The 57,671-nt window shown below is 37.9% G+C and carries 58 protein-coding genes (1 of these 58 running past the window's edge); 26 read left to right on the top strand and 32 right to left on the bottom strand.

The genetic code is table 11. The features are described from left to right. Nucleotides 1-426 carry the start of a DUF3078 domain-containing protein gene (locus tag JML65_RS19880; RefSeq protein ID WP_047484606.1) on the bottom strand. Its footprint begins 498 nt before the window's first position, so 426 of the gene's 924 nt are visible here — the first part of the coding sequence; its start codon is at nt 424-426; its stop codon lies beyond the left edge, outside the window. 240 nt (nt 427-666) lie between these two features. Continuing rightward, on the bottom strand, nt 667-1,593 hold the full coding sequence (locus JML65_RS19875; protein ID WP_047484604.1) for a DUF3078 domain-containing protein: 927 nt from the start codon (nt 1,591-1,593) through the stop codon (nt 667-669). A 248-nt stretch (nt 1,594-1,841) separates the two neighbouring features. Between JML65_RS19875 and JML65_RS19870 the strand changes: the two genes are divergently transcribed. The 4 genes from JML65_RS19870 to JML65_RS19855 all read left to right on the top strand — a co-directional run bounded on the left by JML65_RS19870 (nt 1,842) and on the right by JML65_RS19855 (nt 5,802). Beyond that, nucleotides 1,842-2,609 carry a rhomboid family intramembrane serine protease gene (locus tag JML65_RS19870; protein WP_047484602.1) on the top strand — a complete coding sequence of 256 codons (768 nt, stop codon included), beginning with the start codon at nt 1,842-1,844 and terminating at the stop codon, nt 2,607-2,609. A 35-nt stretch (nt 2,610-2,644) separates the two neighbouring features. Further along, complete coding sequence (dprA, locus tag JML65_RS19865; RefSeq protein ID WP_202271827.1) at nt 2,645-3,754, top strand: DNA-processing protein DprA; 1,110 nt, start codon at nt 2,645-2,647, stop codon at nt 3,752-3,754. Between the two features lie 190 nt (nt 3,755-3,944). Then, complete coding sequence (gdhA, locus tag JML65_RS19860; RefSeq protein WP_047484598.1) at nt 3,945-5,303, top strand: NADP-specific glutamate dehydrogenase; 1,359 nt, start codon at nt 3,945-3,947, stop codon at nt 5,301-5,303. A gap of 130 nt (nt 5,304-5,433) precedes the next feature. After that, complete coding sequence (locus JML65_RS19855) at nt 5,434-5,802, top strand: iron chaperone (RefSeq protein ID WP_047484596.1); 369 nt, start codon at nt 5,434-5,436, stop codon at nt 5,800-5,802. Between the two features lie 43 nt (nt 5,803-5,845). Here JML65_RS19855 and JML65_RS19850 read toward each other — a convergent pair whose 3' ends face one another. From JML65_RS19850 to JML65_RS19840, 3 genes are all read right to left on the bottom strand, one after another. Continuing rightward, a complete protein-coding gene (locus tag JML65_RS19850; protein ID WP_047484594.1) occupies nt 5,846-6,160 on the bottom strand; it encodes a hypothetical protein in 315 nt (104 codons plus the stop codon). Nucleotides 6,161-6,273: 113 nt separating this feature from the next. Beyond that, nucleotides 6,274-6,762 (bottom strand): YkgJ family cysteine cluster protein, encoded by a 489-nt coding sequence (locus JML65_RS19845; RefSeq protein ID WP_047484592.1) that lies wholly within the window; start codon nt 6,760-6,762, stop codon nt 6,274-6,276. Further along, nucleotides 6,763-7,734, bottom strand: a complete 972-nt coding sequence (locus JML65_RS19840; RefSeq protein WP_047484590.1) for an ion channel — start codon at nt 7,732-7,734, stop codon at nt 6,763-6,765. Between the two features lie 157 nt (nt 7,735-7,891). Here JML65_RS19840 and JML65_RS19835 point away from each other — a divergent pair, with 157 nt between their 5' ends. Further along, nucleotides 7,892-8,272 (top strand): group III truncated hemoglobin, encoded by a 381-nt coding sequence (locus JML65_RS19835; RefSeq protein WP_047484588.1) that lies wholly within the window; start codon nt 7,892-7,894, stop codon nt 8,270-8,272. Between the two features lie 63 nt (nt 8,273-8,335). Here the strand turns inward: JML65_RS19835 and JML65_RS19830 are convergent, their stop codons facing one another. The 9 genes from JML65_RS19830 to hflX form a co-directional block, all read right to left on the bottom strand. Then, nucleotides 8,336-9,406 (bottom strand): calcium:proton antiporter, encoded by a 1,071-nt coding sequence (locus JML65_RS19830; RefSeq protein ID WP_047484586.1) that lies wholly within the window; start codon nt 9,404-9,406, stop codon nt 8,336-8,338. A 66-nt stretch (nt 9,407-9,472) separates the two neighbouring features. After that, on the bottom strand, nt 9,473-9,811 hold the full coding sequence (locus JML65_RS19825) for a DUF6122 family protein (protein WP_202271826.1): 339 nt from the start codon (nt 9,809-9,811) through the stop codon (nt 9,473-9,475). A gap of 31 nt (nt 9,812-9,842) precedes the next feature. Then, the gene (locus JML65_RS19820) at nt 9,843-11,078 is read right to left on the bottom strand and encodes a hypothetical protein (protein ID WP_202271825.1); all 1,236 of its coding nucleotides are present in this window, start codon (nt 11,076-11,078) and stop codon (nt 9,843-9,845) included. Next, nucleotides 11,079-13,097, bottom strand: coding sequence for a hypothetical protein (locus JML65_RS19815; RefSeq protein WP_202271824.1), 2,019 nt, complete (start codon nt 13,095-13,097; stop codon nt 11,079-11,081). Nucleotides 13,098-13,114: 17 nt separating this feature from the next. After that, nucleotides 13,115-13,783, bottom strand: a complete 669-nt coding sequence (locus JML65_RS19810; RefSeq protein ID WP_202271823.1) for a hypothetical protein — start codon at nt 13,781-13,783, stop codon at nt 13,115-13,117. A 133-nt stretch (nt 13,784-13,916) separates the two neighbouring features. Further along, nucleotides 13,917-14,636: a DNA alkylation repair protein gene (locus JML65_RS19805; protein WP_047484578.1), complete on the bottom strand. Its 720-nt coding sequence runs from the start codon at nt 14,634-14,636 to the stop codon at nt 13,917-13,919. A 25-nt stretch (nt 14,637-14,661) separates the two neighbouring features. Then, nucleotides 14,662-15,948: a cation:proton antiporter gene (locus JML65_RS19800; RefSeq protein ID WP_047484576.1), complete on the bottom strand. Its 1,287-nt coding sequence runs from the start codon at nt 15,946-15,948 to the stop codon at nt 14,662-14,664. Between the two features lie 24 nt (nt 15,949-15,972). Further along, nucleotides 15,973-16,530 (bottom strand): DUF4919 domain-containing protein, encoded by a 558-nt coding sequence (locus JML65_RS19795; protein WP_237390943.1) that lies wholly within the window; start codon nt 16,528-16,530, stop codon nt 15,973-15,975. A gap of 71 nt (nt 16,531-16,601) precedes the next feature. Then, nucleotides 16,602-17,825, bottom strand: a complete 1,224-nt coding sequence (hflX, locus tag JML65_RS19790) for a GTPase HflX (protein ID WP_047484572.1) — start codon at nt 17,823-17,825, stop codon at nt 16,602-16,604. 200 nt (nt 17,826-18,025) lie between these two features. Between hflX and JML65_RS19785 the strand changes: the two genes are divergently transcribed. From JML65_RS19785 to JML65_RS19770, 4 genes are all read left to right on the top strand, one after another. Continuing rightward, complete coding sequence (locus tag JML65_RS19785) at nt 18,026-18,733, top strand: LytR/AlgR family response regulator transcription factor (protein WP_237390942.1); 708 nt, start codon at nt 18,026-18,028, stop codon at nt 18,731-18,733. A gap of 161 nt (nt 18,734-18,894) precedes the next feature. Next, nucleotides 18,895-19,380, top strand: a complete 486-nt coding sequence (locus JML65_RS19780) for a T9SS type A sorting domain-containing protein (RefSeq protein WP_202271821.1) — start codon at nt 18,895-18,897, stop codon at nt 19,378-19,380. Nucleotides 19,381-19,385: 5 nt separating this feature from the next. Continuing rightward, nucleotides 19,386-21,935 (top strand): beta strand repeat-containing protein, encoded by a 2,550-nt coding sequence (locus JML65_RS19775; protein ID WP_202271820.1) that lies wholly within the window; start codon nt 19,386-19,388, stop codon nt 21,933-21,935. A gap of 6 nt (nt 21,936-21,941) precedes the next feature. Next, entirely contained in the window at nt 21,942-22,352 is a 411-nt protein-coding gene (locus JML65_RS19770) for a hypothetical protein (RefSeq protein ID WP_202271819.1), read from the top strand. A 92-nt stretch (nt 22,353-22,444) separates the two neighbouring features. Here JML65_RS19770 and JML65_RS19765 read toward each other — a convergent pair whose 3' ends face one another. Then, on the bottom strand, nt 22,445-22,879 hold the full coding sequence (locus JML65_RS19765) for an META domain-containing protein (protein ID WP_237390941.1): 435 nt from the start codon (nt 22,877-22,879) through the stop codon (nt 22,445-22,447). 86 nt (nt 22,880-22,965) lie between these two features. On the opposite strand from JML65_RS19765, the gene JML65_RS19760 reads away from it, so the two are divergent. After that, entirely contained in the window at nt 22,966-25,173 is a 2,208-nt protein-coding gene (locus JML65_RS19760; RefSeq protein WP_202271818.1) for a S46 family peptidase, read from the top strand. Nucleotides 25,174-25,289: 116 nt separating this feature from the next. Beyond that, nucleotides 25,290-25,715 carry a YdeI/OmpD-associated family protein gene (locus JML65_RS19755; protein WP_202271817.1) on the top strand — a complete coding sequence of 142 codons (426 nt, stop codon included), beginning with the start codon at nt 25,290-25,292 and terminating at the stop codon, nt 25,713-25,715. 22 nt (nt 25,716-25,737) lie between these two features. Here the strand turns inward: JML65_RS19755 and JML65_RS19750 are convergent, their stop codons facing one another. Beyond that, on the bottom strand, nt 25,738-26,031 hold the full coding sequence (locus tag JML65_RS19750) for a hypothetical protein (RefSeq protein ID WP_202271816.1): 294 nt from the start codon (nt 26,029-26,031) through the stop codon (nt 25,738-25,740). A gap of 214 nt (nt 26,032-26,245) precedes the next feature. On the opposite strand from JML65_RS19750, the gene JML65_RS19745 reads away from it, so the two are divergent. Beyond that, nucleotides 26,246-27,463, top strand: coding sequence for a spondin domain-containing protein (locus JML65_RS19745; RefSeq protein WP_202271815.1), 1,218 nt, complete (start codon nt 26,246-26,248; stop codon nt 27,461-27,463). Between the two features lie 302 nt (nt 27,464-27,765). Further along, on the top strand, nt 27,766-28,584 hold the full coding sequence (locus JML65_RS19740) for a GLPGLI family protein (protein WP_237390940.1): 819 nt from the start codon (nt 27,766-27,768) through the stop codon (nt 28,582-28,584). 17 nt (nt 28,585-28,601) lie between these two features. On the opposite strand, the gene JML65_RS19735 is transcribed toward JML65_RS19740, so the two are convergent. Continuing rightward, nucleotides 28,602-30,137: a YifB family Mg chelatase-like AAA ATPase gene (locus tag JML65_RS19735; protein WP_047484556.1), complete on the bottom strand. Its 1,536-nt coding sequence runs from the start codon at nt 30,135-30,137 to the stop codon at nt 28,602-28,604. A gap of 151 nt (nt 30,138-30,288) precedes the next feature. Then, nucleotides 30,289-30,642, bottom strand: coding sequence for a winged helix-turn-helix transcriptional regulator (locus JML65_RS19730; protein ID WP_202271813.1), 354 nt, complete (start codon nt 30,640-30,642; stop codon nt 30,289-30,291). A 71-nt stretch (nt 30,643-30,713) separates the two neighbouring features. Here JML65_RS19730 and JML65_RS19725 point away from each other — a divergent pair, with 71 nt between their 5' ends. Then, nucleotides 30,714-31,565: an EamA family transporter gene (locus JML65_RS19725; RefSeq protein ID WP_202271812.1), complete on the top strand. Its 852-nt coding sequence runs from the start codon at nt 30,714-30,716 to the stop codon at nt 31,563-31,565. Nucleotides 31,566-31,598: 33 nt separating this feature from the next. Here JML65_RS19725 and JML65_RS19720 read toward each other — a convergent pair whose 3' ends face one another. The 10 genes from JML65_RS19720 to JML65_RS19675 form a co-directional block, all read right to left on the bottom strand. Further along, nucleotides 31,599-32,729: a P1 family peptidase gene (locus JML65_RS19720; protein WP_084086368.1), complete on the bottom strand. Its 1,131-nt coding sequence runs from the start codon at nt 32,727-32,729 to the stop codon at nt 31,599-31,601. A gap of 655 nt (nt 32,730-33,384) precedes the next feature. Then, nucleotides 33,385-34,347: a T9SS type A sorting domain-containing protein gene (locus JML65_RS19715; protein ID WP_047484554.1), complete on the bottom strand. Its 963-nt coding sequence runs from the start codon at nt 34,345-34,347 to the stop codon at nt 33,385-33,387. A 45-nt stretch (nt 34,348-34,392) separates the two neighbouring features. Next, nucleotides 34,393-35,766, bottom strand: a complete 1,374-nt coding sequence (locus JML65_RS19710) for a porin family protein (protein ID WP_202271811.1) — start codon at nt 35,764-35,766, stop codon at nt 34,393-34,395. Beyond that, on the bottom strand, nt 35,759-36,325 hold the full coding sequence (locus JML65_RS19705) for an RNA polymerase sigma factor (protein WP_202271810.1): 567 nt from the start codon (nt 36,323-36,325) through the stop codon (nt 35,759-35,761). Before JML65_RS19705 ends, JML65_RS19710 begins: the two co-directional genes overlap by 8 nt. Before the next feature lie 98 nt (nt 36,326-36,423). Continuing rightward, the gene (locus tag JML65_RS19700) at nt 36,424-37,002 is read right to left on the bottom strand and encodes a DUF4840 domain-containing protein (protein WP_115916810.1); all 579 of its coding nucleotides are present in this window, start codon (nt 37,000-37,002) and stop codon (nt 36,424-36,426) included. 213 nt (nt 37,003-37,215) lie between these two features. Further along, nucleotides 37,216-38,631: an efflux transporter outer membrane subunit gene (locus JML65_RS19695; protein WP_084086363.1), complete on the bottom strand. Its 1,416-nt coding sequence runs from the start codon at nt 38,629-38,631 to the stop codon at nt 37,216-37,218. After that, entirely contained in the window at nt 38,618-41,776 is a 3,159-nt protein-coding gene (locus JML65_RS19690) for an efflux RND transporter permease subunit (protein ID WP_047484544.1), read from the bottom strand. The genes JML65_RS19695 and JML65_RS19690 overlap by 14 nt, the downstream gene beginning before the upstream one ends. 29 nt (nt 41,777-41,805) lie before the next feature. Then, nucleotides 41,806-42,924 (bottom strand): efflux RND transporter periplasmic adaptor subunit, encoded by a 1,119-nt coding sequence (locus JML65_RS19685; protein WP_202271809.1) that lies wholly within the window; start codon nt 42,922-42,924, stop codon nt 41,806-41,808. Between the two features lie 271 nt (nt 42,925-43,195). Beyond that, nucleotides 43,196-43,960: a LytR/AlgR family response regulator transcription factor gene (locus tag JML65_RS19680; RefSeq protein ID WP_202271808.1), complete on the bottom strand. Its 765-nt coding sequence runs from the start codon at nt 43,958-43,960 to the stop codon at nt 43,196-43,198. Then, nucleotides 43,957-45,015: a sensor histidine kinase gene (locus tag JML65_RS19675; RefSeq protein ID WP_237390939.1), complete on the bottom strand. Its 1,059-nt coding sequence runs from the start codon at nt 45,013-45,015 to the stop codon at nt 43,957-43,959. The genes JML65_RS19680 and JML65_RS19675 overlap by 4 nt, the downstream gene beginning before the upstream one ends. 290 nt (nt 45,016-45,305) lie before the next feature. Here JML65_RS19675 and JML65_RS19670 point away from each other — a divergent pair, with 290 nt between their 5' ends. Then, nucleotides 45,306-46,130 (top strand): universal stress protein, encoded by an 825-nt coding sequence (locus JML65_RS19670; RefSeq protein WP_047484535.1) that lies wholly within the window; start codon nt 45,306-45,308, stop codon nt 46,128-46,130. A 200-nt stretch (nt 46,131-46,330) separates the two neighbouring features. After that, entirely contained in the window at nt 46,331-46,807 is a 477-nt protein-coding gene (locus tag JML65_RS19665) for a hypothetical protein (protein ID WP_202271806.1), read from the top strand. A 40-nt stretch (nt 46,808-46,847) separates the two neighbouring features. Here the strand turns inward: JML65_RS19665 and JML65_RS19660 are convergent, their stop codons facing one another. Beyond that, on the bottom strand, nt 46,848-47,717 hold the full coding sequence (locus JML65_RS19660; RefSeq protein ID WP_202271805.1) for a RimK family alpha-L-glutamate ligase: 870 nt from the start codon (nt 47,715-47,717) through the stop codon (nt 46,848-46,850). 205 nt (nt 47,718-47,922) lie between these two features. Here JML65_RS19660 and JML65_RS19655 point away from each other — a divergent pair, with 205 nt between their 5' ends. From JML65_RS19655 to JML65_RS19640, 4 genes are read left to right on the top strand one after another with little or no spacing between them, the layout of a single operon-like run. After that, the gene (locus JML65_RS19655; RefSeq protein WP_047484529.1) at nt 47,923-48,432 is read left to right on the top strand and encodes a hypothetical protein; all 510 of its coding nucleotides are present in this window, start codon (nt 47,923-47,925) and stop codon (nt 48,430-48,432) included. Beyond that, nucleotides 48,429-48,776 carry a tRNA-binding protein gene (locus JML65_RS19650; RefSeq protein WP_047484527.1) on the top strand — a complete coding sequence of 116 codons (348 nt, stop codon included), beginning with the start codon at nt 48,429-48,431 and terminating at the stop codon, nt 48,774-48,776. Before JML65_RS19655 ends, JML65_RS19650 begins: the two co-directional genes overlap by 4 nt. Nucleotides 48,777-48,791: 15 nt before the next feature. Next, the gene (locus JML65_RS19645) at nt 48,792-49,493 is read left to right on the top strand and encodes a 3'-5' exonuclease (protein ID WP_047484525.1); all 702 of its coding nucleotides are present in this window, start codon (nt 48,792-48,794) and stop codon (nt 49,491-49,493) included. A 3-nt stretch (nt 49,494-49,496) separates the two neighbouring features. After that, nucleotides 49,497-49,823 carry an SUF system Fe-S cluster assembly protein gene (locus tag JML65_RS19640; protein ID WP_047484523.1) on the top strand — a complete coding sequence of 109 codons (327 nt, stop codon included), beginning with the start codon at nt 49,497-49,499 and terminating at the stop codon, nt 49,821-49,823. Nucleotides 49,824-49,868: 45 nt separating this feature from the next. Here the strand turns inward: JML65_RS19640 and JML65_RS19635 are convergent, their stop codons facing one another. Together JML65_RS19635 and JML65_RS19630 are read right to left on the bottom strand one after the other, a co-directional pair. After that, nucleotides 49,869-50,705 (bottom strand): sulfurtransferase, encoded by an 837-nt coding sequence (locus tag JML65_RS19635; protein WP_202271804.1) that lies wholly within the window; start codon nt 50,703-50,705, stop codon nt 49,869-49,871. 142 nt (nt 50,706-50,847) lie between these two features. Beyond that, on the bottom strand, nt 50,848-51,696 hold the full coding sequence (locus JML65_RS19630; RefSeq protein WP_047484519.1) for a hydroxymethylglutaryl-CoA lyase: 849 nt from the start codon (nt 51,694-51,696) through the stop codon (nt 50,848-50,850). Nucleotides 51,697-51,884: 188 nt separating this feature from the next. Between JML65_RS19630 and pepT the strand changes: the two genes are divergently transcribed. From pepT to JML65_RS19600, 6 genes are all read left to right on the top strand, one after another. Next, entirely contained in the window at nt 51,885-53,132 is a 1,248-nt protein-coding gene (pepT, locus tag JML65_RS19625) for a peptidase T (protein WP_202271803.1), read from the top strand. Nucleotides 53,133-53,138: 6 nt separating this feature from the next. Continuing rightward, nucleotides 53,139-53,705, top strand: a complete 567-nt coding sequence (locus JML65_RS19620; RefSeq protein ID WP_047484516.1) for an energy transducer TonB — start codon at nt 53,139-53,141, stop codon at nt 53,703-53,705. A 173-nt stretch (nt 53,706-53,878) separates the two neighbouring features. After that, the gene (locus tag JML65_RS19615; RefSeq protein WP_047484514.1) at nt 53,879-54,124 is read left to right on the top strand and encodes a hypothetical protein; all 246 of its coding nucleotides are present in this window, start codon (nt 53,879-53,881) and stop codon (nt 54,122-54,124) included. A 165-nt stretch (nt 54,125-54,289) separates the two neighbouring features. Beyond that, nucleotides 54,290-54,883: a porin family protein gene (locus JML65_RS19610; protein ID WP_047484512.1), complete on the top strand. Its 594-nt coding sequence runs from the start codon at nt 54,290-54,292 to the stop codon at nt 54,881-54,883. Nucleotides 54,884-54,961: 78 nt separating this feature from the next. Further along, the gene (locus JML65_RS19605) at nt 54,962-56,011 is read left to right on the top strand and encodes a sensor histidine kinase (protein WP_047484511.1); all 1,050 of its coding nucleotides are present in this window, start codon (nt 54,962-54,964) and stop codon (nt 56,009-56,011) included. Beyond that, on the top strand, nt 56,008-56,742 hold the full coding sequence (locus JML65_RS19600; RefSeq protein ID WP_047484509.1) for a LytR/AlgR family response regulator transcription factor: 735 nt from the start codon (nt 56,008-56,010) through the stop codon (nt 56,740-56,742). The genes JML65_RS19605 and JML65_RS19600 overlap by 4 nt, the downstream gene beginning before the upstream one ends. 58 nt (nt 56,743-56,800) lie before the next feature. Here the strand turns inward: JML65_RS19600 and JML65_RS19595 are convergent, their stop codons facing one another. Beyond that, on the bottom strand, nt 56,801-57,655 hold the full coding sequence (locus JML65_RS19595) for a DUF6268 family outer membrane beta-barrel protein (RefSeq protein WP_317194091.1): 855 nt from the start codon (nt 57,653-57,655) through the stop codon (nt 56,801-56,803). Nucleotides 57,656-57,671 lie beyond the last annotated feature (16 nt).

The raw sequence follows: 57,671 nt of genomic DNA, 5'->3' as shown, positions 1-57,671 counted from the left end.
GGCATCAGGATTGTTTCCATCCTCATATCCCGGAGCAAATTGAGTCTGAAGGCTAGCCCCCATAGAATAATACCAGTTTTTGGCAAATTCTCTACCATAGTTAGTAGAAAGATTGATAACATCCTGGGTTTTTCTTACCCCTGTACCCTGGGTGTTATTTTGGCCATATCCAAGGATAATAATGTTTTCCCAAAGATCTTTACCTTTTTCGTAAGTCAGGTTGTAATTGACACCGGCAAGCCATCCCACGTTGTTGGCTCCACCTCCTACCCAATTGGAAAAGGCAGCCTGATTAAGCATTAATGTGTTTTGCCCCTGAATAGACCAGGCTTTAACAGTATCAGCTGCAGGAGCTGCAGTTTTAGTTTCCTGTGCTGCCACAATAGCCCCAAAAGAAATGGAAGCCATCAATAAAAGTTTTTTCATAATTAATTATTTTCCTTACAAATGTATAAATAATAATTTACGCCCCGGTAATATTCACTTTAATTTGAATTTAACAAGGTTCAAATATCACATGTAACTAGTTAAAAATAAGATATTTAAAAACTTAACTCTCAGAAAATATAGAGTCTAAACTTAAAACTACTTAAGTTGACCTCACTATCATCCACAAAAAAAGCACTCCGGTTTGGAGTACTTTTCACTGATCTATATTTTTATTACCTATTTCTTAATCCACCACTGGCTGTCTTTACGGTCAGAGCGCTTCACGCCATTATCCAGCGTATAGGCAAAGCCAATTCCCAGGGTTTGTTTTAGCTGGGTTTTCTCTATTTGGTTATGATCATACAGCAAATCTAAACTTATATTGGAGGAAATATACTTATTAACTTTCAGGTTTAAAATAGCTCCGTACGCAAGCACCAACCTATCAGGACGGTCAAGATAATTGGAAAAGACAGAAGCTGTATTCGTTAAATGAATATCTTCCATAATTTTCACTTTATATATTGCCGTTCCCAAAAAACCGAACTGCAATAGTGAAGAATCACCATCATTTTTCAGACCGTAATTTCCTGCCAGCTGAAGACTTTTATCTAATACAAACGTCCATCTGGCGTTGGTAGGACGTAAAGTTACCGTCAAATCATCGTTGGGCCTGTAGGTAATACCCATACCGACGTTTACATATCCCGGGGCCATGAAATTTGAAATTTTCTTTGCCTCAGGATTATTGCCATCTTCATATCCCGGAGCAAACTGTGACTGTATGCCTGCTCCCAAAGAGAAATACCAACTCTTGGAAAATTTTCTCCCGTAGTTGGTAGAGACATTTAAAACGTCCTGAGTTTTTCTTATTCCTAAACCTTTGGTATCATTTTGTCCATATCCCATGATAACGATATTCTCCCAGAGGTCATTTTCTTTTTCATAGGTCATATTGTAATTGACGCCCGCAAGCCAACCTACATTATTCGCTCCACCACCTACCCAGTTGGAAAAGGCAGCCTGATTAAGCATTACTGTATTTTTTCCTAACACTGACCAGTATTTTACTGTGTCTACCACTACAGAATCTTTTTTCAATTCTTCTTGTGCACTTACATAAATCCCTATGAAAAAGGAAAGAATTAATAAAAACCGCTTCATTTTCTAAAAATTTTCAATGCAAAAATATTAAATATAATTTTTTTTAAAGGTTAATTGATCTTCAAAAAATTCATTTTTCATCAGATTTTAGCCTCAATAATGTAGTGTATAAATAAATTCAATGCCAAAATACTCGTTTCATAAAATAAAATTGATACCTTTTGTCTTAAAATCAGGTAAGTAGAATATGATTCATCGACAAATTTTCCGAAATTTATCGTTGGCTTTTGATTTGACATAAAATCTACATGTTTAAAAATGTACTTTCCAAAAGAGCGATTATATACCCCTTGCTGATGCTTTCAGCAATGTGGTTCGGATACTTTTTACAGATGCGCGGCTTTTTTGGAAGTTGCTTTGGGGCTATTATCCCTTTAGTACCCGAAGGATTGTTGGGGGTGATCACGTCTCCCCTTTTACATGGAAATATAGATCATATCATAGGAAACTCCATTCCTATTGCTGCCCTGATGTTTCTGCTGTACCAGTTTTATCCTTTAGTAGCCAATAAGGTCTTTATTATCGGCTGGCTGGCAACAGGGCTTTTGGTCTGGCTTCTTCCCCCTATCGACATTCTTACCGGTGATTATATGTACACCTGTACCATAGGAGCCAGTGGTGTGGTATACGTTCTTGCTTTTTTCCTTTTCTTCAGCGGAGTATTTAAGTGGAATACAAAGCTGCTTACCATATCATTGCTTGTCGTACTGTATTATGGAAGTTTAATTTGGGGAATGCTTCCTGAGGAGCTGTTCTATACGATGCAGGAGCCGAGTAAAATCTCCTGGCAGGCTCACCTTTCCGGTGCAGTCGTAGGAAGTATTATTGCTTTTGCTTTTAAAAATGTAGGCGAAAAAAAGAAAAAATATATCTGGGAATTTCCTAATTATTATAGTGAAAAGGATGACAAATTGTGGCAGGAATATAAAGAAAACCATCCTGAAGATTTTCTGGAATTACCTTATAAAAAGAGAGATGATATCTGGAATCATTTGGAGGAATTAAGAAAGAAGTAAAAGCTTATTTTTACTACATTTGAAAAAAAACACACATGATTTCCGAAGAATATTTATATGCCATCGCTCTCCGCGAATGCAGCCAGATTGGTGACATTAATTTTTATAAACTTGTCCGGGCTTTTGGAAGTGCAGAAGAAGCATGGAAAAGGAGCAAAAAAGAATATAAAAAACTGGAAGGAATGGGATCAAAAACCGTTTCTGACATTGGAAATAAAGAACATCTGGATTTTGCAGAAAAAGAATTAAAATTTTGCGAAAAAAATAATATCCAGATCAAACTCAGACATCTTAAAGAAATTCCCCAACACCTTCATGAATGTCAGGATGCTCCTGCCATAGTCTATCAAAAGGGGAAGCTTGATGATTCACTTCGCAAGGTAAGCATAGTAGGAACCCGGAATATGACCACTTATGGCCGGCAATTTATTCATGATTTCTTTGAAGCTACCCGTTCTGCTCCATTTTTATCCGTAAGTGGTCTTGCATTGGGAGTAGATAAAGAGGTGCATGAACAATCTATTCACTACCGAAAACCCACCGTAGCAGTACTTGCTCATGGTTTTCAGTTTTTATATCCGGCCAACAACAGAAAACTGTCAGAAAAAATTCTTCAGGAGGGAGGAGTATTGCTTACCGAATTCAGCTCAACCAGAAAACCGGACCGGGAAAATTTCATTCAAAGGAACAGAATTGTGGCAGGAATTTCCCCTTCCACCATTGTTGTAGAAACGGGATTCGGAGGAGGATCTGTGAGTACGGCAACTTTTGCCAATGACTACAACAGGGATGTTTTTGCGCTTCCGGGAAAAATTACTGACGCTTACAGCCAAGGTTGTAATCAATTGATTTTCCATCATAAAGCAACTGCTATTTCAACCCTGAAAGACCTTATCAATCTACTGGGATTGAATGATCCCCCGGAGAAAATCGAAGAGCTTTTCCCATACAGTGAATCTGTCATACAATTAACTGATATTCAACAGACAATATATCAATACATAAAAGAGAATCCACAGATATCTTTAGACGATCTTTCGCTGGAAATTGAAATTTCCTCACACAAAATTTTACCAATCATTTTAGAATTGGAGCTTTTAGGGAAAGTAAAATCATTTTCCGGGAGGCAATTTATCGCAATTTAAGAATTAACGATTTCTTAATATTGCATTATTTCATACATAACATTTCATTTTTAATAAAATTTAATAGCAAATTATTAATTTAATAATATTCTGAAACATTATTATTTAATTTTCAACAATGTTAAAATAGAGTGTTGTGAATCTTGAAAAAAAAATTAAATTTGTTGACAATAATATTCAACCTTAATATATGGAACAATATAATATTGACCAGAAAATCCAAGAGTTTATTGCAAAAATTGAAGCAAAAAATCCTAACGAACCGGAATTTTTACAGGCTGTAAAAGAAGTTGCCGTAACAGTAATTCCGTTCATTGCTACCAAAAAAGAATATACCGGAATGAAGCTGCTTGAAAGAATGGCTGAAGCTGAAAGAATCATTATTTTCAGAGTTCCATGGGTTGATGACAAAGGAGAGATCCAGGTTAACAGAGGTTTCAGAATTCAAATGAACTCTGCTATTGGACCATACAAAGGGGGAATTCGTTTCCATCCTACAGTTAACTTATCTGTTCTTAAATTCTTAGCTTTCGAGCAGGTATTCAAAAACTCATTAACAACCCTTCCAATGGGTGGTGGTAAAGGAGGTTCAGATTTTGATCCACAAGGTAAATCTGATATGGAAGTAATGCGTTTCTGCCAGGCTTTCATGACAGAGTTATGTAAGCACATTGGTCCTGAAACGGATGTACCTGCTGGAGATATCGGTGTAGGAGCAAGAGAAATCGGATACCTATTCGGACAATATAAGAAAGTTAGAAACGAATTTACAGGAGTTCTTACCGGAAAAGGTCTTGCTTACGGAGGTTCATTGATCCGTCCTGAAGCTACCGGATATGGTGTAGTATACTTCGCTGAGCAGATGCTTAAGACGATTGGACAAGATTTCAAAGGTAAAACAGTAACGGTATCAGGTTTCGGAAACGTAGCTTGGGGAGTTATCAAAAAAGCAACTGAACTGGGTGCTAAAGTAGTAACTATCTCAGGACCGGACGGATACATCTATGATAAAGACGGTATTAGCGGAGAAAAAATTGATTATTTATTAGAATTAAGATCTTCAGGAAACAACAGAGCTGAAGACTATGCTAAAAAATATCCTTCTGCTGAATTCCACGCTGGGAAACGTCCTTGGGACATCAAGTGTGATGTTGCCTTCCCTTCTGCAACTCAGAATGAATTAGATTTAGAAGACGCTAAGAAATTGGTTGAAAGCGGATGTCTTTGTGTAACTGAAGCAGCTAACATGCCTTCTACACTGGATGCCATCAACTATTTCCTTGATAATAAAGTATTATTCTCTCCTGGTAAGGCTTCCAACGCTGGAGGTGTTGCTACCTCAGGACTGGAGATGACTCAGAACTCTATCCGTTTAAACTGGACTTCTGAAGAAGTAGACGCAAGATTAAAGGAGATCATGATCGGTATCCACAAAGCTTGTAGAGACTACGGAAAAGACGAAGACGGTTATGTAAACTACGTAAAAGGTGCAAATATTGCCGGCTTCGTAAAAGTAGCAGAAGCAATGTTGGCTCAGGGAGTTGTATAACATAAAAATATAAGGTTGGGAAAAAATCCCGACCTTTTTTGATACAGCCTGTTCCCGGGATAATGGGAAAAAAGTAAAAAGTGAAAGGAGAAAGTGCTGCTATATGCAGCACTTTTTTTATTTTTATTTTATGACAAATACCTTCAAAAATACCAACGAATATTTCCTGCTGTTTCCGGAAGAAACTCAGGAGAAATTAGAGGAACTGAGAAAAAACATCCTTGCTCAGTCTCCTGACCTGGAAGAGTATATAGGCTACCAAATGCCGGCTTTCAAATATAAAGGAAAGCCATTGGTCTATTTTGCAGCGTATAAGAATCATATTGGCTTTTACCCTGGTGCTGAGGGGATAAAAACTTTTGAGAAGGATTTTAAAGAAGGAAATTACAAGTTTTCGAAAGGAGCGGTACAGTTTCCCATTACAAAGGATTTACCTCTTGATTTAATCCGAAGGATAGTAGCATTCAGAATCATAGAAATTGATCAAAAAAAATCCTGAAATACTAGATTTCAGGATTCCTTCTGGTGTTTACTAAAATGTTTTACTTTTTCTTTTTACTTTTCTTCTCTTCTTTAGTTGCTTCTGCAGGCTTAGTCGCTTCCGCAGTGCTTCCCGTACTTACTGTAGCATCCGCTGCAGGAGTAGCCGTAGAAGCATCCGCTGTAGTTGTTTGTTTTTGCCCGCTGGTTGTTGATGAGGTGCTCCAGTCTGTGGTAGTCTGTGGACTCTGTTGTTGTGTTTGAGTTGTCGTTTGGTTACTAGTAGTAGTTTCAGCTGGCTTCTGTGTTTGTGTTTGAGCCGATACTGCGATTACTCCGACTAATGTAAACGCTGCCGTTAAAAATAACTTTTTCATAATGTAATATTTAAATGATTGTTTAAACTAAACGACACATCATTTATAAAATTATCCATAAAGGTCTTATTTAACGTACTTTATAATTATTTAAGAGGAATTAGTAAAATATTCTATTTCGTAATGTTTTTCATCATTTTTTCCACAAATTCAAAAGCAGCCGGACAGATCACTGTATTTTTCAGCATCAGATGATTGATCTGGTAAATCTTTTTACGATCGGTATGAGGGTATTCTCTGCAGGCTTTCGGTCTTACTTCATAGATAGAGCAGGTATTGTCATTATTCAGAAAAAAACATGGAAGATTCTGCAGTACTTTGTCGTTATCTTCATCCACTCTCAGAAATTTCGCTTCAAAATCCGCCTGCTTCATTCGCAGGTGTTTTGCTATACGTTCAATATCCTTTTCAGTATATAAAGGTCCGGTTGTTTTACAGCAATTGGCACATTGCAAACAGTCTATCTCTTCAAAAACTTCTTCATGGGTTTCCTGAACAACATAATCCAGATTTTTGGGAGGTTTCTTCTTTAATCCATCCAAAAACTTTTTATGTTCTTTCTGCTTTTGTAAAGCCTGTTTTTTATAAAAATCTAAGTCCATTTATTCTTTATTTCTTACCGAAGCGGTAAGTTCTTCCTTTTGATATTCATTAATTTTATCCAGATCTAAAATTGTTGTCTGATTATCTTTATTCGGATAATACATGGGAACAAATCTGGCTCCGTATATAATTTCTCCCGTCACATAGGAAGACCTCTGAACGACTGTATTGGAGAAAACTTCATCAAACGCACGAACCTGAACAATAAGCTCAATATCTGTAGCATTAAAATCTTCTTCTGAAAATCCATAAAACGGTGAATTTTCATCTATTTTATGAACTACGGTCCAGTTTAATGCCAGGGTATTGATTTTGCTTAAATGGGTCTCTAATCTATAAAAATTGCTTTTGGGAACACCATTCTCAATCACTTCAATTGCAGCGGACACTATAACATCAGCATCCGTAAGGGCATTGTTTTTATATGGTGCAAGTCTGAACATCAATGCTGCGGCATCCTGAAAAGGGGCAATGACAGCAATATCAGAAAATCTTAAATAAGCCCTGGGTCTTGAGAATCTCCCGTAAAAAAGTCCGGTAGCGATGGCAAAGGTAAGCAATCCTAAAAAAGCCTCGAAAGTAGCCACTAAACTGGCCATAAAACCCACAGGGGCAATTCTCCCATACCCTACTGTTGTAAATGTCTGCGAACTGAAGAAGAATACGTCAATGAATTCGTTAAGAGGATCACTCTTATCTATTCCTGTGAGATGTTCTACTCCAATGATATAATAGATCATTGCAAACACCAGATTAATCAGGATATAGGCTACAACCAGATAGGAAATAAAGCGGAAGGATGACAGGTTCAGCATCGTATGATACCAGCTTAACCTATTGAAAACGTTCACCCCGGTTCTCTGAACATTCGGAAGCCCATCTTTATTGATAAATCTTCCTGATGCATTACTTCCGAAGCCACTGTTTTCCGTATTTTTCTGACGGATTTTTTTTCTGAATCCTCTTGTCATTTTCTGTATTTTTTCTCAGTTAAAGAACTTCAGGAATTTTTGAATCAGCAAATCTTCTGTTCGTCTTTACTTCGGTACAAAGATAAAATATTGTTTTCATGAAATTTATCAATCTTATGATTTGATTTTTAAATTGATTTTGCAGTACATTTGAAATATGAAAAAGCTGGAGTCAAGAGAAGATATTGAGCACCTTGTCAATTCATTTTACACCAAAGTTGTTAAAGATGAAACTATTGGATTCTTTTTTAATGATATTGCCAAAGTAAATTGGGATCAGCATCTTCCGAAAATGTATTCTTTTTGGGAATCTATTCTTTTTGGACAGATGACGTATAAAGGAAATCCCATGGGTGTACATTTCCCCATCAATGAGCTGCAGGCTATGGAACAAAAACACTTTGATCAATGGCTGAAACTCTGGCGAACCACTATTGAAGAAAACTTTGTGGGTGAAAATGCCGACATGGCCATCTACAAATCTGAAAATATTGCCAAATTAATGGCATTTAAAATGGAATTAGCCAGAAGACTCTAGTACAATTCCAAGTTTGGAATAAAACTTCAGCGAAGAGCTTTGCCCATAAAGAATTCCCTTTTCTTAAGGAACAATTACCGTAAAGATATAGGCTGCCAGATTGACTAAAAGAACGGTTCCGTACAGGATATTTGTTTTCCCCCTGCTCAACGAAAGCATGACAATAAATACAGATAACGAAAGCAGGATAATATCTTTTTTGTCCAATCCCAGTACCAATGGGATGTCATACATGATGCATACCGCTGATACCGCCGGAATGGTCAACCCTATACTTGCCAGCGCCGAACCTAACGCCAGATTTAAACTTGACTGTATCTGATTGGCTCTCGCAGCACGTATGGCGGCAACTCCTTCAGGAAGAAGCACTACAGCAGCAATAATTACCCCTACCAAAGACTTTGGAGCTCCCAGGCTCTGTACCATCTCTTCAATAGTATTCGAAAGTCCTTTTGCCATTAAAACGACAATGATAAGACAAATCACCAAAAAGGCAAAGCTTATGAATGTCTTCGTTAATGTGGGAATATAATGTTCTTCAGGATGCTCATCAGGAACGATGAAATAGCTTCTATGGCGTACTGTCTGTACCATCAGGAATACTCCGTAAATAGCGAGACAGGCAATGGAAATAAAAATAAGCTGTGCTTCATTATAAAAAGGACCATTCACACTGGAAGTAAAATTAGGAAGCACAAGGGTCAGTACCAGAATGGAAACGATACTCACCAGGTAAGTGGTGGCAGAAGTTCTTGCAAAGAACTGTTCATGGTATTTTACGCCGCCTACCAGAATACATATACCTAAAATCCCATTCAGGATAAGCATTACTGCGGCAAAAACGGTATCTCTGGCCAGCGTGATCGCCTGATCTCCGCCGGCTACCATCAGTGAGATGATGAGTGCCACTTCAATAATGGTGATACATAAAGCCAGAATGATACTTCCAAAAGGCTCTCCTACTTTATGAGCGACAACCTCGGCATGATGTACTGCCGATAAAACGCTTCCAATAAGAAAAATCCCCGCAATGATGTCATATATAACACCACCTCCCATGAGTCCGGAAAAATAGTAACCGACCGTAAGGACAGGAAAAATATAAGTATAATGTAAAAGTTCTTTGAATCTCATAAAGTGATTACAAAATACGAAAAATCTATAAAATTCGGAAGGTTAAAAGGAAATATTAATGATATTTTAATGAGTCCACAGGGTAAAGTCCTGAAAATCCGTCAGCATATGAAACAAAAGCCCAACGGCCGCAATTCTGACATTCCCTTTAAAAAACAGCATCAAAACATATACTGCAATTGCATAATAGGAATGTAAAATATGAAAACCTATACTGTTTCTTGATGGATCAAATATGGGATTGGCAAAAAGGTGATCCAGATCTACAAGCATCGTAGCCAGCATAATAAGATATGCCTTTTTCCAGTTTTTACGAAAAAAAATCAGCGCAATAAACACCGGGAAAACCAGATGTAAAAAATAATGTGTGATCTGTTTTAGTAAGAGAACTTCTGATGGAGCCATTAGTATAGGGTCATTTTTAGGATGAAAGATTTTACCATCGCAAAATTAAGGGTAATTTTCCATTCTTCACCTTTACTTTGACCCAATAATTTTGAGCTTCATTACCATAAAAGACATAATCTATATCAGAAATGATTCTTTTTTCAGTTTTACTTAAAGTACTTAAAGAAGAGAACAGCATTTCACTGTTTCTGATGAAGATATAGTTTTTTTCAAGTTTTGGAGACTGCTGTATTGGTTTTCTGGTAGACCTTACAACAATTCCGGCAGTATCTCTACTGGCATTATTGGGCTGAAATGGAATAGCTGTGAATTGATTCTGGGCATTGATCCATTTTTTAGTTTGAAAATACTCCCAGGTTTTTTCAGGAACCCGGCTTTGAAAATCAATAATATAGTTCGGCTGTATAATCTTCTGATACGCTTTTGTTTCAATCTCGTTAAAGTTATCATCATAACCAAACGTGATAATGGTATCATTTACCTGCTCAAGATCTGCAGTTACCTTAACATGGTTGATCTGTAGTGAATCTCCTTTATTTACACCAAAAAAATGAGTATAGTTTTTTATGTTGTCAGCATTTAATTCTGCTTCTAAAAAATGATTTCCTTGTTGTAATTTTGAGACAACCGCATTGACTATTTCCGGATTGGAGTTATTTTTTATTTCAATTTCATCATCTTTCAGCTCAATGGAAAAACTTTGGATTTTCTGCCCTGCAAGAAAAGAAATACTCCCTGCTGTATTTTGAATAAACTGATCTGCATTTAAAATGCTTTTGAAGGAAGTCTGAAAAACCTGTTTGTTTATGAGTCCAAGACCTGAACCGGAGGTTCCTACAATACAGTTTTCGCCTTCTATACTTAGAAAAACATGATCCTTTTGGAAAATATTCTTTCCTTTACTGATAAACTTTTGCTGCTTTAAAAACGCAGTAAATTTCTGCGGGTCTTTAAGTTCTATGATACTATACCATTCTGAAGCCCGCCCGCCTTTAAGGTGGAAAATCTGTAAAAAATCAGGGATTTTAATTCCCGAATCTTTTAGGGAAGCTGAAGTTTTCCCTTTTGTTTTACTACCCCATTGTGAAGGGTGCGTGATCAGGCTGAAAATATATTGCCTCGTCAGATTCTTTACGTCTATTAAAACCACTGCATCAGCGTTTTCAGGAATGAACCTGAGCTTCTTGTCCTTATAGAAAAGTACAAAACAAACGGTAACAGCCAGCAACAGAATTAACGGGGCAATAACTTTCTTTTTATTCATCTACAATACCGGTGTTTTTTTCTCTGAATCTTTTATTTTAAAAATCTCATTAAACAGATCAAAGAAATACATCAGACTGTTTTCAGAAGAATTTTTAATATTATAGTCCATTTCTGTTTGTATGCTCTCACCTTTCACTTCGGTTTTATAATACAGTTCTCCTACATTTTTTCTAAACAGATCCACTGTTTTTCTTTCTGAAGGACTTTTAAACTCTTTATCTAAACCGATTAGAAGTTTCTGAAGATCCAACCTTCCCGACAAAGGATATCTGGATGAATCTTTTGCCCATTTTCTGGAAACTTCAGACTGACTGTTAGCGGTGATATTATCCTGAGAACTCGTAAGATAGACCACACCATCTTTTACGATAAAGAACAACTGATCAAGATATCCTTCTTTTTTATCGTCTTTAAAAGCGTAAAAGTTTCCTACTTTCGAGAAGTTTTTAGCCAGCTTTTTATTCGTTGTCAATACATTGAAAATACGGTTCCAGTAGCCTTCATTCTCTGTAGCAAATGCAAACGTGAAATTAGGAACTGCTACATCTTTGGTTTTCTTAACCTCCTTTTCGTTATAGTCCTCATCATATTCATAATCAGTATAGTCTACTTTTTTCGATTTCAGCTCATTCAAAACAAAAATTCCGTTTCCTGGGGCTATTTTAGTAATGGCTTCTTCATCCAAAACAATTTTCATCGTTTCCATGATCAGCTCTACTTCATTTTTATATTTCGCATCTCCCGAATCCTGAATAAGACTGTATATGGCATCAAAAACTTTCCCTCCGTTTACATTAACGGCATAGTACCCGATACTCTTTTCATTGATAAGGTCCAGCAGCTTTCTGTTCTTTTTTCCTTTATAAATTGACGAGATATTTTTTTGCATCTCAGCATTTTTATGCTGGTAATTATTCACCAGCTTTACTTTATCCTTGTCAAAGTATAAGTTATAAGCAGAGTTTGAGTTGTACATATTCTGGAAAACCTGTCCAAAATCGTAGCGTTTCATCGCTTTACCGTAGATTCCATCATTAACGATTTTTCCGTAGTCCGTATAGACGAAAACATCAGAATTCGCATCTTTGAAAGTCAACATTTCTTTAGAAGCTTCCACTTCCAGGTTGGAGCTGAAATATTTGTCAAAATGAGCTTCAGCATATTTTTTTACAATCTTGAAATTCTCTCTGCGGATAGAATCCTGTTCTTTTTGGTAAGCTTTATCAGACTCAGAGTCATCATACTCCGGACCATAATTTTCCTCTACTTCTGGTTCCGGACTCAAAACATTCTCTTTTTCTTTAGGATACTGATGGTGTTTTTGCAGGTATTTGATATCCTTCTGAATTCTTGCAATTTCCGTGTTATTATCTTTGATGCTTTCTCTCAGGTATTTAATATCTTCTTTGAGAATTTTTATTTCATCTTTATAATCAAACGGCTTTTCCAATTCTTCGGCATAGACTGTGTCAACAACAGCACTATCAACCGCGATGGCAACACTGTCCGCAACTGTTGCCGCTTCATCGTTCCAGAGATCTTTATAGGGTTTAGTGTAGCTGATCATGCTAAGAACTGCACGGCTTCCATTCCATGCAACAAAAATATCATCATCTATATCAACGTAAGAATAATTATTTTTTTGGGATGTTTCCTGTCCTTTTTTCTTCACGGAATTAATGAATTCCTGAAATTTTTCTTTATTATCGATGATAAAATGAGTATGATAGGTCTTGATAGAATCATTAAAACTGGCATAGTGATACTGAACAGCATCGTATTTAATTCCGGTTTTAGAATAATCCGTCCATGAAGGCTTTTCTTTGCTCTTTTTACTTAGCTCGTGCAGCAAAGGATTAAGTTTATTCCAATTGATTTTGTTATTAAGTTGCTTCCCATTGACTTCCATATAAAATACGACATCATTCGGAACTTTCATACTATTTTGGGCTAAAGCCATGGTAAAACCAAAGACTAAGAAAATAATTTTCTGTATTTTTAAAACTATAGATTTCATGGTTGAATATTAGAAATTTATTGGAAAAGAATTGTATTTTGTAATTGTTTTTTCTGAAGAATTACATCTAAGATATCAGCGTCCATCTTTACAGCCTTTTTATTTGGAGAAAGCTGATAAGCGGTATTGGTCTGAGATTTCACAGCACTTTCAAACTGCATTACAGAAGTATATGTAGCACCATTAAAGACTTCTCTGTCGGCTTTACTCATCTTGTCGTAATCCGTTTTGAATGTATTCACTTTGTTTCTCATCAATACCTTTTTCTCAAGATTCTGACTGTAAATCTGTGTAGGGATCATTTTACCCAGTATATTCTGAGCTTTCAGCTTCTCTAGCCCGGCATTGATGTTTTCAATTTTCTTGAAATTACAGCTCAGCTTGATGATATAATTATCAAAGTCCATCGAAGTCTTCACATTAGTGATTCCCGGTGTTCCTTTGAAAATTTTAGTGGCTTCATTGATTTTATTTTCAATTTCTGACTTCTTGGGAACTTTTTTTCCATTAATCGTTTCCATTTTAGAAATTGAAGCGAGTCGTGTCTTGCTTTTGCTCGCATTAAGAATAATAGTATACTCCCCTGTTCCGTCAGCTTTTAGATTAATCTTGTCTAAAATATCAAAACAACTTGTCAGCAATAGTAAAGGCAAAAACAGAATACATAGCTTAAGAATATTTTTCATGTTTGGGTTTAAGACAACAAAACTACTCAATTTCGGCCTTAAATCCTTACAGTCTTTGATTTTTTGGACATAAATAGCTGTTTTCAGGTAGTTTTTTAAGACATACAATGATGCTATTATTGTTTCCGTTTTTTCAGATTTGTCCTTTCAAATAATTCTGGCGAAGATCCTCGTCCAGCTTTTCAATAGCATACCGAAGGCAAGTTCTCGGCATTTCTTTATAATACAGATTCAGATAACTGATTAATTCTCTTTCATTTTTATTCCCCATTTCCCTTAATAACCATCCGTTTGCTTTATGCATCAGATCATGGGTATGTTTCAGGTTTCTGGTCACCAATTCTTTGGTAAGATCAAATGATCCTTTTTTTACGTAATGCATAGTTCCCACCACAGCAATTCTCTTATGCCACATTTCTTCAGATTCTGAAAGGTCTCTCAGAAGGTATTCTTTCTGATTTTCGAAGGCATATCTGCCCAGAATTTTATAGCAGCTTGAGTCCACCAGATCCCAATTGTTAACATAGGGAAGATGGTGAAGATAAAAAACCACTATTTCATCTTTCATTGCCTGATCTTTTGTTTTTTCAAACTTTAAAATCAGCATAAAGAGAGCCGTGAGCCTGTGTTCGTGATATTCCGAAGCCAACAGCTCGCTTAATTCCTTTAAGTTGATTTTTGAATAGTATTCTTTAGCTACAGACCTTTGATCCGGAACCGTCACTCCTAAAAATAAATCTCCTTCTCCATATTCTCCCTTTCCGGTTTTGAAGAATCTTGGAAAAAATTCAGCTTTCTCGGGAATTGATAAAACGGCTAATGCCTCCTGTATTTCTTTGACAATACTACTCATATTGAACCGCTGTTAGTGTGACATATTACGCTTTGTCTTCCAGCACCACCGCCTCCTGTTCTTCTTCTTCCTTTGCAATCTTATTAGGATTGGCAACTTTGGCAATAGTAAGCCCCTGAACAATAATAGAGAATACTACCACGCAATATGTGATACTTAGAATGATCTCACTGTATTCGCTTTTAGGAATAGACATCGCCAGTGCGATAGACACCCCACCACGAATTCCTCCCCAAACCAGTACTTTTACGGTCTGCGGACTAAAGCTTCGTCTCAAAGAGGTGAATTTCGTAGGTCCCCAGATGGAAATAAACCGGGCAAACAAAACCACAACAATGGCTAATACTCCTGGAATCATAAAGTGTTTCAGATCTTTAATCATCAAAAGCTCGAACCCGATAAACAGGAATAATACAGCATTCAGGATCTCATCAATCAGTTCCCAGAATTTAATCAAATAATCCTGCGTAACAGATTTCATTTTGAAACTCCTGTTAAAATTCCCCATAAATAATCCTGCCGCAACCATCGTCAACGGACCGGAAATATGCATTTGTCTTGCAATAAGATAACCACCCATTACCACAGAAAGCGTTACCAGTACGGAAATAATATAATCATCCACTTCACGCATCAGCCTGGAAGTAACCCATCCCAGTAAAACCCCAAGTAAAATACCTCCTCCCGCTTCATGAAGCAAAAGCAATCCGATATTTTCAACACTTAAATCTACTTCTTTTCCGACTGCCAGCTGTAAAACCACTGTAAAGACTACAACCGCCATACCGTCATTGAAAAGAGATTCACCGGCTACTTTTGTTTCGAGTGATTTGGAAACCTTAGCCTGTTTCAGAACACTCAGAACTGCTACAGGATCCGTAGGAGAAATTAATGCTCCAAATACCAGACAGAAAATAAAAGGAAGTTTAATTCCTACATAAGGCAGTAAGTAAAACATTCCAAAACCTACAACAAAAGTGGAAATGACAACACCCGCCGTAGAAAATATCAATACCGGCCTAAACTGCTCCTTAAGATCATTGATGTTAATATGAATTCCTCCTGCAAAAAGAAGAAAATTAAGCATTGCTCCCATCAGAACCTCTGTAAAATCAATACTGTTCATCAGGTTATGAAGATGTCCGAAGGTTCTTGGAAGAACCGATTCTCCGAACAATACCAGGAAAATAGAAACCACAATGGCAATAACCATTATTCCGATGGTACTTGGAAGTTTAAGGAACCTATAGTTAAGATAGGCGAATATTGATGCTAATACGATTAATGCTGAGAATGAATAATATAACTCCACTAAGTGTTTTTTAAATTAATTAATTTATGAATCTAAATAAAGTACTTTGATATAGGTTTTAACCCCTTCTTTTTCCCAGATGTCAAACATTCCGTCTTTGGAAGGTTTTGAACCTCTGGTGTAATCCTGCCCAATTTTCAAAATATTCAGCAAAATATATTCGTCTCCCACGGAATTAACCAGATAAGCCGTTTTTTCAGATTTACCATCTCCGGAGCTTTTTATTCCATCCGCTAATGAACGGAACTGATTCAAGTGGTGCATAAAATTGTTTCCATCTTTGATAGAATCATAAGCTCTGAGAAGAATCAGCAGAATATCGAGATTGGTAGGATCTGTACCATACAAGGCTTTTCCCTGCTTTATACAGTCTTCAAAATTATTTTGTTTAAAAGCTTCTGCCAGGCTCTTAAAGCGGTCATCCGAGGTGATGATTTTATCCATTCTAAAATTCCTTCCATAGTAAAGATACTGAGATTCTATACTGTCTAAAGATCTTGGAAGTCCCTTGTACTTAAAAATAAGTTTTTCATAATTGTACGGGGAATCACTCTTGTTTAGACTTTTCTCAATAGCTTTCATATCAATTTTTGATTTCTGACTGAAGCCAAAAACCGAAAAAAATATGAATAGAAGAAAAAAGGGATATTTCATCAATTCTTGTTTTCTTCGTCGTCGTTATCGAAATACTCGAAAAGGAAATCGTTGTATGGGAATCTGGAAATATGAATTTTCATAACCTCATCGTAAATCATCTTCTTCATTTCCGGGAAGTTTTCTTTCGTCAGTGCAGAGATGAAAACAGTAGGATATTTAGATTTTGCCATCCATGTTTTTTCCCATTCTTCAAGAGAAATATTTCTTTTTGTACCTGGAGTCAGATCATCTTCATCTTTTTTCTCATAGCTGAAATCATCAATTTTATTGAAAACCATGATCATTGGTTTTTGATGAGCGTTGATTTCCATTAGGATATGATTCACAGATTCTATATGGTCTTCGAAACTTTCGTGAGAAATATCTACAACATGAATCAAAAGATCCGCTTCACGTACCTCATCCAATGTGGATTTGAACGATTCTACCAGCTGAGTGGGTAGTTTTCTGATAAACCCTACGGTATCGGTAAGTAAAAACGGTAAATTGCCAATCACAACCTTTCGTACGGTAGTATCCAGCGTTGCAAATAATTTATTTTCAGCAAAAACTTCAGATTTTGACAGGGAATTCATCAGGGTAGACTTTCCCACATTGGTGTATCCCACTAAAGCTGCACGAACTACTTTTCCACGGTTATTACGCTGGGTAGCCATTTGCCTGTCAATCGTTTTCAGCTTATCTTTCAATAAGGTAATCCTGTCACGGATGATACGACGGTCAGTTTCAATTTCCGTTTCACCGGGACCTCTCATCCCGATACCTCCTTTTTGACGCTCAAGGTGAGTCCACATTCTTGTCAAACGGGGTAAAAGATACTGATACTGTGCCAATTCCACCTGAGTTCTTGCGTACGAGGTTTGTGCCCGCTGAGCAAAAATATCAAGAATAAGGTTGGTTCGGTCCAAAATTTTAACTTCCATCTCTCTTTCCAGGTTTTTAAGCTGGGAAGGAGAAAGTTCATCATCAAAAATGACGGTTCCTATTTCATTTTCTTTTACGTATTCTTTTATCTCAATTGCTTTTCCGCTTCCGATGAAGGTTTTGGAATCAGGTTGGGTTAATTTTTGAGTGAAGCGTTTCTGTACGGTTGCTCCTGCTGTGAAAGCCAAAAACTCCAGTTCGTCCATATACTCCAGTAGCTTTTCTTCATCCTGATGCTGTGTAATAAGACCCACCAAGACTGCTTTCTCATAATTATGTTCTTTCTTTTCTAACATGAAATTCTATCTATGTTTATGATTTTTACAAGATAATATTTTTCAGAAAAAAAACAAAATCAAATTTTATTTAATAACACTTTTTAATATAATTTTAAGTCCGCTATAGTATTGTTTCATAAAAATCAATAACTTTATGTAATAATTTTAAGATTTTAAAATCTTAAAATTAAAATAGTTAGACTAATTGCCAGAAGATCATGATTACACAAATTAAGTGTATGATTATTGATGATGATGAACTGGATAAGCTGGTTCTTCAGCATTATATCAGACCGTATGAAAATATAGAAATTGTCGCTTCTTTCGATTCGGCAGAAAAAGCAATTCCCTATCTCGACCTTCCCATTGACCTTCTTATTATCGAAACCAACTTAAAGGGAATGAGTGGTCCGGAATTCAGAAAACTGGCCCATAAAATACCTGCCTGTATTTTTGTGAGCTCCCATCCTGAGCTGGCCGCTACTGTTTTTGAAATCAATACCCTGGACTTTATAACCAAACCTCTAACAGCAGAACGGTTTCATTACTCCATGCAGAGGCTTTTTGATTTTTTCAAAGTAAAAGAAAAGTGCGATTGCTATGATGCCCTATTTGGGGAAAATTTTATTAAGATAAAAGAAGGTGGTAATATTTCTCAGATCAGGAAAACAGATGTTTTGTATCTGGAAGCCTTGAAAGACTATACCCGGATTATCACACTGGAAAAAAATCACTGTATCCTCGATTCTTTAGGAAACCTGCTTCTTAAAAACTTCTTTGATTCTTTTGTAAGGATACACCGCAGCTATGCCGTACCCAGACATCTTATCCGTGGAAAAAGCTGCCATGAAATAGAATTAACCCACCACATCAAGCTTCCGATAGGTAGAGCTTACAAAAATAACCTCTCCTTTTTCGAGCCCTAAAAACACAGACTTTCTTCAACAATAATTCACAAAACGCCATTGGTCGATTATTTCTGCCGTTGGTCTATTTTTCCATAATCCGATGTGCATAGGTGGTAATTTAGTCTTCCCAAATTTGCCCTTAAAAAAACTTTTTACTAATCACCTAAAAACTGCTATTCATGAAAAAAAAATCTATTTATTGCCTCACCTTGCTTGTATTTTCTGTCGTCATCTTTCGGGCCCAGTCAGCACTTTTGGCTACCGGAGCGGATGCGTCATCAGGCAATGGTTCTGTATCTTACAGTATAGGCCAGACTGCATACCTCAACAAAGGTACTCCCATTCAGCTTATTGAAGGGGTACAGCAGGGGTTCGAAATCACCACCCTTTCCTCCCAGGAAGCTTCATCAGATCAAAAAGATCAGAAAGACATTCTTATTTACCCTAATCCTTTTAAAGAATATTTGTATCTGGATTTTACCACAAACGATTATAAGAATTCAGAATATCAGTTATTCGATTCTCAGGGCAAACTGATCAAAAAAGATATGATTTTACAATCAAAATCTGAGCTTAATTTCTCTGCACTGCCTTCTGCCATGTATATTATCAGAATTAGCAGGAATGGAGAAAACATTAAAACTTTTAAAATCATTAAAAAATAAATGCCATGAAAAAAATATTACTACTGTCCTGGATTCTCTTAGGCTTCTTTATGGGGCTTTCACAGGCTCCTGAAAAAATGAGTTATCAGGCCGTCATGAGAAATGGTGTCGGACAACTGCTAAGCAATCAGGCCATCGCTGTCAAGGTAAGTATACTGCAGGGTTCTCCTGCCGGAGCAGAGGTTTATTCTGAACGACTTACCGGAAATACCAATACCAATGGTCTTATCAGCCTTGAAATAGGAACGGGAACCATTATTACAGGAACATTTGCTTCGATCAACTGGTCATCAGGAAACTATTATTTAAAAACTGAAACCGACCCTGCGGGAGGAACCAACTATACTATTACAGGAACCAGCCAACTGCTAAGTGTTCCGTACGCTATGTATGCCAAGACCGCAGGAAACAGTGGCGGTACCTTTACCATTCCTTATACCAATACGGTAAATAATGCTTCTACTTTGTTTTCATTAACGAATGATGGAGATGGAACTTCTTTAGAAGGGACTAATAATACAGCCACTTCAAGTATTGCTGCAGTAAGAGGAATTGTGACCAGTACGGGTCCCGGAGGTTTTTCTTCAGGGGTACGCGGGATCAATAACGGAACCGGAGGCCTTGGAGTAGGAGTTTGGGGAAGCCAAAACGGAAGCGGATGGGGTATTTATGGTGTTACTCCCAATGGATTAGGGGTGTATGGAAATTCCAGTGGAAATGGATATGGGGTATATGCAAACAGCAATACAGGAACGGGACTTTCTGCGACCAGTAACAACGGAATTCCTGCTAACATTGCGATCTTCAATAATGCGAATAACAATAATGTTCTTAATGCTTCTACTCTAGGAAATGGAACGGTCATCAATGTGACAACTTCCGGAAACGGAACCGGTGTTTTCAGTTCAACAGGAAGTGGCTTTGCAGTACACGGTATCACGTCTGCCCAGACTTCTGCAGGGATTATAGGAGATAATAGCGGAGCCGGTGAAGCAGTGGTAGGAAGAACAACCAGTGATATTGCCGGAGCTGTAGTGGGTAGAAATGACGGAGGTGGATATGGGGTAAGAGGATTTATTGCCACCAATGCCACCGGAACCGGTATAGGAGTTTATGGACAGGTAGGTTTAAATAACAGTACAGGCCGTGCAGGCCGATTTGAAAATCTGAACCAAACCAATACAACCAATAATACGTTTGAGGTAGAAACTAATGGCAATGGAAACATCCCTGACAATACACAGGGGAATGCGGCCTCTTTTCTTGTCAACAACACCAATAGCGTTGGAGCGGCAGTAAGAGGACAAGTCAACACTATTTTCGGAAACTTTGGAGCAGCAGGTGTTTTCGGTATTTCTTCCGGAACAGGAGGTTTTGCCGGTTTATTTCATGCTTCTAATCCTTCAGGTAACGGAGCCGCACTGGTTGCTATTACGGATGGTAACGGAAATGCAATTACCGCTAATGCGAGCAAAAACGGTAATGGTATTGAAACCAATATTGATGGTAACGGAAATGCATTGTATGCCTGGGTTCCATCTTTTGCAACCGGACGTGCCGGACGGTTCAATATTTTTAATGATGCCAATACCAGTGATGTAATTACGGTAACCACAGTAGGAAATGGTACTGCAGGAAACTTCAAAGTGGATAAAACTCAGGGAACTTCTCCGGCAGTAAAAGGGGAGGTCAATTCGATATTCGCCAATTTCGGGACAGCCGGTATTTATGGTTTATCATCCGGAACCGGAGGATACGGAGGTTTATTTTACTCATCAAACGCTTCAGGAAATGGTCCCGCTTTACTAGCCTTAACAGAAGGAAACGGAAATGGGATTACGGCCAATGCCGGTGGGACGGGTGATGGTATTGAAGCCTCTTGTGATGGAAATGGTAATGCGATCTCAGGTTTTATACCCAATTTTGGCACAGGTAAAGCAGGGAGATTTGCGAACTTCAATAACAGTAACGGCCAGCCGGTAGTACATGTAACCACTACGGGGACGGGCTCTACCTTACTTGTCAATCATCAGGGACCATCCGGTGATATTGCCGTCTACCAGAGTGCTTCAACCAATGTAGCCAGAATCAACAAAGCCGGAAGAGGATTTTTTAACGGAGGAACACAAGCCAGTGGGGCTGACGTTGCCGAAGCTTTTGATGTGGAGGGAAAAATTTCCGAATATGAAACCGGAGATATATTAGTGATCTCAGTAAATTCTGACAGAACCGTAGAAAAATCATCAAAACCCTACTCTAACCTTGTTGCCGGTGTATATGCTACCAAACCGGGAGTACTTCTTACGGAAGAGCATATTGATACCGATATCTCAGATAAAGTTCCTATGGGTGTAATCGGGGTAATTCCCACTAAAGTATGCCTGGAAAACGGAAAGATAAAAAGAGGTGACCTTTTGGTGACTTCTTCAACACCGGGAGTAGCCATGAAAGCCAGCCTTAAAAAGGTAAAAATAGGGCAAGTGATTGGAAAATCCCTTCAGGATTATGATCAGAAAGAAATTGGAAAAATTCAAGTATTAGTCAACATAAAATAAACCGTCATGAAAATAGTATATATCACATTGTTATTATTCTTAAGCTCCGTTATCTATGCCCAGGAAAATAAACAGGCAGCACAGACAGAAGATCAGGCTCAGGTTTTAAAACAGGCAAAGGAACAGGAAGCAAAGACAGTAAAAGACAATCAGGAAAAAACAGAGAAAAAAACTTCCTCAACGGCTCTGGTTTCAGATCAGGGACTGGAAGTGAAAAAACAGGAAGCAAAACCTAAGGTACCCTCTGGTTCCGGGAAGTTACTTCCCAATACAGCAAACCTTGAAGAAATAAAATCAACAATTCCCAACAGACAGGCATCCCGTAATACAACGAATTCTAGGAACACAAATAATACAACAGGATTACCCAATACTGCAACGCTGGAGCAAATAAAAAAAACAATTCCAAAAAACTGATAACTTAAAAGCTAATAACCTATCTAGATTTTTCAAACAAAAGAAGTCCGCCAATCCGGCGGACTTTTATATATTGGTAATGATAATTAAGATTAATCCCAATCAGCAGCTACAAACTTCATTGTATTTCCTTTCTCATCAGAAAGTGTCAGAAAATGTCCTTCTACAGTGTATTTGGTCATCGTATCAAATTTCTTTTGAAAAGAAGTTTCCAGCTCCATATTCTGACAGGCCATCATGGTACTCGCTCCATTTGATATTTTTACTTTCCCTCCTTTTTTAAATTCTAAAGCAAAAGACATTCTGTTGCATCCCATGTAAGCACTTCCCTGAATTTTACCATCTTCCATCTTCCCGGTGAGGTTGATTTCTGCTTTATTGGCAATCAGCAGATCTTTAGAAAAACCATCTAAAGAAATCAGCATCCATTGTCTCTGAAGGGCAGGATTTTTATCCGGCAGAGCAGAGCAATTTAAGACAAGACCCAGAAATAAAACGGTAAAAAGTGATACTAGTATTTTTTTCATGCGCATTATCATTCCATTTTCATACCAATCTGGGACTGAATATCGTAAAAATTAGTAAATTAGCGACACAAAAATTATATTATAAAATGAAAAGACTATTTCTACTATTCACTTTCTTGCTGAGCTTTGCTCAGATGAGGGCGGATGAGGGGATGTGGCTGCTAATGCTCATCAAAAGACTTAACGGTGTTGATATGCAAAAAGAAGGTCTACACCTGACGCCTGAAGAAATTTATTCAGTAAATAATTCAAGCTTAAAAGATGCTATTGTAAGCTTTGGAGGTTTCTGTACTGGTGAAATTGTTTCTGACAAAGGACTGATATTTACCAATCACCACTGTGGTTATGGCGCTGTGGCGGCTGCTTCTACACCAGAAAAAGACTATTTGAAGAATGGTTTCTGGGCAATGAAACAAAAAGACGAATTTAATGCAAAGGATCTTTATGTAAGATTTTTAGTAAGAATGGATGATGCTACGCAGAGAATCAATTCTAAACTAAACAACAATATGACCGGAGCAGAGAGAAAAGCTGTTATTGATGCTGAAACAAAAGCAATCCAGACAGAAAACTCTGAAAACGGAAAATATACTGTAGTGGTAAGAGATTTCTTTAACGGAAATGAATTTTATTATTTCGTATATCAGGATTATAAAGATATCAGATTAGTAGGTGCTCCACCTTCCTCATTAGGAAAATTCGGTGGTGATACTGATAACTGGGAGTGGCCAAGACATACTGCTGACTTCACAGTCTTCAGAGTATATGCTGATGCTGCAGGAAATCCTGCTGAATATTCTCCAAGCAACACTCCTTTGAAGCCTAAGCATTTCCTTCCGGTTTCTCTTAAGGGAATTAAGCCTGGGGATTTCTCAATGATCTTAGGATACCCTGGTAGAACTAACCGTTACCTGACTTCTTACGGAATTCAGCAAATGGTAAACAAAGACTATCCGGCATGGGTAGAGGCTTCTAAAGTGGCTATGGACGTAATGAAAAAGTATATGGATAAGGATAAGGCGACTCAGCTTAACTATGCTTCTCAATATGCTTCTGTAGCGAACTACTGGAAAAACAGACAGGGAACTATTGATGCCGTAGATAAAAACGGAACCATCTCTGACAAACAGAAAATTGAAGATACTTATAAAAAATGGGCTGCAATGCCAGGAAACGATGCTTATGATGGTGTTCTGGAGGATATTGGTGCTTATTACACGCAGGTTTCAGACAGAAATGTTGAGAGAAACTATGCTTCACAGTTTGCAAGAAACACAAAATATATCTCTCTTGCTTTACAGGTAGGTTCTGCTCTTAAGGCTTATGCTGCTCAGGATATGCAGGGAAGATTAGCGATGAAAGCTAAAACAGAAGCTGCAATCAAAGGTGCTTATGAAAACTTCAATCCTTCTTTGGAAGGAGAGATGCTTGCCGCTATGACAAGTCTTTACCAGGCAAGAGTTAAAAATAAAGATGTAGCTTCTGCTACTATTTTAGGATTAGACGCTAAAACGGTTTCTAACCTGGCTTATTCTTCAATTTTTGCTAACAAAACTTCTGCTACGAACTTCTTATTGAATCCGGATGCATTAAAGCTTGATGCTGATCCACTTTGGAAAACAGCTAACGGAATCATGGCAGATCAAAAAATGAGCACTGAAAGATATGTTAAGGTAGATGATAATTTTGCAAAAAATAACCGTCTGTTCTTAGCTGGATTAATGAAGGCTATGCCTGAGAAAAAATTCTATCCGGATGCTAACTCTACTATGAGATTAACTTATGGTACTGTAGATAAACTTCCTATCAGAAATGACAGAAATTATTTCGGTATTAAAGATAACTATTATACAGACATGACTGGTCTTGTAGGAAAATACAAGAAGGGTGATGAAGAGTTTGATCTTCCTCAAAGAGTGATCGACCTTTATAACCTTAAAGATTTCGGACAGTATGCAGATGCTGCAGGTTATATGCCTGTAAACTTCCTTTCTAACAACGATATTACAGGAGGTAACTCTGGTTCTCCGGTAATTGACGGTGACGGAAACCTTATCGGTATTGCTTTCGACGGAAACAGCGAGGCATTAAGCGGAGATATCGTATTTGAACAGGAATGGCAGAAAACAATCAACGTAGATGTTCGTTTTGTTCTTTGGACAATTGACAAATATGCTGGTGCCAGAAGATTAGTGGATGAGCTAAAGCTTGTAAGAAGTGAAAACACTCCTGCTGATACAAAATCTAAAAACTCAGGTACGACTACAGCACCTAAGAAAATAAAGAAAAAATAATCTCTTTTGATCTATTTTTAAAACCGTGAAATTTAGTTTTCGCGGTTTTTTTATTTTTGAATAATAAAATCTTTCATCATGATTCCTAAAACAATAGAGTTTACAGCCACCATTCAATGAATGCCGCCTATGTAGAGTTTCCTTTTTCTACTGAAGATGTATTTGGAAAAAAAGGACTGGTCAGGATCAAGGCTGTTTTTGACAGTCAGGTAGAATACCGGGGAAGCCTTGCCAAAATGAAAACCGACTGCCACCTCTTAGGACTAACCCAGGAAGTAAGGAAGCAGCTTGGAAAAACTTTTGGAGATGAGGTTTCCGTTTCTCTTATGGAAGATAAGGAGGAAAGAATTATAGCCATTGCAGAAGATATTGCTTTTATCTTTAATGAAAACCCTAAAGCCAAAACAATATTCGACAGCATGAGCTACACTCACAAGAAGGAATACATCCGCTGGATTGAAGAAGCTAAGAAGCCTGAAACAAGAGAAAATAGAAAGATCAAAATGATACAGATGATCTTAGACGGTAAAAAGGGAATATAGCATACGCCTCCTTTTCTTTGTCTCAAATTTTTAATTCTGCTTCCAGATACTGAACTCCCCCACCATTGGTAACGGTGATGAATCCGTCATAATGAGCAATTCTCACCCCCAGTTCATTGGTAACTTCTTTGAAGTATCCCGTTTTTTCTGTATTGTCGGGCATTATATTTTTTTGCCATAAAAACGTGGCAGACTGGCCCCTTTTATTTTGAAATACCAATGAGCCCAACGTACTTCCCAATCCGAATGATTTAATATCTACCACCGCGCTTTCATTGGCTACAAAATCTTTAGTTAAAACAATAAAACTATCCATTTAATATTTTTTTGATTATAAGTTAATTCTTAGGTCAAGAGGTGCATTCATACATCTATTTTGTCCTGCTGCAAATATTGTCCTGCCTAACGACAAAACTCGACGTATTATTTACTAAAGGTCAACTCATAAGAAAATAATTATTTTTTTGTCAGGATGTTAGAAAGTCTTCGACTATAGTTTTAGCACAGTTATAACTATAAAAAATTATCTTATGAAAAAGAACTTTTTAAAATGTACAGCAGCAGGTCTTATCGCTGCATTTAGTCTTTATTCATGTAACGATTCTGATGATGACATGATGGGAAATGTGTCCTTTCAGAGAAGTATTACTTTTGAGAATGTTGTCACCCCTAAGGACTTTGTAGAAAGTGGCAGCTTTCAGGGAACGGGACAGCCGGTGATCTTACCGGGACAATCGGTTTCTATTAAATTCAGCGCAGGAAAAGCTCAGTCTTTAATGTTTTCAACTATGTATGGTGCTTCCAAAGACTGGTTCTTTGCCTCTAAGCAACCCGGAATACAATTATTTGATAATAATGGGAATGCCATAGCTGGCGATGTTTCGTCAGAAGTACTTTTATGGGATAATGGAACCAAAGACAATATGACGGGATTAGCGGAAAGCAAACCTATTATGCAGGTTCCTAATGTCATTGCATCACAATTGATGAAGCTGAATCTTGCTTATAATGATGTAACGTCTGAGTTTACCCTAACCATTACCAATACTTCCGGTGGAACCGCTCATGAAACACCTTTTTCTCCCGGCGTCTGGGCTGTTTCCAATTACAATGGTTCTCAGCTATTAAACAGCACTCCATTCTTTATGCCTAACACATTATCCAACCCTGAGATTACCGATATTGCCCAAATGGGAAGCATCACAAAAATGATGACAAAACTAAATGCGAATACGGGAATTATGACAGGACTCTCCCCTGCTTTGGTGGTTGTTTATCGAGGTGATAAGAACCCGATCTATGAATTAGGAAAAAAGGATAACGGAATGGGGTTAAAGGAGATTGCACAAATGGGAAATGTTGCCAAACTTCAGAACAGTTTACAATCTTCACCGAACGTGAAAGGGGTATTCATTGCCGGAAATGCACCTGTATCACCAGGAAGTAAAGTTACTACCAGCTTTAAGGCAGATCCGGGCGACAAAATTGCTTATGTTACCATGTTTGGATTCTCCAATGACTGGTTCTATGCCAATGAACAGAATATTGATGCCAATATAAAAGGAGACGTTACTTCCGGAACAGCTTTATTTGATTCCGGAACCGGCATTGATCAATATCCGGGAGCGGGAAACCATCAGGCTTTATTTGGAGGAACTCCACAGAGTGAAAATATGGTTATTTCCAAAGTGGGAACATCATATCCGGTTCCTGCTGTACAAAATGTGATCAAAGTAACCGTAAACTAGTCGTACAATAAAAACATACATTTTGATTAAAAGGTCAGACAGTAAGTGTATTGTCTGGCCTTTTTTATTTTCATAACCGGTAATGAAGTTTTAAAATACTTCACAGGCAGACCTATTTACGTACTCAAACAAAGTTTATTGACAACTGAAAAAAATTCATTTAAATCATAGTACCTCATCAATTCTGATGAAAATTGTGTTAAAAAAAAGAAAGTATAAGTTATTTTGTTATAATTCCATTAAAAAGCAGATTATAGATCAAAAAAAGGATTAGTTTTTGGTATAATTCTGAAAACACATTGATGATTAGATTCGCTTATTTATTTTTAATGTTATTAGGTGCAAGTGTAAATGCTCAAAGTAATAGGTTCTACTATGAATTAAAATTTAAGCCCGACACCATTGCTGCTTATGAATTAAAGGAATTTTTCATTACCGACATCAACCCTAAATCGGTAAAATACTATTCATTAATTGATCAGAAAAATGATAGTATAATGAAAAATCCAAGCTCAGATTCAGAATACGAAAGAACGAAATTGTATCACTATATCAGTAGAGAAAGAAACAGTTTCAATAACACAAATTATTTCATCGTTGGCAATATAACTGCCCAAATGAAAACCAATGATGAAATGAAATGGACTATTCTACCTCAAACAAAAATGCTGGATAAGCTAAAAGTACAGGCAGCTGCAACCAACTTTGGAGGCAGGCAATGGACAGCATGGTTTACAGACACGATCCCAATTCCCGAGGGTCCTTATAAATTTCGGGGGCTTCCGGGTATGATCCTAGAAATATATGACAGCAATAATTATTTTCATTTTACATTGGTCAAAAATAAAAGGCTAGATAAAGAATATGATACTTTAGGGATTGTAGAAACCCATTTTGGGGAAAAGCCCTTACTCATTGATAAGCAAAAATATATTAAACTCAAGCAAACAGGATACAACAATCCTTTTGAAGACATGATCAATAACAAGATAACATCGTATACTGACGAGAATGGAAATGAAGCAGCTTATGATTACAGACAGATGACATTAGAAAAACAACGGGAACTCAAAGCGCTCAACAATCACATCGAGAAGGAGTTTATAATGCAATATAAATAGAAAGCTTCATGTTGGAATTATCCATTCCAGAACTCCCTGTCCAAACTTCTGTATTGTATAGCTTCGGAAATATGATAAGACAGGATTTTCTCAGCTTCTTCAAGATCGGCTATAGTTCGTGCTACTTTCAGGATTCTGTCATATGCTCTGGCGGAGAGATTTAATTTTTCCATAGCTAATTTGATAAGGCTGAAAGAGGCTTCGTCTAATTCACAAAATGCTTCAATTTCTTTAGGACCTATCTGTGCATTACAGCTGATATTCAGGTTTTCATACCTTTTATTCTGAATATTCCTTGCCTTTACTACCCGATCTCTTATCTCTTTGCTTTTTTCACCCTTCCTTTTTTCGGAAAGTTGCTCGAATTCCACCTTCTGCACTTCTATATGGATATCAATTCTGTCTAAAAGCGGTCCGGAAAGTTTATTCATATACCGCTGCATTTCGTAAACAGAAGATGTATTACTGGGGTCATCCGGAAAGAAGCCACTTGGGCTGGGATTCATTGAGGCAACCAGCATAAAACTTGCGGGATAATTGACCGTAAATCTGGCTCTTGAGATGGTGACCTCACGATCTTCCAATGGCTGTCTCATCACTTCCAGCACGGTCCGTTTAAATTCCGGCATTTCATCAAGAAATAATACTCCATTATGGGCAAGAGAAATTTCTCCCGGCTGAGGGTAGCTTCCTCCTCCCACCAAAGCAACATCAGAAATCGTATGGTGTGGAGATCTGAAGGGGCGCACAGTCATTAATGAAGCTTCGGTTCCTATTTTTCCTGCTACAGAATGAATCTTTGTGGTTTCCAATGCTTCTTTCAAGGTCAACGGAGGCAAAATACTGGGAACTCTTTTAGCCAGCATGGTTTTTCCACTTCCCGGAGGACCGATAATAATGATGTTATGCCCTCCTGCTGCGGCAACTTCCATAGCTCTTTTTGCGGCTTCCTGTCCTTTCACTTCAGAAAAATCAAAAGGGAAATCATTGATTTTATCCTGAAATTCTTTTTGGGTATCTAATGTCAATTTTTTAAGTGCCTTTCCCTCATTAAAAAAATCAATGACTTCTTTAATATTTTCCACTCCATATACCTCCAGGTCATTAACAATTGCTGCCTCGCGGGCATTCTGAACCGGAAGAATAATCCCTTTAAAGCCTTCTTCTCTGGCCTGGATCGCAATAGGAAGAACTCCTTTTATCGGCTGAAGGCTTCCATCTAAAGAAAGCTCGCCCATAATGATGTAATGCTGGATTTCTTCAGCCAGAATCTGATCGGAAGCCGCCAAAATACCAAGAGCAATGCTCAGATCATAAGCAGATCCCTCTTTCCTGAGATCCGCAGGCGCCATATTAATTGTAATTTTCTTTCCGGGGATTTTGTAGCCCACATTTTTAAGGGCCGCAGATATCCTGTAGCTGCTTTCTTTGATCGCATTATCGGGAAGACCTACCAGATGATATCCCACTCCTCCCGTATCTACATTCACTTCAATAGTAATCGTCTGGGCAGCAACTCCGTGAATGGCACTTCCATAAATTTTTATCAGCATGGGTGTGTTTTTTCAAGTAAATATAACCAATAAGCTATTTTAGAAAATTGAATTTTGCCTTGATAATATTCTATAAAAAACAGAGATAACTAAAAACATATCAACGAAATATGCTCTCAGAATAGTCTTGAGATGAGTATGACATACAATTTTATTCTGTCAATCTATTCTGACCTCCCCAATAACAAAGCTGGCGCAATAAAGGAATTAACGAATCGGCCTTTTGTGTAAAGGTGTATTTAATTCCTTTCGGTATGGTTTCAGAAATTTCAGCTTTCTCAATAATCCCCTCCTTCTCTAACATTTTTAATTGTCTGCCCAGAACCTGGTCAGAGATATTTTCCAAATCGGTTTTTATCAGACTAAACCGGTTGTTTCCATGGGCAATAGAAAAAATAATCTGCGATTTCCATCGGCCGCTAATTAACTGAAGGACATAATTAAAATCACAGGTATTTAGCAGGTATTGGCTATTTATGCTATTTGTTGAATTTTCCTTTTCCATTCTACTAACAATTTTGTTCGTTATTGCCCATTGTTAATCATTGTAGCAACTTTGATACAAAGTTATAAATAATGATAAAAAAAATAAATCAGCATTCACTAGGCATTTATCTGGTCATTTTAGCGATGGCCTGTGTGCAGTCAGGAACTGCAATAGCCAAATTTTTATTCCCTGTTTTGGGTCCTGCCGGAACTGTAAGCTTAAGATTGGGAATTGCATCGCTATTGCTCTTGGTCATTTTTAAAGTAAAAATAGTTGGCAGAAACAGATTTGACTATGCCTGGTGTTTATTATACGGACTTTGTTTGGCAGGAATGAATTTGTCCTTCTATTATGCCATTAAATTCATTCCGATGGCATTAGGAACTACTATAGAATTTACAGGTCCCTTAGCCTTAGCGATCATTCTATCAAGAAAATACCAGGATTTTATTTGGGCGGGTCTTGCGGGTTTAGGCATTGCTTTAATTACTCCCTGGAGCAATACAAATGGTATTCATCTAGGAGGTATAGCACTTGCTGCCTTAGCGGGCACATTTTGGGTTGGATATATTCTATGTGGAAAGCTGGTGTCCCAAAAAATGAAATCTATTGATGCCGTTGCTTTAGGGATGGGGTTTGCATTCTTACTGGTATTACCATTTGGGTTAAATGATGGTTTTGTTGAAAAATTAAATATCAAGTGGTTATTATTGGGGGTATGTGTCGCTTTATTATCCAGTGCAATTCCTTTTAGTTTGGATATGAGGGCTTTCAAAAACTTATCTTCAAAAACCTATAGCATCCTTATGAGCCTTCATCCGGCTCTGGCAGCACTATCAGGGTTTATATTCCTGGGAGAGCGTTTAAATCTAATTCAAACATTAGCTGTACTCTCCGTAATTATAGCCAGTATAGGATCCGCAATTACGTCTAAAAAATAGCTGTTATAATCATTCCTTACCATAGGCCGATCGCTATTCTATATTTAGCCGGTTATACTTTTGTAAGGCATCAATAAGTAAATCATGGGGCAGTGCAACAGCTGTATTACCATTTACCCCTTCCATTGTTCTCGCAGCTACCATAGCATTAATTATAGATTCTTCAACGACCTGAGCTGTTGCTTCGAAGAGCGGTGTCATCTGATCATTCGAAATCGTTTCTACCTGTGTATTTTCATTTCGGTTAAAAGCATCTTTGTTGGCAGTAGAAAATGCCAGGAATATTTCCCCGGAGCCATTTGCCCCACGCCCTCCGACCATTCCTATGCCTATCGTTACCCTTTGGGCAATTCTTTTTAACTGATGAGGTAAAAGTGGTGCATCTGTAGCTATTACAACGATAATGGAGCCATCTCCTTCCTGCCTTCTTGATGTAGGCGGTCCATTAAAGATAGAGCTTTCAAAATCCTTAAGTTCCAGCCCTATAGGAACTCCGGCGATCGTAAGATTCTTTTTAATCCCAAAATTAGATTGTACAAGAGCTCCCACAGTATAGGAAGTGTCTTTTATCCGGGCTATTCTTGATGAAGTTCCCGTTCCCCCTTTGAATCCGAAGCTCATCATTCCTGTTCCGCCACCCACATTTCCCTCTTCCAAAACTCCGGAAGAAGCATTGTTAATGGCCTCCAATACATGTTTTTCTTTTACATGAAATCCATATATATCATTGAGGAATCCATCGAAAGTTTCTCCAACAACAGGATAGGTATACCACCAGTCATCTGTCTTATACCAATTGATATCTACATACCATTTTAAAACACTGTCTAAAACAGTCCCCACACTATTGGTATTGGTAAGCATGATGGGAGATTCTAAAAAACCAGATTCTGTAATCCAGGTTGTCCCTGTCATTTCCCCATTCCCATTCAGGCTATACCAATTTGCGTAAACAGGGCTGAATTTCTTTTCTTTTCCTACCGGAAATATTGCCGTCACACCCGTTCTTATTTTTATGGGATTCTTGCTGGCTGAGAAACTGATGTCATCAGAAATAATAGTACTGTACCCTACTTCCACACCTTTAACATCCGTTATTGAATTATATTCTCCCGGAATTCCCTCAAATGGAATTCCTAAATCTCTTGCTCTTAATTTTTTCATCGCTAAGTCAAATTTAGATCAATCAAAATTCCATAAGTATTTTATCATTTACAATAACGAACTAAATTGTGAGTACAATGAAACAGGTTGATCTGTAGTTTATTATTCTGGAATATACTTTGCGGCTGGCATTACAATGCCGCATAGCCAAAAAATGCAAGAAGTGCGGTCCCTATTATCCCGGAGAAAAGAAATGAAAAGAGTTTGAAATTATTTTTTGATTAAAAAGATGAACGCAAAGCTTATGAATAATTCCGCTTTATTTTAAATGGGCAAAGTGGTGCGACTTTGTCGCTGATGAAGATGTATCCATAGGCTTCGACGAATCAACGAAGTTGATTCTATCCTTTGCTCTCTGAAAATATGGATCATGAAGCTAGAGCTTTGCGTTAGAAAAACACATCATCAGTACATGACCTTTTTAATCAAAAAAATCATTAAAGAATGTGATTTGGAATAAGAAAAAACATTGTTCCCCCTCAGAGAAAATAGTAGCAGAACTCAACACAGGTAAGGGTTTGTAATGATGGATATATGCACAAATATAATGCCTTCCCGTGTATTGCTGTAGATTGTATGATCGCTAAAAAAATCGGTACAAATAAATTGTACCGATCCTCCACTTTAAAACTAACAAAAAAGATTATTTAATCTTCTACTTTTTTATGAATTTATTTTTATAAACGTTGCCGTTTGAACCTTTAGAAACAATAATATAGTTACCTGGAACAAGATGACTTACATCAATGGCCTGGTTGTATTTGTGATCGTTTTTCTGCAACACTAGTTTTCCGGACATATCTATAATTGTAACTTCCTTATAAACTTTATCAGATTCTTTTCCGATATAAAGGAACTGGGCTGTAGGATTCGGATAAATTTTCAGGTTATTATCTTTCTGCTTTGTTTCTCCTGTTCCTAAATTTTCGCAGAATTCCCAGTTTCCGAAATTCAGCTGTACGAATGAAAAAGGATCCAGCATTTCACATTGGTCCGGGCAGTACTCAGTACAGGCATAGAATCCATATTTTCCGGTTTCTGTAGCCGTAAAGGAATCTCCATTCACTCCAGCGATGATACAAGGGTCTCCCGCAACCGGAGGATTGCTGCCTGGAACGCATTTAAACCAGGTATGATTGCCATATACGACAGGAAATATATCATCAAACTTTACAGAAGCTCCATTACATACATTCACTACCCCAAGATCCACTTCCTCATAAGTTCCGGGTGTATAGGTAGACATCATCGCCGGAAGCCCATACACAAATCCATCTGCCATAATTGCAGGGCTTTCCGCAGTACAGTCTCCCTGTGTAACGGCTACTTTAAAATAATACAGCTGGTCGTTTCCATTAATCGTGAGCTGCTGTGATGTGGCTCCGGGAATTGCTACCCACGGATTATTATTGGGAGTCTGCCACGTCCATGCCTGCTTATACCACTGGTAACTGCCAAATGCCTGTGTAGATAGTATTTCATCTTCTACATTACAGAATAAAATCTTGTCCGGAAATTTTACTCCAAGCCTGGGGCTGGTAATGGTAGGATTACACTGTGCTTTGATACTCAGCACACTGAATACTAAAAATGTTAAAAAAATTAGTCTTGTTTTCATATTTATACATTTAATGTGAGTGTAGGTGTGATCAATAATTTATATTCAATCGAGCAGCAATCTGATCCCGAACTTTACATTAAACTGTAAAGGTTTCTCTTTATAGACTGTATTCAGCGCGTTATTTTCTTTGAAATGATATCCAATTCCGGGTTCTGCATACACTCCGAATCTGTCGATGACTTTCAGCTGAAGTCCAACCGCTGTATTTACTGAAAACTGCAGGGATTTATTATCCAGGCTTTCTTTTGTCGTCTCCTTTATTTCGTCATCTACTACATAGTTCGTGGTAAGATTTCCCCCAACAGGTTTTTCTACGAGCGCCCCTCCTGTAACATATCCTGTAAACCTTCCTTTCTGAACTACGTTATAATTAACCTGAACAGGAATTCCTATATAATGGACCGTCTGCACTCCCTTTATATAATTGGTATGGCTTCCGGAATGAAGTTCCGATGTCAGTTTCGTATAATTCAATCCTGTCCCGATTCCCCATCTTTTCCCTAAATTATAATAAAGGGACAGCCCCAGAGTAACCGGTATTTTATGACGGATCTTCGCTTCCACAGGCTGGCTTTGGTTGGCCAGCAATACTTCGGTAAGCGGGTTATCATCATAGGTGGAAGTAGTCCACACCTGTTCAATATTCATCGGTTTTCCACTCATAGAAGCATACCCTGGAAACTGTTGTTCTGCAACATTTGATGATGCGTTTCCTGTGAGCATACTCAACATCCAGGATTTCTCAGGCTTAGATTTTTTGTTTTCAGCATATTTTTCCTTCTTCTTTTCCGGTGTAAAAAGAGCTTCCTCAGCTTCCTTCTTTTTCATTGGCTCATCTTCGGCTTTCTCAACCAGAAGAGGCTTTTGAGAAATTTCAGTCTCTTGCCGGGCCTCTACTTTTGTTTCCGGAACTGTGGCTATATCCTGAACGACCTCTGCATCATTCTTTGTTTCCTTACTGAAAAGCTGTATATCATTTATTTTTTTTAACGTTCTTTCTATTGTTGTTTCTGCCAATGAAGCCCCGGTGCTCATCTGATCTTCAGCAACAGAGCTGCCCCGGTCTTGCGGGTTTTCTATCCCTATATTCTTTTTTACCTTTTCTTTAAGGCCATCTGCATTCTGTGAAATGGTTTCAGGTCTATCTGTATGAGAGTCAATCTGCAGTACAAAAAACAGCAGTACGGCGGCAGCGGCGGCACCACCAATACGGTAAAATAAACGCTTGTCGACTACTTTATGGCCATTATTATTTCCTATCTCATGTTGTTCTTCAGGAATAAAACCGGTAATCATCTTATCTTTATCTTCTTCAGAGAATAATTCATCTCTGATGTCATCCCACAATCCTTCCGGAACATCCTCTTCATGGTCGTCCATTCTGCTTCGCAGGTTATTTAACCATTCATTATTCATATTGTGCTTTTTTTGACATTTTAAACTCCTTTATTTTCTGAACAAGCAATCCTTTTGCCCGATGAAACTGTGACGCAGAAGAATTCTCTGCAATTCCCAAAAGCCCGGAGATTTCTTTATGGCTTTTTGTTTCAAATACATACAGGTTAAATACCGTTCTATATCCATCCGGAAGCGACTGTATCATTTCCATAATAACAGCCTTTGGAATTTCCTCAAAATCAGGTTCTTCATCATTAGGAAGATCCGGGAGATCCTCTATTTCCACTGTTGATTTTGTATCTGCATTCTGCTTAATATGCTTTAAAGATTCATTGACCACAATCCGGGTCATCCATGCTTTTAAAGAACCGTTTCCCCTGTATTCAAAAGAGTCTATTGAACGAAACATTTTGATAAAACTGTTCTGCAGCACATCATGAACATCCTCCTTTTCAGTCAGATAACGGGAACAGATATAGGTCAGATTACCGGAGTAGGCTCCGAAAAGCTCTTTCCATGCGGCTTCCTCCTTCAAAAGAAGGTGTCTTACCAAAATCTGTTCTTTATTTTCCTCCATGTAGAGCTACCGTATCCGATTGAATATTGATTAAAATTTTTAAGCAAAAATAGATTGCATCATATAAAACACAATCCATTTTTGGTAATATTTATTATTTAGTTCTTTATACAGAGTGGAAAATTATAATTGATTGTTTCAAAAGGATCTAATATGACCCCGTCTACAGTAATCTTTTCCGCAGCCAAAGCATATCTTAATGAGTGATCCATTCCTACAAAAAATCCTTTCTGCTTGGCAGTCAAAACAACTGTTGTATTCTTATTTACACCATCTACCGGAATTTTAAATTCCAATACCTTAGGCGTAAAAACCAACTCTATAACATTATTTGCCGTATTTACCGTTGCCGTATACTGCAGATCATATTTCACTTTTCCGATTGCGTTGAGAGCCGTTTCTGCTTTCGCCGGGTCTTTCACTACAGACTTTACAATTTCTTTGATAGGAAATTCAGCAAATGAGATGGTATCTTTTTTTACTTTAAAATCTACTATTTTCTCTGTTCTGGAATTGCCCTGTACTGTGATCAATCTTCCTTTATAATTCCCTTTAAGGTCTTCCAACTTTACAGGAGGGATCTCCGGACTATCATTATCAAGACATGAAAATAAAGTGAGGCCTGCCAATACAACTAAAACAGCCATAAAAATTTTGGGTACTGTAAATTTCTTCATTACATTATTTTTTTACATTAAACATTTCTTATTCTGAGTACTCACTTATATAAACCCCATTCTTTTAAAATCTTGCACAGAATTTCAAAAAAAGAATAAATGTTTTCATAAAACACTGATTAACAGAGTTAAATATTTACAATTACAGATTCTACAAAACAAAAGGAAGCTATATGATATAGCTTCCTCTCTTATTGATCACTTATTTACCTTCTACTCTACTCCTCCGCCCAGTGCTCTGTATAGATCAACCTCAGCATTTAACTTTTCAAGGGTAACGTTAATAGCTTCAAGATCATTCTGAAGTTTATTATTTTGGGCCGTTATTACCTCTAAATACGTTGCCATACCACTTTTATACAGCTTAAGTGCATCATTAATTCCTTTATCTAAAATGGCTGTTCGCTGCTCTAAAAGCTCTAATCTTTCAGAAGATCCTTTAGATTTTGCCATAGCATCAGAAACTTCTCCAACGGCAGTCATTACCGACTGTTTAAAATTGATGGCAGCTTTCTCCTGTTCTATCAAGGCTGTTTCATATGCTGTCTTTAGCTGCTTTTTCTGAAAAATAGGAGCAGCAAGATTAGCAGCAATGGCCTTGGTGATAGAACCGGGAATGTCAAACCATGAGCTGAACTTATTAGAGTTTATACCTATTTGAGGAGATAAACTTATACTGGGATACATGGCTGCTTTCGCCAATCCTGTTTTTGAATTCAGGCTGACAACATTGAGTTCTGCCATTTTCAAATCCGGTCTTCTACTCAATAACTGCGCCGGTAACCCTTCTGACAGTTTATTTTCAGGAATCATGGTTTTCAATGTTCCCTGCCTTTCTACTCTATCCGGATAGCCTCCACAAAGAATGCTCAACGCATTTTCCTGGATGGCAATATTCTGTTTTGCCAAGGGGATCAGCAACTCTGCCGTTTTCTTTTGAGCTTCCGATTGCTGCACCGCCAAAGAATTGATCTGTCCTGCTTTAAACTGGAGATCCATCATTTTTAGGGTACTGTTGCTTAGCTCAATATTCTGCTCAGCTATTTTTAACTGTTCATCTAAACTTATCAGATTATAGTAAGCCTGCGCCACCTGAACAACGATCCGGCTTTTTACAGCATTCAGATTTTCCTTTTGGGCAAAATATTCGGCAGCAGCAGATTCCTTCTGCATTTTTGCCTTACCCCATATATCAACTTCCCAGGAAAGCCTCAGACTGGCACTGAAATCATCCATATGCGTTGTTCCCGCAAACTGTTCATTAAGTGATCCGTTCAGGGTATTGGTAGAAGCCCAGCTTCTGTTGGCCCCTGCACTGAGATCCAGTGTTGGAAGAAGAGATAATTTAGCCTGCTTGTAGATCAGGTCTAGCTGCTCTATATTCTTTAGCGCAACATTTACTTCATTATTTCTGGTTAAGGCTTTATCTATTAAACCGATCAGTTTAGGATCCTTAAAGAACGTTTTCCATGGAAGCACCACCGTATCTCCTGTTACCTGTACGGATTCTTTATAAGTTTCCGGTATCTGAAGATCTGTTCTTGCATAAGGTTTCCCTACGGCGCAGGACACCAGTACCGATGCCATTGCGCCTGAAATAAGGAAATTCTTTATATTAAATATTCTCATTTGTCAATTGATTTTGGATTACAGGATACTTCTTTTTGGATGAAAATTTCTCGTCCAGATATTGGAAGAACATATACAGCACAGGAATTACAAATACTCCTAAAACGACTCCACTTAACATTCCTATCGCAGCACTCACACTGATCGATTTATTTCCTGAAGCCATTCCTCCGGTGGAAATCATCAGTGGAATCATTCCCACAATAAAGGCCAATGAGGTCATGATGATCGGACGCAGTCTTGCTTTCGCTCCTTCCAGTGCAGAATCCAGGATAGAAAGTCCTGCTTTCCTTCTCTGAATCGCAAATTCCACAATAAGGATTGCATTTTTCGCCAGTAGACCAATAAGCATAATCAATCCTACCTGTACATAGATGTTATTATCCAGTCCAATTGCTTTAATTCCAAGGAATGCTCCTACAATTCCCGTTGGAATGGAAAGCATTACTGCTAACGGGAGAATGTAACTTTCGTATTGTGCTGCAAGAAGCAGGTACACGAAAAGTAAACACAATCCAAGGATGACAGCAGTCTGGTTTCCAGCTGATTTTTCTTCCAAACTTAAACCGGTCCATTCATAACTGTAGTCAGATGGAAGTTTATTCAAGGTTGGTTCAATTTTATCCATCAAGGCTCCATTACTGATCCCCGGCTTCGGTACTACGTTAATGTTCAATGAATTATAAAGGTTATACCGCTGAACGGATTCCGGACCATATACTTTTTTCAAAGTGATTAGGGTATTGGCAGGAACCATCTCTCCTTTATTATTTTTCACAAAAATATCGTTAAACGCCTGCTCATCCATTCTGAACACACCGTCGGCTTTGATATTTACTCTGTAGAACTTCCCGAATCTGGAGAAATTCTGAGACTGATCTCCTGAGAAATACGTTTGTACTGTTCCTAATAGATTAGCAATACTTACTCCCAGCTGCTTCGCTTTATCTTCATTCACTTCCAGTTCAAGCTGTGGATAATCCGCTCTAAACATGGTATACGCATAAGCCACTTCCGGCACCTTCATCAACTGTCCGATCACATCATCTGCCTTAGACTTAAGAACCTGAGGATCTCTACCCATACGGTCCTGAAGGACAATCTCTGCATCATTGGTGACTCCATACCCTTCTACCGGCGGCATTCTGAAACTCATGACACTTCCTTCTTTGATGACAGATAGCTTTCCGTTAACAATATTCATGATCTCATCAATATCCTGAACAGCGCCTCTTTCTTTTTTAGGCTTTAATTTTACAAACCCCATTGCATATGCCGGGCCGGCACTGTTACTTAACAAGTTAAATCCTGTAATGGAAGTATTCTCCTGAACAGCATCTACTGTTTTTAAAATCGCATTGATTTTATTGGATACTTCAGTTGTTTTTGTCAAACCTGTTCCCGGTGGCATGCTCAATGAATAGATGAAGAATCCATCATCTTCCATCGGAACAAAACTTTTGGTAGTGCTTGACATCAACCATGCTGAAAGCCCTATAATTCCGGCTACCAATCCTGCTGCGATCCATTTTTTGCCGATTAAAAATCTTACTCCCTTTGCATAGCGTTCCGTCATATTATTGAACCCTGCATTAAAGGCAACTGCGAATCTCTGTCCGAAGCCTTTTGGTTTTCCACCTTCTTCTGCATGGTGGTTTTTCAAGAATACCGCACATAAAGCTGGTGTCAAAGTAAGAGCGTTCACTGCAGAAATAATAATCGCTATCGCTAATGTATAGGCAAACTGCTTATAGAATAATCCTGCAGAACCTGACATAAATCCAATCGGAATAAATACGGCAGACATCACCAATGTAATGGAAATAACAGCTCCTGTAATTTCACCCATCGCTTTGTGCGTAGCCTCTCTTCCCGAGAGATTGGTCCCTTCCATATTACTGTGAACGGCTTCTACCACTACAATGGCATCATCCACTACAATACCGATCGCCAGTACAAGGGCAAACAGTGTCAACACGTTAATCGTAAACCCTAATACCAAAAGGAAGAAGAATGTACCGATAATGGCTACCGGAACTGCAATGGCCGGAATAATGGTAGACCTGAAATCCTGTAAGAAGATAAATACAACAATAAATACAAGGATAAAGGCTTCTATCAGGGTAGATTTCACCTGTCCTGTTGCTTCATCCAATCTTTCTTTAGTACTCATCACCTTGGTGTATTTAATACCCGGAGGGAATGATTTTGAAAGCTGATCAATCGCTTTATTGACTCCTATCTCAATTTCATTGGCATTAGATCCTGTCGTCTGCATAATGGCTACAGTTACCGCATTCTTACCATTGGAAAGGTTATCTCCGGTATTGTTGATGGATCCAAATTCTACCCGGGCCACATCTTTAAGCCTGATTACATTGGTCCCGTCATTTTTAACGACCATATTTTCATATTGTTCCGGCTTATTCTTTTTTCCTTTGTATCTGATAACATATTCCAAGGCAGCATTTGATTCTTCTCCCAATTTACCCGGTGCAGATTCTAAACTGTGGTCTGCAATGGCATTGGAAATATCAGAAGGTTCCAATCCATAGGAAGACATCTTCTGTGGATTAAGCCAAATCCTCATGGAATAATCTTTAATTCCAAAGATCTGTGCCTGCCCTACTCCTTTTACCCTTTTAATCTGTGGAATAAGGTTGATATTGGCAAAATTCTGAAGAAAGGTTTCATCATATTGCTTATTATCTTCAGTATAGATATTGAAAATCAATACCATACTGTTCTGCTGTTTTGAGGTAGTAAGACCCATTCTCACTACTTCCTGAGGCAGGATCGGTGTGGCCTGCTGTACTCTGTTCTGTACATTTACCGCCGCCTGATCGGCATTTACTCCCTGTTTGAATATCACAGAGATGGTAAATGTTCCGTCATTACTTGCTGTGGATTTCATGTAGCTCATGTCTTCCACCCCGTTGATCTGCTCTTCCAAAGGAGTTACCACAGAACGGATCACCGTTTCACTGTTTCCACCCGGATAAGAACCTGAAACCGTAATGGTAGGTGGAGAAATGTCCGGGAATCTGGTCACTGCCAGCTGGTTTAATCCAATGATCCCCAAAATGACAATGATAAGGGATATTACCGTCGCCAGTACCGGACGGTCTATTATCTTTTTTAACATTTTCGAATTTTCTAAGAATGATTATATAACTATTTCGAAGGAGTTACTTTAGCCACAACCTGTGCTCCGTCTGTAAGAGCATCTATTCTGTTGATGGCGATCTTGTCTCCTGCATTCACCCCTGTTTTCACAAAGTAATCCTGAGAAGTACTTCCTGATACTTCAATCTGCATCATTTTTACTTTCTCTTTACCTTCCAGTTTATAGACGAAGAATTTATCCTGAATATCTTTTACGGAAGTTTTAGGAAGTTTCACCACACCATCTAAAGCATTGTGAATCATCACTCTTCCTGTACCGCCTGATCTTAATAATTTATCAGGATTCTGAAAAACGGCTTTCATCTGGATACTTCCTGTATTTCTGTCAAAATTTCCACTTGCATTTTCCAGTCTTCCTTTAAATCCATAGGTGGAACCGTCGGCTAAAATAAGTTCTACATTGTCAGCATTTTCTCCTGAAGCTGCAGCTCTGCTATGCGCAATAAAGTCTGCTTCGTTCATTGAAAAATATACGTTTACACTGCTGATGTTTGATAAAGTAGTCAGCGGTGATGCATCCGAAGGACTGATGAGGTTTCCTACCCTGTTTGGGATTCTTCCTATATATCCACTCACCGGAGCTTTGATGTATGTAAAGTTGGCATTGATTTTCGAAGAACCTAACGAAGACTGAGCCTGGGCCACTTGTGCTGATGCTGCTTTTAAACTCGCCTGAGCCGTTTTCAGCTGCATATCAGAAACTACTTTTCCTTCTACAAGAGGTCTCAGTTTTTCAACTTCCAATCTCGCTGTTTCCTGAGCTGCCAATGCGGATTTTAATGCGGCAGCATTGGTATTAACCTGCTCATTATACACAGATGGATTAATCCTAAATAAGGTTTGTCCTTTACTGACATACTGCCCCTCCTTCACATATACTGCTTCCAGATACCCTGTCACCTGAGCTTTAATCTCTACATTATCCTGTCCTTCTATGCTTCCGGGATATCCTGTAGAAACATCTTCATTTCCGGACTTTACCTGAATAAAATCTGTAGGTAATGCCTGCGTCTGCTGGGCATTTTCCTGACCATTTCCTGAACCGCAAGAATACAATACTGCTGCGGCCGTAAGTGAAAGTACCAGATATCCTGTTCTATAATTCATAACATTTGATTTTAAATTTTACAGGGGCAAAATAAGTTCATATACTAAGGGAATTCATGCAGAAATCAAGTGAAACGTAATTAATCGCCGGTGAAGTGTATGATACTAAAAATGAAAAGAAAAGAGGGTTTTTGCCTGATCAAAACCGAAAAATGGATATTTTTAACGGAATAATTTCAAAACTCTGAAGTCTTAATACATCCATTTTCACCCAATAAAATAAGGTTGCTTTTTCTGAAAAGCAACCTTATATTTTTTAATCATCAATATGCTAGTAATCCAGCCAGGACTTGAATGCAGAAGCTTTTTCCCGGCTCACAACCACTTCTATTTCAGGCTGTTTTCTTAATTCCAGCTTCAGTTTTCCGTTAAAATGGTTGAAAATCTGTTTCACAGAGTCTATATGAATGATAAACTGCCTGTTGGCACGGAAAAAGAACTTCGGATCCAGCTGTTTTTCAAGCTCTTCCAATGTCTGAGGAACGTTTTCAACACTCCCAGTATTCAGCATCGCTTTACTGATCCCCAATTCTGTATAAAAGTATAAAACGTCTTCAGACAAAACTGTTTTATAGCCATCCCGATGTGGAATAAGAAAACGTTTCCTGTAATCTTTAGGCTGGATATAATTAAGCAGTCCTTCAATGGCTGTTCCCACAAATGGTACTGTTTCTATAAAAGTCTCATAACGTCTTAAAGCCAGCTCAAGTTCCTCTTCCTCTATAGGCTTCAGAAGGTAGTCTATACTGTTGTATTTGAAAGCCTGCACCGCATATTCATCATATGCCGTTGTAAAAATTACAGGACTTCTTATGTCAAATTTATTGAATATCTCAAAACTTAATCCGTCCGCCAGCCGTACATCCATCATAATCATATCCGGAGCAGCATTATTTTCAAGCCAGTTGACCGCTGAAATAATAGAATCTTCTGCAGATACTATTTCCGCATGAGGTCTTAGCTTTAGCAATAGCCTTTTTAACCTGTCTGCATTAGGCTTTTCATCCTCTATTATTAAAATTTTATTGAGCTTCATATCAGTGGGAGTTTTACAATAAATTGATTTTCTGTTTTCTCTATGATGGGTTTTATATACCCTAAGATCTCATATCTGGCAACAATATTAGCAAGCCCTACTCCTGAAGAATCCGGCTTATTAATTAATGGCAAAAATGTATTGGAAACCACGAGTTCCTTATTAGAATTTGTATACACATGTATTTCCAAGGGATTCGCTTTTGAGGTCTGGTTATGTTTAATAGCATTTTCAACCAATAACTGCAGGGAAAGGGGAAGCGTGTACATAGATCTGTAGTCTTCGTGAATATCAATTTTAAAGACAACTCCTTCTCCAATTCTCTTTTCAATTAGAAAAATATAGGATTCTAAAAATTTCAGCTCTTCTTCTACGGCTATAATATCTTTTTTAGAGTTAACGAGAAGATACCGGTACACCCTAGCAAACTTCTCAGAATATTCATACCCAAGCTGCTGGTCTTCCAGAATAAGTTCAGAAAGTACGCTGAGGTTGTTAAAAATAAAATGGGGGTCTATCTGCAGCTTAAGAGCCTGAAGTTCCGCCGCCATCGCCGCCTGTTTATGTTTTGAAGCCCTCACTTTATGCTGAGCCGCTTCCACTGCTGTTTTTTTCCAGTTTTCCAATAAATAATCCACTGTATTAAATGCACTGATGGTAAGGGATACCACAATATTGGTGGCAATCCACTGTCCCAATAGGGTATATTCTTTTCGGGCATCCATTTCCGGTAAACTTACTGAAGTACAATCAATAATAAAGTTAATGATAATAACAATCAGTACACTTCCAACAATCTGGATAATACACTGAAGAAGCAAACGCTTTACCGTTCGGTTGCTCCAGGGAAGCAGCTTATTGAGCATTCTGTCAATAAATATACTGACCTCGGAAATAACGACGGAAAAGAGAAATATCCACAGAATATCCTCCACGATCACCTTCAGGGGATCCTTTAAATAGAGTTGCCAGGCCGGATCAAACGGATCAATCAGGTAGGAAAAAACATAAAAGGTAATCACCGCTACAGCCCATATAGCCAGTCTTCTTTTCATTGCGGAAAGAATCTTTTTGTTCCGGACTATATTTTTTCTGAATGTAGAAATCCTATTCATATTGGGAGCTTTACGGCTGTAAATATAAAAATAGATTTTATAAGAATATCTTCCATTTCAAACGAGACCGCCAAAACGGTACCTGAAACGTAAAATAGGAGACTTCAACTGGAAGGTAACGGTTCATCACCTTAAAAAGACATTTCATCATCATTTTATGCAATGTCACCATCTTTTTAATACCATAGAAAGGTTTTGTCTTATAGTTTTGCAGGATCAATTCTGGTACAATGAAAACAATAATTGTCTGCACAGATTTTTCCAAAGAAGCAGAAAATGCCACTCATTATGCAGCTTCTATGGCTAAAGAAAATACGTATAAAGTTGTTCTGTTCCATTTACAGACCGTTTCTATTCATGCATTAAATGCTCAGGCTTCTGCCGATTTTTTTCATGAACAGACGCTTAAAAACCAAAAGAAAATTTCGGAGAAAGCTTCGGAGCTGGAAAGTTTATACAATCTGGAAACACAGTATTATCTGGCTTCGGGCAACTTTATTGAGGAACTTGAAAACTGTATTCAACTGAACAGTGGTGATTTTGTGGTCATGGGTATGGCGGAGAAAACGCTTGAACAAAGATTACTGGGAAATATTGTCACTAAAACGATCCATCGGCTCAAAAAGCCCATCCTGATCATTCCCGCCCACATAGAATATACGGGAATCCGAAAAATTCTTTTTGCCTATGACACCCACAAAAGCATGACCTGGTCTGCCATGAACGATATTTATAATTTCATCAACGAATTCAAAGCTGAAATTGAAGTGTTCAATGTAAGTGAGAGACTGGAAGATTTTACAGAAGTCATTCATGACATTGATCTGAACTCCGGATATGATCTTGATGATATTAAATACAGTTTTAAAATGATCCAATCTATTGAAATCATTAAGGCCATTGAAGAGGAGGTGAAACTTACCAATTCGGATTTACTGACGATGGTTCCTTATAAATACAATCTTGTGGAATCTCTTTTCCATAGAAGCAAAACGATAATAATGGCTTATAAAAATAAAGTCCCCTTACTATCAATTCCCTTAAACATAGATTAAGAATCAATAAAAATCTGCACACATTTGAATTATCCTTTTTGCCTTTAAAGGCTAAATTTTACACTTAATCTTGTTTAACAGGACCGGAGAAAAATCTCCGGTCCTGTTTTTATTGACACCTCATCTTATCTGAAAATTAAAAACTTTCTTTTTATTTTGATATAATTTGTATTTTTATCTAAGCACCAAAATAAGTTATTATGAAATCTATTCATTTTCATTACCGATGGTATATGATGTGTTTATTATTTTTTGGATATATACAATCATTTGCCCAGGTCATCAACAGCCAGGAAGGAAATCCTGTTCAATGTACACAGAAGCTCAGATTGATATCTGATAAGATGATTTTCACAAAAGACCGTCAGGAAAAACCTGTCAAAGTAGATATTATTATTGATCCCTTGAGTTCTACCATAAAAACAATCATGCAGGAATCTGGTCAGAAGGTTCCATCTGAACAGGTGTATCAGATTAAAAATATGAATTGTACAGTGAATGATAATTTTACTTTCGGAAGAGTCATTTATTCTGTGACGGCAGACAATCATGACGGCACATTTTCTAATGGTGAATTTCTTTTGGAAGCGACCAAAAGAGGACTATTTTTCTCCAATACGATTGATCCGCCTCAGGATAAGGCTGTTATTCCGGTTATAAAGTTTGAAAAACTGTAAATAAAAAAACCACCTCACAGCTGAGATGGTTTAGTATATTTTAGGAAATGAAAGCCAATAAGGCCTGGTAGTAATTTTCCAGTAAAAGGGTGTCTCCATTCAGGAACAAATAGGGTTCTATCAGCTCCAGTTCCATGAGCTTAAAGCTATTATCAATCAGTACTCCATCTACTCTTGCATATAATGTGGGCTGAGGTAAGCTTTTCAGATAGGTGCCGGCCTGCTCTATATGCAATGGGTCAGGTGTTGGATAGCTGATGCTTCCACCATGATAATGCTGTACCCTGAAATCCCCTTCTTTAGGAGTCTTTAATGAACAGTGGCTATATTTTCCGTTGAAAAACAGGAATGACCATTCCCCATTTTTGATTTCTTCTACAAAAGGCTGTACCATATAATCGTGTTCCTCCAGAAGCTTATCTATTTCTTTTGACCGTTCATTAAAATTGTTTCTGTCAACAGTGATTGTATTTTGTGCACCGGCACTTACACAGGGTTTTACCACCAGTTTATCAGCATTAAAATAATCGAAAAAACGCTTGTCAAAAGAAGACCCTTTTTTTTGATATTCTGCAGGAATTACCGGTAGTTCTTTTTTCACAAGATCCCCCAGATAGTGTTTATCGCTATTCCACTTAATAATTTCCACGGGGTTAAGAACCTTAACACCCAGTTTTTCAAGCTGATCCAGCCAGCTCAGGAATTCATTCAGATGGTTATGATAATCCCATGGAGACTTGATAATGGCGACATCAAAGCTGCTCCAGTCTGCATTTTTATCATTCCAAATACTAGGAACAACCTCCAACCCTCTATCTTTTAAAAAGCTGATGAGCTCTGTATCTTCATCATTAGCCACTCCCTGTGAAAGTCTCGCTTCTTTTTTATAGCCTACTACTGTGATTTTCATGCGTCTGTTATTATGATTTTATCTTATAGTAAAATTGCGAAGAATGGGTGAGTGAGTAGAGACACAGATTTTTTTATTTGAAGGGGTACAATTGAAAGAGAAGAATTTAATCAATACAAAATCTCAGTTTTTTGACACTGTTACTCTTCAAAACATACTTTTTAATTCTCAATATTTTAATACATTTGTTTAAAACCTATTCAGCATGAATTTCGAGCAGATCAACCTCCACCTTGAAGCTTATAAGGAACATGACCAGATCCTGGATGCAGCGAAATACCTGATCCATTCTTTTCATCTGGAACATGAGAACTTTGCAGGGTTTGGATTCAGGCAGGAGCTTTCCCCTACTTCGATGCTTCTTACGGCAGAAGGAGAACTGGGAGGTCCGCAGATGGTCATGATCCCGAAAAATTTATTCGATTTTGATCTGAACCTTGTTTTGAATATGATCGCCCATGAAATGCTCCATGTGAGACAAAAAGCTCCGGGACAGGTAATAGAGGATAAAAATGAGCGGGAATTTCAGGCGTACTACGAAATGCTTTTTCATAAAGTTTTCCCCCAGGTACCTGACGTTTCAGACTTTCATAAAAAATTCTTTGGAGACAAAGCTCTTGAATATTACAGAAGAATGGGAGAAGGTTCAGAATTACAGCAAAAATATGCAGAACAGAAAACTGAAGTAGAACATTTAATTAACGTATTACCATGACCGTAAAACCAGACATCACTTGGGCAGATTTTGAAAAAATAGATATCCGATGCGGAACCATTCTTTCCGTCAATGATTTTGAAAAAGCAAGAAACCCTTCTTATCAGTTGGAAATAGACTTTGGAGATTTGGGAATCAGAAAATCATCAGCACAGATCACTAGTCTTTATCAGAAAGAAGAATTGGTAGGAAAACAGATTCTGGCTGTGGTTAATTTCCCTAAAAAACAAATTGCCAACTTTTTCAGCGAATGCCTTGTACTAGGACTATATGGTGAAGATAAGCAGGATGTCACTCTTCTGGCTCCTTCCTTACCCACCAAAAACGGAATGCAGGTAGGATAACAAACCAAAACACACATGATACAGAACATACCTTTAGAAAGAATATTGTTTCTTGATATCGAGACCGTACCACAGGCTGGTTCCTGGGATGAATTATCGGAAACCGACCAATACCTCTGGGACAAAAAAACAAGGTTTCAGAGAAAAGAAGATATTTCCGCAGAAGGCTTTTACGAGAGAGCCGGCATTATGGCTGAGTTCGGAAAAATCATCTGCATTACCATTGGAATGGTAGAAAAGAATGAAACATTAAAGATCAAAAGTTTCTCAGGACATGATGAGAAAAAAATGCTTCAGGAGTTTGGGGAGATTTTCAACAGTCCAAGGCTCCGGGATGTCATTCTCTGTGCCCACAACGGAAAAGAATTTGATTTTCCGTGGATTGCCAGACGATACCTGATCAACGGAATGCAGCCTCCGGCTCCGTTTCAGATGTTCGGAAAAAAGCCCTGGGAGATTCCTCATATCGATACCATGGAGCTTTGGAAATTCGGAGATTATAAAAGTTTTGTGTCCCTTGAACTCCTTGCCCATGTCTTTGGAATTCCTACTCCAAAAGACGATATAGACGGGTCAATGGTTTCATCAATCTACTACATAGAAAAAGACTTGCAGCGAATAGTTGATTATTGTGAAAAAGATGTCTTAACTTTGGCAAATATTTTCCGGCGCTTGCGTCAGGAAGATTTGTTGAAAAGGAATATCAATCTAGATTAAAAAATGAAATTTACAGACGATCAAATTGCTGACATTGGTGAAGAAATCATCAAAGTACTGAAATCCGTATATGACCCTGAAATACCGGTGGATATTTACGAATTAGGGCTGATTTATGATGTACAGATCTCCGATGATGTAGACGTAAAAATTGTAATGACACTTACTACCCCCAACTGCCCTGTGGCCGAAACGCTTCCACAAGAAGTAAAAGATAAAGTTGGAGAAGTAGAACATGTAAAAAGTGTTGATTTAGAGCTTACTTTTGAACCGAGCTGGAACAAGGATATGATGAGCGAGGAAGCTAAGTTTGAACTGGGAATGCTTTAATTATTATAAAATATAAAACCTCAGAAATATCTGAGGTTTATGTTTTTACATATCTTTTGCAATTTCTTTTCCTTCTCTCCTGCTCCACTCACTCCACGAGCCTACATACAGATTAGGAATTGTAAATCCGGCATAGTCTAACGCCAAAATCGTATGACAAGCCGTAACCCCTGAACCACAGTGAATAATCAGGTTTTCAGGTTTATTTTCCAATAACCTCTTATATTTTTCCTTGAGAACTTCCGGGCTCAGAAAGAATCCGTTTTCATCCAAATTTTCTGAAAAAGGAATATTGATTGCCCCCGGAATATGCCCGGCAACCAGATCGATAGGTTCCGATTCTCCTCTGTATCGGTAAGCATCCCTTACATCAATAACAGTAGCAGAAGCATTTTTCAATTCATTTTCAACTTCTTCCAGTTTTGAAACAGGTAGAAACCAATGATCTTTTTTAATCAGTGGAGTCTTTTCAACCCTCTCTTCTCCTGACGAAAATTCTATGCCTTCCTTTTCCGCGGCCTGCATTCCTCCATCAAGTACCTGGACCTTTTCGAACCCAAAAGACTTTAACATCCACCAAGCTCTTGCTGCTGCATTGGAAGCGTTTTTATCATCATATACCACAATCTCAGAATTTTCTGAAATTCCCAGGTCTGAAAGGGTTTCAGCAAATTTTTCTATGGAAGGAAGCGGGTGTCTTCCCCCAAAAGCAGCATTCTCTCCTATCTCCGCCAAATCTTTATCCAAATCGATGAATAATGCTCCTTTGATATGTTTCTCAAGATAGTTCTGAACAACATCTTTTCCGGTTCTCGCATCAAGAATAATAAGGTTATCTGTGGCTAGTTTTTTTAATTCAGAAGGTGAAATTATTGGAGACATTTTGTTGATTTTTGGGGTTAATTATAATTAGATTTTGGTTAAAACCATTGATATTTGAATATAGTAAAGCGGGCTAAAGCCCGCTCCTATTGATATTTTTACTTCTCTCAGAATCTGTGAGAGATTGGGTTCTTAATTCATTCTAAAAATGAAAAATATCCTTAGCCTTATTGTAAGAACTTTCAAAGTTTAGGAGGTTCAGCTTGTGATCTGCTTTTTCAACACTCATAAAGTTGATCACCTGCTCAGTAGGCATATTTCCCACCAGATCATCTTTAGCCATAGGACATCCTCCGATTCCTTTAATTGCACTATCGAACCTTCTGCAACCTTGGTCGTAAGCCGCTTTTAATTTCGAGTAAGAATCCTCGTAACGGTTGTGGAAATGTCCTCCGAAATTGATCTCAGGATATTTTGAAGGAATTTTTTCAAATAAAAGAGCAATAGTTTCGGGAGTCGCTACTCCTGTTGTATCAGAAAGCAGAATATCTTTCACACCGATTTCCGAAAATCTTTTTGCCCAGTGGTCTACATCTTCCCATTTCCACATTTCTCCATATGGATTTCCAAAGGCCATGGAGAAATAAATGTTCAGCTGTTTTCCTTCACTTCTGGTCAGCTCAAGCATTCTGATAATTTCCTCAAAAGCTTCTTCCTGGCTTTTGTTTGTATTTCTATGCTGGAATGTTTCAGAAATAGAGAAGGGAAATCCAAGGATATCTACTGAAGCATGTTTTAATGCTTTTTCAGCACCTCTGTAGTTTCCGATAATTGCAGAAACTTTAGTTTTGGAACGGGATTTATCAATATTTTCAGCAACCTCATCAGAGTCTGCCATCTGTGGAATTGCTTTTGGTGAAACAAAACTCAGGCAGTCCAATACATCAAAGCCAACATCCATTAAAGAGTTGATATAATCTATTTTTTTTTCGGTAGGGATAAACTCTCCCCATCCCTGCATGGCATCTCTTGGGCATTCAGTTAGAAACATTGGTACTTTTCATTTTCTCAAATATAATAAAACTAAACTAGTTCGTATACGATACATACAAATCTAACATTATTTTGATTTTCAAAGATTTATATCCGATTTAAAATTTCAATAACTGATATTCAATCGCAAATAACCTATTCTGAGCGGCAAATTTGCTAACTTTGTTAAAATTTATGATTAATCTAATGAGTACAATAGAATTCAACCCTTTGTGGAAAGAGAAATTACTGAACCGTTTTCTTAGTTATGTAAAAATATATTCAACCAGTGATGCTGAGAGTGAAGCAACACCTTCTACTCTACGACAGTGGGATATTGCCAATTATATTACTGAAGAACTGAAGACCATAGGTTTGGAAGACGTTTCCATTGATGGGAATGGTTATATTATGGGATATATTCCTTCTAACCTGGAAAACGATGACAGACCTACTATTGGATTCATTTCACATTATGATACTTCACCGGATTTCAGCGGAGAGAATGTAAATCCTCAGGTTTGGAAGAATTATGACGGAAATGATCTTCTGCTGAACCAGACTACAGGATTCACTTTATCCCCTTCAAAGTTTGAAAGTTTAAAAAAATATATCGGTCAGACATTAATTACAACCGATGGAAATACCCTTCTGGGTGCTGATGATAAAGCAGGATGTGCAGAGATTGTAACGGCTGCAGAATATCTGATTGCTCACCCTGAGATTAAGCATGGAAGAATTGCCGTAGGATTTACCCCTGATGAAGAAATCGGAAGAGGAGCACACAAATTTGATGTGGCAAAATTTGGAGCAGAATGGGCTTACACAATGGATGGTGGAGAAGTTGGAGAACTTGAATATGAAAACTTCAATGCTGCAGGAGCTGTAGTGAAAATCCACGGATTAAGTGTACACCCTGGTTATGCTTACGGAAAAATGATCAACGCAGCGCTTTTAGCTGCCGAATTTGCACAGAGCCTTCCGGCAAATGAAACTCCTGCTACCACTAAAGGTTTTGATGGGTTCTATCATTTAATGGATATCACTGCTGACATTTCTGAAGCTAAACTTCAGTATATCATCCGTGATCATGATGCTGATAAATTTGAAGCCAGAAAGAAATTCATGGAAGAAAAAGTAGCTGAATTCAACCAAAAACATGGTGAAGGAACTGCTGAAGTGGAGATCAAGGAGCAATACAGAAATATGAAGCAACAGTTTGAAGGTAAAATGCACATTGTAGATCTTGCGGCAAAAGCAATGACAGAAGCAGGTATTGAACCTAAGATCAAAGCGATCAGAGGAGGAACAGACGGAGCTCAGCTTTCTTATATGGGGCTTCCATGTCCCAATATCTTTGCCGGAGGAATCAACTTCCACGGACCTTACGAGTACGTAGCTTTAGAAAGCATGGAAAAAGCAACTGAAGTAATCATTAATATTGTAAAAGCTTAATTACTGATGAAAAGACTCTCAGCATTAGCATTCATTTTTGTTTTTGTTTTCAGCAGTGCCCAAATTTCTGAATTTCAGAGAGCAGACTCTCGCTATGACAGAAAGAAAACGGCTTTGTATAAAAAATACCCTAAGCCTAATGATCTAAAAACCAAGAAGGAGTGGCTTCTTACTGAGGAAAAAATAACATCATACAAAAATGCTTTAGATCAGCTTTCCACGGAAGACAAGAAAATAATTGCTTTAGATCAGCCTACAAAAGGCAAGGTCACCAAAGAAGCGGAATATGAAAAGGGAAAAGGAGCTTTTCATCAGCTTCTGCATGATGCAACTGATCTTGATTTTCTGAATTTTGCTTCAGGTTCTTACAAAGCGACCATAAGCTTCGTAGTAGATTCTAAAGGAAATGCGCTTGATCCACAAGTGAAAGGTAATAATGAGGATGTAAACGCCTTTATTGAAGCGGCATTCTACCGTATCCGAGATAAAGGTAAATGGAAACCTGCAGAAAGCAACGGGAAACCGGTCTCTTCTACAGTCTCTATTCCTTTGACGTTAACATTTAAAAAATAAATAATATAGACCCACTGCAAAGTGGGTTTATTTTTTATTATTATTTTCAGAAAATATCAAACATAATTCTCACATTACACTTATTGACAGATACTTAAAAGCAAAACCCATCTGATTTTTCATTATATTTACTTTCATAAACAAACTATTAACATTTAACATCAAATTACATTATGAAAAACATTAAAAAGCTTTTAAGAAAAGACCTGTCCACAATTCTTGGTAACGGAATAGACAACTGCCATATGGGTGGCGATTCTTATAATTGCCAGAGTGACTGCCAATGTGCTTATGGAAAAGCCTGTGAAATGTATGAGGACGGCAGCCCGGGACAATGTATCGCCGTAGGAGGAGGAAACCCAGGAGGTGGTGGAGGTGGATGTTTTCCACCAATCATTTGTGAAGAACAACCTTATTAACCATCTTAATCGAAAGATTTTTCTTTCGATTTTTTTTATCCCTGGCTTTTCTACTTCTTCCAAAAGATGAGCCTTATCACCGTATTTCTACCGTTCATCAAATAAAGTTTCACCTCACGTTCCCGATTTGTTGTTTTGCACCAAGTTTTTAACAACAATCAATTTATGAAACAGCAACTTTTAGCCTTCGGTTCGCTATTATTATGCATTACGTGCTCAATAGATACTCAGGCGCAACAGACCCCGGCTTTTCACATCGGAGTCAAGGGAGGTACAAATTTTACAAAAACCTCAACGGAATCATCCTTGGAAGGAAAATACGGATTTGGATATCAGGCAGGAATCATGACAAGAATGGATATCGGCAGTCTTTATGTACAAGGAGAAGCATTATTCAACAAAAGAAAAACATCTTACGAAGCCAAAGACGGAACCTCAGCAAAGCTGACATGGAATGCCATTGATATTCCTGTGGTAGTGGGATATAAGCTCATTAAAACAGACGATGTAAATCTAAGAGTGTTTGCCGGTGGAGTGTACAGCTATGCTTTTAACAATAACCTTTCAGCTCCCCAGGCTTTTCAGGAGGGTTTTAAAAAGTTTGACAAATCCAATATAGGGCTTACAGGGGGTGTAGGTGTAGATTATAAGAATTTCACCGTAGACCTTAGGTATGAAACAGGACTTTCAAGCATCAGCAAAGAATTCAAATCCAAGCCCCACAGTTTCAGCCTTGGGATAGGTTATTTCTTATTCTAAAAACTTAAATTATCTTTACCATTAGAAACTGTGTCTCTGCAGTTTCTATTTTTTTATAAACTTAGTCCGTTTCTTCTCATGACAAAATCTTTTCTTTCAAAAGAATATATTTTCACCTTTCTTTTCTGGTTTGTTTTTGCCGTTGTATTATGGTGCAATTTTCAGATTGCTACAGAAAAATACCTGGCTATGATTCAATCCCTGATCATTACCTTCAGTTCATTTATGTTCACTCATTTTTTAACCACCAAACTCCTTCCCAAGGCTTTACGGTCGAAAAAAATGCGAAGCTTTCTGATCCAGGCCACTATAGTTATTCTTCTTTTGAGTATTATTTATTCTGTCATATTCACTTATCTGGAAGTTGCTCCTAAAACGAACCTTCCTCCTACTTTTAGGGGACATCTCCCTATTTTATGGCAAGGATTTTATATGGCCCTTCCCGCCTCTTTTCTGATTAACGGATCAGCCTGTGGTATTAAATTTTATAAGGAACACGGAAGAATAGAGCGGGATCATATCCTTCTCCAGCAGGCTCACCTGGAAAACCAGCTCAAGCTGCTGCAGGATCAGATCAATCCGCATGTGGTATTCAATATCCTGAATCATATTCATATTCTGATGAAAACAGATATTCAGCTCGCTGATTTTTTACTGATGAAGTTTTCAGATATTTTAAGGTATCAGCTCTATCACTGTAATCAAAACCTGGTCCCTCTGGATAAAGAAATTGAATATTTGCAAAACCTGGTGGAAGTGGAGAAATTAAGGTGGGGAAATGAACTGGAGGTTGAGGCACATTGGCAGATTGATCATAAAAAAGCCTCTATTGCTCCTCTGCTATTGGTATCCTTTATTGAAAATGCCTTTAAATATGTCTGCCGTCTTCCCGGACAAACTGGATATATCAGAATTTCATGTAAAGAAGAAAACAACAGTCTTTTGTTATATGTAGAAAATTCTTACTCTGACAAGGTAATGTACAAAAAGAAGGATGGAACCGGAGGAATTGGTATTCAAAATGTAAAAAAACGTTTAAAACTACAATATCCGGATTCTCATGATTTAAAAATAGAATCTGACGGCCACGTTTATAAAGTCACTTTAACCCTAGAATTATCTGAATGAGCAATAATATCCCTAAAATGAAATGTCTGATCATAGATGATGAACCATTAGCCAGATTCCATCTTAAAGCACTGGCAGATCAGATAGATTTTTTATCCGTTGAAGGCACTTGTGCAACGGCATTAGAGGCAGATTCCAAAGTAAAAGAAAGTGAAATTGACCTTCTTTTTCTGGACATCAATATGCCCTACCTGAGTGGTCTTGAATTTTTGGAACAACTTGAAAACCCTCCATTATGTATCCTTACCACCGCGTATTCCGAATATGCACTGGAAGGATTCCGGTTGCAGGTAGCCGATTATCTTTTAAAACCTATTGCTTTTAACCGGTTTTATCAGGCCGTCAATAAAGCCCAGCAACAGTTTATCATCAGTGAAAAACTGAAAAAAAACACGCCTTTGGATGATCCATTTCTGTATGTAAGACAGTCTGATTCTTTTATCAAAGTTTCCTGGGTAGATATTCTATATGTTGAAAGTATGCAGAATTATACCAAACTTCATTTTAAAGATAAATCCCTGATCATTCATCAGACCATGAAAGCCATTGAAGAATCTTTACCTGCGGAACATTTTTTCAGGATCCATAAATCGTTTCTGATTAATATTACACATATTGATATGATTTCCGGAGGCCGCCTGTTTATCAATAAAATAGAGCTTCCTATTTCCCGTACCCGAAAAGAAGAACTGCTCAATCAGGTTGTCTATAAAAAGCTTATCAGTAAATAGAAAAATTTGGAAATAAGAAGAGGGAATGATAGGATACTTTCCCTCTTCAACTGTCTTGTTATGGTAAGTTCCAGCGTAAGGCAAGAGCTACGTAAAATGTACTTGCAAATTTGGGATCGGCAACCTTCTTCTCCCTGAAGATGCTTTTGATTTTCCTGTCACTTTCACTGAAACTTCTCAATAAGGCTGTTCCCCCTGTAAGGCGAAGACTCAGCTTGTCATTAAGTTTTATTTCAGGTCTTATTCCTGCCGTGATCTGCTGATAACCCAGCAAGGTAGATTTTCCATCCTTATTCCTTTCTACAGACATTCCGCTGAGGTTAACCACTGCTTTTAATGCAAATTTATCGGTAAACTGATAACCGGCTTCCATTCCTTCCGGGAAATTGATATTGAACTTAATTTTCCCATTCGTCTTCCAATCAAAATAAATCCAGGGCATAATCATAGGAACTCCAAATGCTGTGGTAAGAACAGGACCTCCACCCAGTGCCAGATTAGGATTAAAATGTCTGATAAACAATATACCTCCCTGCCCCAGTACATCATCAAAACTGATGTCTTCCATATCGGTATACACGCCTACCGTTGCGGTCATCATCATACTCCACTTTTTTCCTAATGGCCTCAAATGCTGTATTCCAATCTGGGCATTCAGCATCTGATCTGGAAATAGCTGTTTTTCATAATTTTTATGGGTCATCTTTGCATAAGATCCACCGAGGAGCATGGACCAGGCCTTTACTTTACCATTAGTGTCTTTTTTTACGGATAAAGGAATACTAAGATTCAGGTCTACTCTTTTAAAGTCACTTTTGGAATCCGTTTTTACACTGTCTTCCGGACGGATATAGCTGGAGGAAGCAATATATTCTGTTTTAAGCTCACCGGATATTCCGGATTGGGCATTGATCCAATAGCCTAATGGC

This window comes from Chryseobacterium sp. KMC2 (genome assembly GCF_016756935.1).
In the GTDB taxonomy this organism is placed as follows: domain Bacteria; phylum Bacteroidota; class Bacteroidia; order Flavobacteriales; family Weeksellaceae; genus Chryseobacterium; species Chryseobacterium rhizosphaerae.
This window is presented reverse-complemented; position numbering and strand designations above follow the sequence as displayed.

Excerpts from the sequence above, each read along its gene's own strand:
- JML65_RS19730 (WP_202271813.1), bottom strand. The coding sequence starts at position 30,642 with ATGGAAAAGGAAAATTCAACAAATAGCATAAATAGCCAATACCTGCTA.
- JML65_RS19675 (WP_237390939.1), bottom strand. The coding sequence starts at position 45,015 with ATGAAAAGAAGACTGGCTATATGGGCTGTAGCGGTGATTACCTTTTAT.
- JML65_RS19850 (WP_047484594.1), bottom strand. The coding sequence starts at position 6,160 with ATGAAAAAGTTATTTTTAACGGCAGCGTTTACATTAGTCGGAGTAATC.
- pepT (WP_202271803.1), top strand. The coding sequence starts at position 51,885 with ATGAGTACAATAGAATTCAACCCTTTGTGGAAAGAGAAATTACTGAAC.
- hflX (WP_047484572.1), bottom strand. The coding sequence starts at position 17,825 with ATGTTAGAAAAGAAAGAACATAATTATGAGAAAGCAGTCTTGGTGGGT.
- JML65_RS19665 (WP_202271806.1), top strand. The coding sequence starts at position 46,331 with ATGAAATCTATTCATTTTCATTACCGATGGTATATGATGTGTTTATTA.
- JML65_RS19775 (WP_202271820.1), top strand. The coding sequence starts at position 19,386 with ATGAAAAAAATATTACTACTGTCCTGGATTCTCTTAGGCTTCTTTATG.
- JML65_RS19610 (WP_047484512.1), top strand. The coding sequence starts at position 54,290 with ATGAAACAGCAACTTTTAGCCTTCGGTTCGCTATTATTATGCATTACG.
- JML65_RS19630 (WP_047484519.1), bottom strand. The coding sequence starts at position 51,696 with ATGTTTCTAACTGAATGCCCAAGAGATGCCATGCAGGGATGGGGAGAG.
- JML65_RS19785 (WP_237390942.1), top strand. The coding sequence starts at position 18,026 with ATGATTACACAAATTAAGTGTATGATTATTGATGATGATGAACTGGAT.
- JML65_RS19635 (WP_202271804.1), bottom strand. The coding sequence starts at position 50,705 with ATGTCTCCAATAATTTCACCTTCTGAATTAAAAAAACTAGCCACAGAT.
- JML65_RS19695 (WP_084086363.1), bottom strand. The coding sequence starts at position 38,631 with ATGAGAATATTTAATATAAAGAATTTCCTTATTTCAGGCGCAATGGCA.
- JML65_RS19840 (WP_047484590.1), bottom strand. The coding sequence starts at position 7,734 with ATGACAAGAGGATTCAGAAAAAAAATCCGTCAGAAAAATACGGAAAAC.
- JML65_RS19745 (WP_202271815.1), top strand. The coding sequence starts at position 26,246 with ATGAAAAAGAACTTTTTAAAATGTACAGCAGCAGGTCTTATCGCTGCA.
- JML65_RS19725 (WP_202271812.1), top strand. The coding sequence starts at position 30,714 with ATGATAAAAAAAATAAATCAGCATTCACTAGGCATTTATCTGGTCATT.
- JML65_RS19670 (WP_047484535.1), top strand. The coding sequence starts at position 45,306 with ATGAAAACAATAATTGTCTGCACAGATTTTTCCAAAGAAGCAGAAAAT.
- JML65_RS19755 (WP_202271817.1), top strand. The coding sequence starts at position 25,290 with ATGAATGCCGCCTATGTAGAGTTTCCTTTTTCTACTGAAGATGTATTT.
- JML65_RS19705 (WP_202271810.1), bottom strand. The coding sequence starts at position 36,325 with ATGGAGGAAAATAAAGAACAGATTTTGGTAAGACACCTTCTTTTGAAG.
- JML65_RS19740 (WP_237390940.1), top strand. The coding sequence starts at position 27,766 with ATGATTAGATTCGCTTATTTATTTTTAATGTTATTAGGTGCAAGTGTA.
- gdhA (WP_047484598.1), top strand. The coding sequence starts at position 3,945 with ATGGAACAATATAATATTGACCAGAAAATCCAAGAGTTTATTGCAAAA.
- JML65_RS19820 (WP_202271825.1), bottom strand. The coding sequence starts at position 11,078 with ATGAATAAAAAGAAAGTTATTGCCCCGTTAATTCTGTTGCTGGCTGTT.
- JML65_RS19845 (WP_047484592.1), bottom strand. The coding sequence starts at position 6,762 with ATGGACTTAGATTTTTATAAAAAACAGGCTTTACAAAAGCAGAAAGAA.
- JML65_RS19825 (WP_202271826.1), bottom strand. The coding sequence starts at position 9,811 with ATGGCTCCATCAGAAGTTCTCTTACTAAAACAGATCACACATTATTTT.
- JML65_RS19615 (WP_047484514.1), top strand. The coding sequence starts at position 53,879 with ATGAAAAACATTAAAAAGCTTTTAAGAAAAGACCTGTCCACAATTCTT.
- JML65_RS19690 (WP_047484544.1), bottom strand. The coding sequence starts at position 41,776 with ATGTTAAAAAAGATAATAGACCGTCCGGTACTGGCGACGGTAATATCC.
- JML65_RS19750 (WP_202271816.1), bottom strand. The coding sequence starts at position 26,031 with ATGGATAGTTTTATTGTTTTAACTAAAGATTTTGTAGCCAATGAAAGC.
- JML65_RS19830 (WP_047484586.1), bottom strand. The coding sequence starts at position 9,406 with ATGAGATTCAAAGAACTTTTACATTATACTTATATTTTTCCTGTCCTT.
- JML65_RS19835 (WP_047484588.1), top strand. The coding sequence starts at position 7,892 with ATGAAAAAGCTGGAGTCAAGAGAAGATATTGAGCACCTTGTCAATTCA.
- JML65_RS19780 (WP_202271821.1), top strand. The coding sequence starts at position 18,895 with ATGAAAAAAAAATCTATTTATTGCCTCACCTTGCTTGTATTTTCTGTC.
- JML65_RS19685 (WP_202271809.1), bottom strand. The coding sequence starts at position 42,924 with ATGAATTATAGAACAGGATATCTGGTACTTTCACTTACGGCCGCAGCA.
- JML65_RS19855 (WP_047484596.1), top strand. The coding sequence starts at position 5,434 with ATGACAAATACCTTCAAAAATACCAACGAATATTTCCTGCTGTTTCCG.
- JML65_RS19715 (WP_047484554.1), bottom strand. The coding sequence starts at position 34,347 with ATGAAAACAAGACTAATTTTTTTAACATTTTTAGTATTCAGTGTGCTG.
- JML65_RS19765 (WP_237390941.1), bottom strand. The coding sequence starts at position 22,879 with ATGAAAAAAATACTAGTATCACTTTTTACCGTTTTATTTCTGGGTCTT.
- JML65_RS19870 (WP_047484602.1), top strand. The coding sequence starts at position 1,842 with ATGTTTAAAAATGTACTTTCCAAAAGAGCGATTATATACCCCTTGCTG.
- JML65_RS19660 (WP_202271805.1), bottom strand. The coding sequence starts at position 47,717 with ATGAAAATCACAGTAGTAGGCTATAAAAAAGAAGCGAGACTTTCACAG.
- JML65_RS19735 (WP_047484556.1), bottom strand. The coding sequence starts at position 30,137 with ATGCTGATAAAAATTTATGGAAGTGCCATTCACGGAGTTGCTGCCCAG.
- JML65_RS19875 (WP_047484604.1), bottom strand. The coding sequence starts at position 1,593 with ATGAAGCGGTTTTTATTAATTCTTTCCTTTTTCATAGGGATTTATGTA.
- JML65_RS19680 (WP_202271808.1), bottom strand. The coding sequence starts at position 43,960 with ATGAAGCTCAATAAAATTTTAATAATAGAGGATGAAAAGCCTAATGCA.
- JML65_RS19710 (WP_202271811.1), bottom strand. The coding sequence starts at position 35,766 with ATGAATAATGAATGGTTAAATAACCTGCGAAGCAGAATGGACGACCAT.
- JML65_RS19655 (WP_047484529.1), top strand. The coding sequence starts at position 47,923 with ATGAATTTCGAGCAGATCAACCTCCACCTTGAAGCTTATAAGGAACAT.
- JML65_RS19760 (WP_202271818.1), top strand. The coding sequence starts at position 22,966 with ATGAAAAGACTATTTCTACTATTCACTTTCTTGCTGAGCTTTGCTCAG.
- JML65_RS19605 (WP_047484511.1), top strand. The coding sequence starts at position 54,962 with ATGACAAAATCTTTTCTTTCAAAAGAATATATTTTCACCTTTCTTTTC.
- JML65_RS19645 (WP_047484525.1), top strand. The coding sequence starts at position 48,792 with ATGATACAGAACATACCTTTAGAAAGAATATTGTTTCTTGATATCGAG.
- JML65_RS19700 (WP_115916810.1), bottom strand. The coding sequence starts at position 37,002 with ATGAAGAAATTTACAGTACCCAAAATTTTTATGGCTGTTTTAGTTGTA.
- JML65_RS19805 (WP_047484578.1), bottom strand. The coding sequence starts at position 14,636 with ATGAGTAGTATTGTCAAAGAAATACAGGAGGCATTAGCCGTTTTATCA.
- JML65_RS19600 (WP_047484509.1), top strand. The coding sequence starts at position 56,008 with ATGAGCAATAATATCCCTAAAATGAAATGTCTGATCATAGATGATGAA.
- JML65_RS19815 (WP_202271824.1), bottom strand. The coding sequence starts at position 13,097 with ATGAAATCTATAGTTTTAAAAATACAGAAAATTATTTTCTTAGTCTTT.
- JML65_RS19720 (WP_084086368.1), bottom strand. The coding sequence starts at position 32,729 with ATGAAAAAATTAAGAGCAAGAGATTTAGGAATTCCATTTGAGGGAATT.
- JML65_RS19795 (WP_237390943.1), bottom strand. The coding sequence starts at position 16,530 with ATGAAAGCTATTGAGAAAAGTCTAAACAAGAGTGATTCCCCGTACAAT.
- JML65_RS19620 (WP_047484516.1), top strand. The coding sequence starts at position 53,139 with ATGAAAAGACTCTCAGCATTAGCATTCATTTTTGTTTTTGTTTTCAGC.
- JML65_RS19770 (WP_202271819.1), top strand. The coding sequence starts at position 21,942 with ATGAAAATAGTATATATCACATTGTTATTATTCTTAAGCTCCGTTATC.
- JML65_RS19810 (WP_202271823.1), bottom strand. The coding sequence starts at position 13,783 with ATGAAAAATATTCTTAAGCTATGTATTCTGTTTTTGCCTTTACTATTG.
- dprA (WP_202271827.1), top strand. The coding sequence starts at position 2,645 with ATGATTTCCGAAGAATATTTATATGCCATCGCTCTCCGCGAATGCAGC.
- JML65_RS19650 (WP_047484527.1), top strand. The coding sequence starts at position 48,429 with ATGACCGTAAAACCAGACATCACTTGGGCAGATTTTGAAAAAATAGAT.
- JML65_RS19640 (WP_047484523.1), top strand. The coding sequence starts at position 49,497 with ATGAAATTTACAGACGATCAAATTGCTGACATTGGTGAAGAAATCATC.